This window comes from Cellulomonas sp. ICMP 17802 (assembly GCF_041295535.1).
Taxonomy (GTDB): Bacteria; Actinomycetota; Actinomycetes; order Actinomycetales; family Cellulomonadaceae; genus Cellulomonas.
In genome coordinates, this window is record NZ_JBGFQZ010000001.1 from 1 (window position 1) to 54,480 (window position 54,480).

General features: G+C 74.4%; 57 protein-coding genes and 1 riboswitch (1 of these 58 only partly in view). Of the genes, 17 read left to right on the forward strand and 40 right to left on the reverse strand.

Annotated elements, in window-relative coordinates:
- The 4 genes from AB5970_RS00005 to hisC all read right to left on the reverse strand — a co-directional run.
- The coding region (locus tag AB5970_RS00005) for a biotin/lipoyl-containing protein (protein WP_370501843.1) at positions 1–453 on the reverse strand (453 nt) is incomplete at its 3' end.
- A gap of 10 nt (positions 454–463) precedes the next feature.
- The gene (locus tag AB5970_RS00010) at positions 464–1,450 is read right to left on the reverse strand and encodes an alpha-ketoacid dehydrogenase subunit beta (RefSeq protein ID WP_370501844.1); all 987 of its coding nucleotides are present in this window, start codon (positions 1,448–1,450) and stop codon (positions 464–466) included.
- A complete protein-coding gene (pdhA, locus tag AB5970_RS00015; protein WP_370501845.1) occupies positions 1,447–2,580 on the reverse strand; it encodes a pyruvate dehydrogenase (acetyl-transferring) E1 component subunit alpha in 1,134 nt (377 codons plus the stop codon). Before pdhA ends, AB5970_RS00010 begins: the two co-directional genes overlap by 4 nt.
- Before the next feature lie 169 nt (positions 2,581–2,749).
- On the reverse strand, positions 2,750–3,817 hold the full coding sequence (gene hisC, locus AB5970_RS00020; protein ID WP_370501846.1) for a histidinol-phosphate transaminase: 1,068 nt from the start codon (positions 3,815–3,817) through the stop codon (positions 2,750–2,752).
- A gap of 65 nt (positions 3,818–3,882) precedes the next feature.
- Between hisC and AB5970_RS00025 the strand changes: the two genes are divergently transcribed.
- Positions 3,883–4,293: a phage holin family protein gene (locus AB5970_RS00025; protein WP_370501847.1), complete on the forward strand. Its 411-nt coding sequence runs from the start codon at positions 3,883–3,885 to the stop codon at positions 4,291–4,293.
- Here AB5970_RS00025 and AB5970_RS00030 read toward each other — a convergent pair.
- Together AB5970_RS00030 and AB5970_RS00035 are read right to left on the reverse strand one after the other, a co-directional pair.
- Positions 4,283–5,758 carry a hypothetical protein gene (locus AB5970_RS00030; RefSeq protein WP_370501848.1) on the reverse strand — a complete coding sequence of 492 codons (1,476 nt, stop codon included), beginning with the start codon at positions 5,756–5,758 and terminating at the stop codon, positions 4,283–4,285. The two genes, AB5970_RS00025 and AB5970_RS00030, sit on opposite strands and share 11 nt — an antisense overlap.
- Positions 5,755–5,997 carry a hypothetical protein gene (locus tag AB5970_RS00035; RefSeq protein ID WP_370501849.1) on the reverse strand — a complete coding sequence of 81 codons (243 nt, stop codon included), beginning with the start codon at positions 5,995–5,997 and terminating at the stop codon, positions 5,755–5,757. The genes AB5970_RS00030 and AB5970_RS00035 overlap by 4 nt, the downstream gene beginning before the upstream one ends.
- Positions 5,998–6,110: 113 nt before the next feature.
- Here AB5970_RS00035 and AB5970_RS00040 point away from each other — a divergent pair, with 113 nt between their 5' ends.
- Positions 6,111–7,352, forward strand: a complete 1,242-nt coding sequence (locus AB5970_RS00040; protein ID WP_370501850.1) for a low temperature requirement protein A — start codon at positions 6,111–6,113, stop codon at positions 7,350–7,352.
- A gap of 6 nt (positions 7,353–7,358) precedes the next feature.
- On the opposite strand, the gene AB5970_RS00045 is transcribed toward AB5970_RS00040, so the two are convergent.
- The 6 genes from AB5970_RS00045 to AB5970_RS00070 all read right to left on the reverse strand — a co-directional run bounded on the left by AB5970_RS00045 (position 7,359) and on the right by AB5970_RS00070 (position 11,937).
- Complete coding sequence (locus tag AB5970_RS00045; protein ID WP_370501851.1) at positions 7,359–7,889, reverse strand: hypothetical protein; 531 nt, start codon at positions 7,887–7,889, stop codon at positions 7,359–7,361.
- On the reverse strand, positions 7,886–9,157 hold the full coding sequence (locus tag AB5970_RS00050; protein WP_370501852.1) for a DUF58 domain-containing protein: 1,272 nt from the start codon (positions 9,155–9,157) through the stop codon (positions 7,886–7,888). Before AB5970_RS00050 ends, AB5970_RS00045 begins: the two co-directional genes overlap by 4 nt.
- Entirely contained in the window at positions 9,154–10,125 is a 972-nt protein-coding gene (locus AB5970_RS00055; protein ID WP_370501853.1) for an AAA family ATPase, read from the reverse strand. Before AB5970_RS00055 ends, AB5970_RS00050 begins: the two co-directional genes overlap by 4 nt.
- Positions 10,122–10,619: a hypothetical protein gene (locus AB5970_RS00060; protein ID WP_370501854.1), complete on the reverse strand. Its 498-nt coding sequence runs from the start codon at positions 10,617–10,619 to the stop codon at positions 10,122–10,124. Before AB5970_RS00060 ends, AB5970_RS00055 begins: the two co-directional genes overlap by 4 nt.
- Positions 10,616–11,332: a DUF4129 domain-containing protein gene (locus AB5970_RS00065; RefSeq protein WP_370501855.1), complete on the reverse strand. Its 717-nt coding sequence runs from the start codon at positions 11,330–11,332 to the stop codon at positions 10,616–10,618. Before AB5970_RS00065 ends, AB5970_RS00060 begins: the two co-directional genes overlap by 4 nt.
- Before the next feature lie 95 nt (positions 11,333–11,427).
- A complete protein-coding gene (locus tag AB5970_RS00070; protein WP_370501856.1) occupies positions 11,428–11,937 on the reverse strand; it encodes a hypothetical protein in 510 nt (169 codons plus the stop codon).
- 207 nt (positions 11,938–12,144) lie between these two features.
- On the opposite strand from AB5970_RS00070, the gene purB reads away from it, so the two are divergent.
- The gene (gene purB, locus AB5970_RS00075) at positions 12,145–13,566 is read left to right on the forward strand and encodes an adenylosuccinate lyase (RefSeq protein WP_370501857.1); all 1,422 of its coding nucleotides are present in this window, start codon (positions 12,145–12,147) and stop codon (positions 13,564–13,566) included.
- A gap of 270 nt (positions 13,567–13,836) precedes the next feature.
- Positions 13,837–14,691 (forward strand): hypothetical protein, encoded by an 855-nt coding sequence (locus tag AB5970_RS00080; protein ID WP_370502520.1) that lies wholly within the window; start codon positions 13,837–13,839, stop codon positions 14,689–14,691.
- A 138-nt stretch (positions 14,692–14,829) separates the two neighbouring features.
- On the opposite strand, the gene AB5970_RS00085 is transcribed toward AB5970_RS00080, so the two are convergent.
- Positions 14,830–16,083, reverse strand: coding sequence for a glutamyl-tRNA reductase (locus AB5970_RS00085; protein ID WP_370501858.1), 1,254 nt, complete (start codon positions 16,081–16,083; stop codon positions 14,830–14,832).
- A 46-nt stretch (positions 16,084–16,129) separates the two neighbouring features.
- On the opposite strand from AB5970_RS00085, the gene hemE reads away from it, so the two are divergent.
- The 6 genes from hemE to hemL all read left to right on the forward strand — a co-directional run bounded on the left by hemE (position 16,130) and on the right by hemL (position 22,755).
- Entirely contained in the window at positions 16,130–17,194 is a 1,065-nt protein-coding gene (gene hemE / locus AB5970_RS00090; RefSeq protein WP_370501859.1) for a uroporphyrinogen decarboxylase, read from the forward strand.
- Entirely contained in the window at positions 17,194–18,495 is a 1,302-nt protein-coding gene (locus AB5970_RS00095) for a protoporphyrinogen/coproporphyrinogen oxidase (protein ID WP_370501860.1), read from the forward strand. Before hemE ends, AB5970_RS00095 begins: the two co-directional genes overlap by 1 nt.
- Positions 18,496–18,651: 156 nt before the next feature.
- A complete protein-coding gene (gene hemC / locus AB5970_RS00100; protein ID WP_370501861.1) occupies positions 18,652–19,623 on the forward strand; it encodes a hydroxymethylbilane synthase in 972 nt (323 codons plus the stop codon).
- Entirely contained in the window at positions 19,620–20,438 is an 819-nt protein-coding gene (locus AB5970_RS00105) for a uroporphyrinogen-III synthase (RefSeq protein ID WP_370501862.1), read from the forward strand. Before hemC ends, AB5970_RS00105 begins: the two co-directional genes overlap by 4 nt.
- Positions 20,438–21,415 carry a porphobilinogen synthase gene (hemB, locus tag AB5970_RS00110; RefSeq protein ID WP_370501863.1) on the forward strand — a complete coding sequence of 326 codons (978 nt, stop codon included), beginning with the start codon at positions 20,438–20,440 and terminating at the stop codon, positions 21,413–21,415. The genes AB5970_RS00105 and hemB overlap by 1 nt, the downstream gene beginning before the upstream one ends.
- The gene (gene hemL / locus AB5970_RS00115) at positions 21,412–22,755 is read left to right on the forward strand and encodes a glutamate-1-semialdehyde 2,1-aminomutase (RefSeq protein WP_370501864.1); all 1,344 of its coding nucleotides are present in this window, start codon (positions 21,412–21,414) and stop codon (positions 22,753–22,755) included. The genes hemB and hemL overlap by 4 nt, the downstream gene beginning before the upstream one ends.
- 37 nt (positions 22,756–22,792) lie before the next feature.
- On the opposite strand, the gene AB5970_RS00120 is transcribed toward hemL, so the two are convergent.
- Complete coding sequence (locus tag AB5970_RS00120; protein WP_370501865.1) at positions 22,793–23,251, reverse strand: RrF2 family transcriptional regulator; 459 nt, start codon at positions 23,249–23,251, stop codon at positions 22,793–22,795.
- 93 nt (positions 23,252–23,344) lie between these two features.
- On the opposite strand from AB5970_RS00120, the gene AB5970_RS00125 reads away from it, so the two are divergent.
- Genes AB5970_RS00125 through AB5970_RS00135 form a run of 3 tightly spaced genes read left to right on the forward strand, consistent with a single transcriptional unit; the run spans position 23,345 to position 26,266 of the window.
- Positions 23,345–23,626, forward strand: a complete 282-nt coding sequence (locus AB5970_RS00125; RefSeq protein ID WP_146927746.1) for a metal-sensitive transcriptional regulator — start codon at positions 23,345–23,347, stop codon at positions 23,624–23,626.
- Positions 23,627–23,639: 13 nt separating this feature from the next.
- A complete protein-coding gene (locus AB5970_RS00130; protein ID WP_370501866.1) occupies positions 23,640–23,876 on the forward strand; it encodes a heavy-metal-associated domain-containing protein in 237 nt (78 codons plus the stop codon).
- Positions 23,877–23,905: 29 nt separating this feature from the next.
- The gene (locus AB5970_RS00135) at positions 23,906–26,266 is read left to right on the forward strand and encodes a heavy metal translocating P-type ATPase (RefSeq protein ID WP_370502521.1); all 2,361 of its coding nucleotides are present in this window, start codon (positions 23,906–23,908) and stop codon (positions 26,264–26,266) included.
- A gap of 6 nt (positions 26,267–26,272) precedes the next feature.
- Here AB5970_RS00135 and AB5970_RS00140 read toward each other — a convergent pair whose 3' ends face one another.
- Genes AB5970_RS00140 through AB5970_RS00155 form a run of 4 tightly spaced genes read right to left on the reverse strand, consistent with a single transcriptional unit; the run spans position 26,273 to position 28,926 of the window.
- Positions 26,273–27,046: an ABC transporter permease gene (locus tag AB5970_RS00140; RefSeq protein ID WP_370501867.1), complete on the reverse strand. Its 774-nt coding sequence runs from the start codon at positions 27,044–27,046 to the stop codon at positions 26,273–26,275.
- Positions 27,043–27,960 (reverse strand): ABC transporter ATP-binding protein, encoded by a 918-nt coding sequence (locus tag AB5970_RS00145; RefSeq protein WP_370501868.1) that lies wholly within the window; start codon positions 27,958–27,960, stop codon positions 27,043–27,045. The genes AB5970_RS00140 and AB5970_RS00145 overlap by 4 nt, the downstream gene beginning before the upstream one ends.
- On the reverse strand, positions 27,957–28,259 hold the full coding sequence (locus AB5970_RS00150) for a transcriptional regulator (protein WP_370501869.1): 303 nt from the start codon (positions 28,257–28,259) through the stop codon (positions 27,957–27,959). Before AB5970_RS00150 ends, AB5970_RS00145 begins: the two co-directional genes overlap by 4 nt.
- Entirely contained in the window at positions 28,252–28,926 is a 675-nt protein-coding gene (locus AB5970_RS00155; RefSeq protein WP_370501870.1) for a hypothetical protein, read from the reverse strand. Before AB5970_RS00155 ends, AB5970_RS00150 begins: the two co-directional genes overlap by 8 nt.
- Before the next feature lie 109 nt (positions 28,927–29,035).
- On the opposite strand from AB5970_RS00155, the gene AB5970_RS00160 reads away from it, so the two are divergent.
- On the forward strand, positions 29,036–29,917 hold the full coding sequence (locus AB5970_RS00160) for a CPBP family intramembrane glutamic endopeptidase (RefSeq protein WP_370501871.1): 882 nt from the start codon (positions 29,036–29,038) through the stop codon (positions 29,915–29,917).
- Here AB5970_RS00160 and AB5970_RS00165 read toward each other — a convergent pair.
- Entirely contained in the window at positions 29,914–30,501 is a 588-nt protein-coding gene (locus AB5970_RS00165; protein ID WP_370501872.1) for an HdeD family acid-resistance protein, read from the reverse strand. The genes AB5970_RS00160 and AB5970_RS00165 overlap by 4 nt on opposite strands.
- A gap of 188 nt (positions 30,502–30,689) precedes the next feature.
- Here AB5970_RS00165 and AB5970_RS00170 point away from each other — a divergent pair, with 188 nt between their 5' ends.
- Positions 30,690–33,215: a flippase-like domain-containing protein gene (locus tag AB5970_RS00170; RefSeq protein ID WP_370501873.1), complete on the forward strand. Its 2,526-nt coding sequence runs from the start codon at positions 30,690–30,692 to the stop codon at positions 33,213–33,215.
- Positions 33,216–33,269: 54 nt separating this feature from the next.
- Here the strand turns inward: AB5970_RS00170 and AB5970_RS00175 are convergent, their stop codons facing one another.
- From AB5970_RS00175 to AB5970_RS00185, 3 genes are all read right to left on the reverse strand, one after another.
- Positions 33,270–33,650: an SHOCT domain-containing protein gene (locus AB5970_RS00175; protein WP_370501874.1), complete on the reverse strand. Its 381-nt coding sequence runs from the start codon at positions 33,648–33,650 to the stop codon at positions 33,270–33,272.
- 177 nt (positions 33,651–33,827) lie between these two features.
- Complete coding sequence (locus AB5970_RS00180) at positions 33,828–33,980, reverse strand: hypothetical protein (protein WP_370501875.1); 153 nt, start codon at positions 33,978–33,980, stop codon at positions 33,828–33,830.
- Between the two features lie 16 nt (positions 33,981–33,996).
- Positions 33,997–34,071, reverse strand: a riboswitch (cyclic di-GMP riboswitch).
- 123 nt (positions 34,072–34,194) lie between these two features.
- Positions 34,195–36,060 carry a cytochrome c biogenesis protein DipZ gene (locus AB5970_RS00185; protein ID WP_370501876.1) on the reverse strand — a complete coding sequence of 622 codons (1,866 nt, stop codon included), beginning with the start codon at positions 36,058–36,060 and terminating at the stop codon, positions 34,195–34,197.
- Between the two features lie 149 nt (positions 36,061–36,209).
- Here AB5970_RS00185 and AB5970_RS00190 point away from each other — a divergent pair, with 149 nt between their 5' ends.
- The gene (locus tag AB5970_RS00190; protein WP_370501877.1) at positions 36,210–36,890 is read left to right on the forward strand and encodes a fasciclin domain-containing protein; all 681 of its coding nucleotides are present in this window, start codon (positions 36,210–36,212) and stop codon (positions 36,888–36,890) included.
- Positions 36,891–37,356: 466 nt separating this feature from the next.
- On the opposite strand, the gene AB5970_RS00195 is transcribed toward AB5970_RS00190, so the two are convergent.
- From AB5970_RS00195 to AB5970_RS00260, 14 genes are all read right to left on the reverse strand, one after another.
- The gene (locus tag AB5970_RS00195; protein WP_370501878.1) at positions 37,357–38,127 is read right to left on the reverse strand and encodes an anti-sigma factor; all 771 of its coding nucleotides are present in this window, start codon (positions 38,125–38,127) and stop codon (positions 37,357–37,359) included.
- Positions 38,124–38,699 (reverse strand): ECF RNA polymerase sigma factor SigK, encoded by a 576-nt coding sequence (sigK, locus tag AB5970_RS00200; RefSeq protein WP_370501879.1) that lies wholly within the window; start codon positions 38,697–38,699, stop codon positions 38,124–38,126. Before sigK ends, AB5970_RS00195 begins: the two co-directional genes overlap by 4 nt.
- Positions 38,700–38,847: 148 nt before the next feature.
- Positions 38,848–39,372 (reverse strand): GyrI-like domain-containing protein, encoded by a 525-nt coding sequence (locus tag AB5970_RS00205; RefSeq protein WP_370501880.1) that lies wholly within the window; start codon positions 39,370–39,372, stop codon positions 38,848–38,850.
- 50 nt (positions 39,373–39,422) lie between these two features.
- Complete coding sequence (locus AB5970_RS00210) at positions 39,423–39,611, reverse strand: hypothetical protein (RefSeq protein WP_370501881.1); 189 nt, start codon at positions 39,609–39,611, stop codon at positions 39,423–39,425.
- Position 39,612: 1 nt separating this feature from the next.
- Entirely contained in the window at positions 39,613–40,236 is a 624-nt protein-coding gene (locus tag AB5970_RS00215) for an ArsR/SmtB family transcription factor (RefSeq protein WP_370501882.1), read from the reverse strand.
- Between the two features lie 145 nt (positions 40,237–40,381).
- Positions 40,382–40,552 carry a CsbD family protein gene (locus tag AB5970_RS00220; RefSeq protein WP_370501883.1) on the reverse strand — a complete coding sequence of 57 codons (171 nt, stop codon included), beginning with the start codon at positions 40,550–40,552 and terminating at the stop codon, positions 40,382–40,384.
- Positions 40,553–40,588: 36 nt separating this feature from the next.
- The gene (locus tag AB5970_RS00225; protein WP_370501884.1) at positions 40,589–41,035 is read right to left on the reverse strand and encodes an SRPBCC family protein; all 447 of its coding nucleotides are present in this window, start codon (positions 41,033–41,035) and stop codon (positions 40,589–40,591) included.
- Positions 41,028–41,618, reverse strand: coding sequence for a DinB family protein (locus AB5970_RS00230; RefSeq protein ID WP_370501885.1), 591 nt, complete (start codon positions 41,616–41,618; stop codon positions 41,028–41,030). Before AB5970_RS00230 ends, AB5970_RS00225 begins: the two co-directional genes overlap by 8 nt.
- Positions 41,619–41,684: 66 nt before the next feature.
- Positions 41,685–42,278 (reverse strand): 1-acyl-sn-glycerol-3-phosphate acyltransferase, encoded by a 594-nt coding sequence (locus AB5970_RS00235; protein WP_370501886.1) that lies wholly within the window; start codon positions 42,276–42,278, stop codon positions 41,685–41,687.
- A 26-nt stretch (positions 42,279–42,304) separates the two neighbouring features.
- A complete protein-coding gene (locus tag AB5970_RS00240) occupies positions 42,305–44,572 on the reverse strand; it encodes a SpoIIE family protein phosphatase (protein WP_370501887.1) in 2,268 nt (755 codons plus the stop codon).
- Between the two features lie 80 nt (positions 44,573–44,652).
- Entirely contained in the window at positions 44,653–45,828 is a 1,176-nt protein-coding gene (locus AB5970_RS00245) for an NAD(P)/FAD-dependent oxidoreductase (RefSeq protein ID WP_370501888.1), read from the reverse strand.
- Positions 45,825–46,865: a semialdehyde dehydrogenase gene (locus AB5970_RS00250; RefSeq protein ID WP_370501889.1), complete on the reverse strand. Its 1,041-nt coding sequence runs from the start codon at positions 46,863–46,865 to the stop codon at positions 45,825–45,827. The genes AB5970_RS00245 and AB5970_RS00250 overlap by 4 nt, the downstream gene beginning before the upstream one ends.
- Before the next feature lie 177 nt (positions 46,866–47,042).
- Positions 47,043–47,900, reverse strand: coding sequence for an NAD-dependent epimerase/dehydratase family protein (locus AB5970_RS00255; RefSeq protein WP_370501890.1), 858 nt, complete (start codon positions 47,898–47,900; stop codon positions 47,043–47,045).
- Positions 47,901–47,926: 26 nt separating this feature from the next.
- The gene (locus tag AB5970_RS00260) at positions 47,927–48,898 is read right to left on the reverse strand and encodes an aldo/keto reductase (protein ID WP_370501891.1); all 972 of its coding nucleotides are present in this window, start codon (positions 48,896–48,898) and stop codon (positions 47,927–47,929) included.
- 84 nt (positions 48,899–48,982) lie between these two features.
- Between AB5970_RS00260 and AB5970_RS00265 the strand changes: the two genes are divergently transcribed.
- Positions 48,983–50,551, forward strand: a complete 1,569-nt coding sequence (locus tag AB5970_RS00265; RefSeq protein WP_370501892.1) for an AbgT family transporter — start codon at positions 48,983–48,985, stop codon at positions 50,549–50,551.
- A 12-nt stretch (positions 50,552–50,563) separates the two neighbouring features.
- Here AB5970_RS00265 and AB5970_RS00270 read toward each other — a convergent pair whose 3' ends face one another.
- The 4 genes in view from AB5970_RS00270 to AB5970_RS00285 are tightly spaced (at most 7 nt apart) and all read right to left on the reverse strand, a layout consistent with a single transcriptional unit that may run on beyond the window.
- Positions 50,564–50,794, reverse strand: a complete 231-nt coding sequence (locus AB5970_RS00270; RefSeq protein ID WP_370501893.1) for a hypothetical protein — start codon at positions 50,792–50,794, stop codon at positions 50,564–50,566.
- Positions 50,791–52,134, reverse strand: coding sequence for a hypothetical protein (locus AB5970_RS00275; RefSeq protein WP_370501894.1), 1,344 nt, complete (start codon positions 52,132–52,134; stop codon positions 50,791–50,793). The genes AB5970_RS00270 and AB5970_RS00275 overlap by 4 nt, the downstream gene beginning before the upstream one ends.
- Complete coding sequence (locus tag AB5970_RS00280) at positions 52,131–53,012, reverse strand: cation transporter (protein WP_370501895.1); 882 nt, start codon at positions 53,010–53,012, stop codon at positions 52,131–52,133. The genes AB5970_RS00275 and AB5970_RS00280 overlap by 4 nt, the downstream gene beginning before the upstream one ends.
- Positions 53,013–53,019: 7 nt before the next feature.
- On the reverse strand, positions 53,020–54,480 hold the 3' portion of the coding sequence (locus tag AB5970_RS00285; protein ID WP_370501896.1) for a leucyl aminopeptidase. 18 nt of this gene lie beyond the right edge of the window; only the last 1,461 of its 1,479 coding nucleotides appear in the window; its start codon lies beyond the right edge, outside the window; its stop codon occupies positions 53,020–53,022.

Below are 54,480 nucleotides of genomic sequence, written 5' to 3' on the forward strand. Positions count from 1 at the left end.
GGCCTTGGTCTCGCTCACGGCCTGCGGCGGGAAGCGGACCGTCAACGACGCGCCGTCGCCGGCGCGACCCGCCCGGGCGGCCTCGATCTCGTCGGAACCCCCGGGCTCGACGCCCGCGTGCCGGTTGCCTCCGCCGCGGTGCCCGTGCTCGATGGCGCCCCCGGCCTGCGCGACCGGTGCGACAGGAGGGGCCGGCGCCTCGCCGGCGGGGTCCGTGTCGACCTCGATGATCGGCGTCCCGACGTCCACGGTCTGGCCCGGCTCGACCATGATCCGCGTGACGACGCCGGACCACGGGCTCGGCAGGTCCACCAGGGACTTCGCCGTCTCGATCTCGACGATCGTCTGGTTCACCTCGACCGTGTCACCGACGGCGACGTGCCACGCGACGATCTCGGCCTCGGTCAGGCCCTCTCCCGCGTCGGGGAGCGGGAACTGCTGGAACGTCGGCACTGTCGTCTCCTCAGAAGGCCAGCGAGCGGTCGACGGCGTCGAGGACGCGGTCGAGCCCGGGCAGGTAGTCGTGCTCGATCTTGGCCACGGGGTACGGCGTGTGGAACCCACCGACGCGCAGCACCGGCGCCTCGAGGTGGAAGAAGCACTCCTCGGTGATGCGCGCGGCCACCTCGGCGCCGGTGCCGTAGAGCACCGGGGCCTCGTGCACGACGACGCAGCGGCCCGTGCGGCGCACCGAGGCCGCGACCGTCTCGGTGTCCAGGGGGCTCAGGGTGCGCAGGTCGACGACCTCGATGCTCGTGCCCTCGGTGGCGGCGGTCTCGGCGGCCTTGAGCGCCGTCTGCACGGTCGGCCCGTACGCGACGAGCGTGATGTCGGTGCCCGCACGGAGCACCTTCGCGGTGTCGAGCGCGGGGTGCGGGGCATCGATCGCGGCGTCGACGTCCACCTCGCCCTTCTCCCAGTACCGGCCCTTGGGCTCGAAGAACAGGACGGGGTCCGGCGACGCGATGGCCTGCTGGATCATGGCGAACGCCTCGGCGGGCGACGACGGGCTGATCACCCGCAGGCCGGCCGTGTGCGCGAACAGGGCCTCGGGCGACTCGCTGTGGTGCTCGACCGCGCCGATGCCGCCGCCGTACGGGACGCGGATGACGACGGGCAGGGTGAGCCGGCCCTTCGACCGGTAGTGCATCTTGGCCAGCTGCGTGGTGATCTGGTCGAACGCCGGGAAGATGAACCCGTCGAACTGGATCTCGCACACCGGCCGGTACCCGCGCAGCGCCAGGCCGATCGCGGTGCCGACGATGCCCGACTCCGCGAGCGGCGTGTCGACGACGCGCTCCTGGCCGAAGTCCTTCTGCAGCCCGTCGGTCACGCGGAACACCCCGCCGAGCGCGCCGATGTCCTCGCCCATGAGCAGCACCTTGGGGCTCTGCTCGAGGGCCTTGCGCAGGCCGAGGTTGATCGCCTTGGCGAACGTGATGGTGCTCATCGGTGGCTGGCCTCCCCGTCCAGGAACGACGCCTCGTAGGCCTCGAACCAGGTGCGCTCGGACTCGACGACGGAGTGCGGCGTCGCGTAGACGTGCTCGAACATCGACGCCGCCGACGGGCGACCCATGCCGCGGACCGTCGTGCGGATCCGCTCGCCCAGGGCGTCGCCCTCGGCCGCGAGCTGGTCGAGGAACGCCTGCGACAGCTCGCCGCGCTCCTCGAGGTGCAGGCGGAGGCGGTCGATCGGGTCGCGCTGGCGCCAGTACTCCTCCTCGGCGGCCGAGCGGTACCGGCTCGGGTCGTCGGAGGTGGTGTGCGCGCCCATGCGGAACGTGAACGCCTCGACGAACGTGGGCCCGCCGCCCGACCGCGCGCGCTCCAGCGCCTCGGCCGTGACCGCATAGGTGGCCAGCACGTCGTTGCCGTCCACGCGCACGCTCGGGATGCCGAAGCCCGGGCCGCGGTCGGCCAGCGGCACGCGGGACTGCCTGCTGGTGGGCTCGGAGATGGCCCACTGGTTGTTCTGGCAGAAGAACACGACCGGCGCGTTGTTCACCGCCGCGAAGACGAGCGCCTCGTTGACGTCGCCCTGCGAGGTCGACCCGTCGCCGAAGTACGTGACGACGGCCGCGTCGCGCGACGGGTCGCCCGACCCGACGGCGCCGTCCCGCTGCAGGCCCATCGCGTAGCCCGTGGCGTGCAGCGTGTGCGAGCCGATGACCAGCGTGTACAGGTGGAACCCGTGCGCGAGCGGGTCCCAGCCCCCGTGGTCGACGCCCCGGAACAGGCGCAGCACCTCGGCCAGGTCGACGCCCCGCGTGTGCGCGACGCCGTGCTCGCGGTAGCTGGGGAACACCTGGTCCTGCGCGGCCAGCGCGCGGCCGGAGCCGATCTGCGCGGCCTCCTGGCCCAGGCTCTGCGCGAAGAGGGCCAGCTCGCCCTGCCGCTGGAGCGACGTCGCCTCGTTGTCGAACCGGCGGACCAGCACCATGTCGCGGTACAGCCCGCGCAGGGCGTCGGCGTCGAGGTGGGCGATGCGGGGGTCGTAGTCGGGGTGGGCCGTGCGCTGCCCGGTGGGGGTCAGCAGCTGCACGAGACCGTCGTCGGTCAGGGGGCCGTTCGGGACCACGCGGTTCTCCTTCGCGGTGCAGCGGCGGGGAGCCGCTCCGGGTCGGTGGCGGAGCCCAGGAGCTCGAACCTACGTCAGCGTAGGCTACGGCACCGTAGGTAGCGCGCGAAGGACCCCGACAAGCCTCGACGCACGCCCTTGTGGACTGTCTACACCCGCCACGCGAGGCTCAGCGAGCCAGCCACTCCGCCGCGACCTCGAGCAGCAGATCCGTCGCCTCGGGCTCGCCCACGCTGATCCGGACCCCGTCCCCGGCGAACGGCCGCACGAGCACGCCCGCCCGCCCGGTCCGCTCGGCGAAGGCCGAGGCGTGGTCGCCGAGCGCGAGCCACACGAAGTTCGCCTGGCTGTCCGGCACGGTCCAGCCCTGCGCCCGCAGGCCCCCGAGCAGGCGGGTGCGTTCGGCGACGATGGCGTCCACCCTGGTCAGCAGCTCGGCCGTCGCGCGCAGCGACGCCAGCGCGGCCAGCTGGCCTACGTGCGAGACCCCGAACGGCGTCGACGCCGCCCGGATCCCCCCGGCCAGGCGCGGCCGTGCCACGGCGTAGCCCACGCGCAGGCCGGCCAGGCCGAAGGCCTTGGAGAACGTGCGCAGCAGCACGACGTTGGGGTGGTCGGCGAACACCGCGAGCCCGTCGGCCACCTGCGGGTCGCGCACGAACTCCACGTAGGCCTCGTCGAGCACCACGAGGACGTCCTTGGGCACCGCCTCGAGGAACGACGCCAGCTCGTCGGCGTGCACCGCCGGTCCCGTCGGGTTGTTCGGGGTGCACACCAGCACGACCTTGGTCCGCGGCGTCACGGCGGCCGCCATGGCCTCGAGGTCGAGCCGCCCGTCGTCGCCGACCGGCACCTGCACGCCGACGGCCCCCGCCAGCGTCACCGCGATCGGGTAGGCCTCGAACGACCGCCACGGCAGGACCACCTCGTCGCCGGGCTCGCACACGGCCGTGAGCACGTGCCCCAGCACGGCGACCGACCCGCAGCCGGTGACGACGTTCTCGGGGGCCACCCCGAGCGAGGCCGCGATGGCCGCGGTCAGCTCCGTCGCGTACATGTCGGGGTACCGGTTGACGTCCTCGGCGGCGTCCGAGATGGCCAGCACCACCGAGGGCAGAGGCGGGTACGGGTTCTCGTTGGAGGACAGCTTGAACGCGGCCGCGCCGACGGGGACGCGAGCCCCGGGGACGTACGGCGGCAGGTCGGCGAGCGCCTTGCGGAGGGGGACTCGAGTCACGGGGTCAGCATGCCACCGCCCGGCCGGTCCCCCGCGCGCTCCGCCTCCGGTGGCAGGATCGGCGCATGGCCTTCCTCGTCCGCGTCCTCATCAACGGCGTCGCCCTCTGGCTCGCCACGTTGATCCTGCCCGGCCTCGAGATCGTCGGCGCCGACACGGGCTGGCAGCAGCTCGCGATCATCCTGCTCATCGCGCTGGTGTTCGGCGTGGTGAACGCGGTGGTCAAGCCGATCGTCGCGTTCCTGTCCATCCCCCTGTACATCCTCACGCTCGGCCTGTTCACGATCATCGTGAACGCCCTGATGCTCATGCTCACGGCGTGGATCACCGAGGCGACCAGCTGGGGCCTGCGGATCGACAACTTCGGCACCGCCTGCTGGGGCGCGATCATCGTCTCGATCATCAGCCTGGTCCTCTCTGTGCTCATCCCGGGCAGCCGCACGCAGCGGTCGACGTCCACCGAGATCAGCTACTGACGAGACTGGGCCGGAGCCGCGGAGGCTGAGTCGCGGCGAGCACGGCGTCCCGCGTCACCTGGAACTGCCGCGTCACGGCGGTGGTGCCCGGCGGCCCGAGCACGGACTCCGCGGCGGCGTCGAAGGACCGCAGGCCCGGGCTGCCCGCCAGCTCGCCGTCGGCCAGCCGCGCCGTCTCCACGTAGCGGGCCACGGAGTGGGCCTCCACCGGGCTCGGGAAGCCCTGGCCGGCGGCCGCCAGCTCACGGGTGACGACGGTGACGTGCGCACCCGTGGCGTCGGGCACCCCGTCCAGCTGCGGCACCACGTCCTCGCCGTGCCGGTAGTGCCGCACCTCGACCCCTGCCGGCACAGGTCCCGGGATGTCGGGCGTGCCCGCGGTCGCGACCGCCCGGATCGCGTAGGTGCCGCCCGCCGCCGCGGCGACGGACATCGCGACCATCCCGCCCTGGCTGTGCCCAGCGAGCATCACGGGCTCGTCGGCGCCGATGCCGGACAGCCGCATGGCCTCGAGCACGGCGCCAGTCAGGTCGTCCGGCAGCCCCGCCAGCAGGCGCCCGTCGGTGGTGAGGTCCATCGGCGTGGTCGCGTTCGGCCGCCAGCTCTCGGTGCCGGGGATCTCGATCACCCACGCGCGCGAGCCGTCCGGGTGCGTGAGCCGTTGCACGGAGACGATGCCCTGCGGCGTGCCGGGGAGGCCGGCGCCCGTGGAGTAGCTGCGCGCGACGTTGGCGAGCACCCCGGCGGTGGTGCGCGGCGCCGGCAGCTGCGGCGGGTGGGCGCGGACCAGCAGCGCCGTCGGTCCGGCCGCCGGAGCCGGTCCGAACAGGGTCGCGGCCCCGCCGGGCACGGGTCGGAGCGTCGGCAGCTGGCGGCCCGGATGCAGCGACCGGACGAACGCGCCGACGCCGAGCATCGCCAGCTCGGCACGTCCGTCGGCGGTGAGCCGGACCAGCGCCGGCCGGGCGGCGACGAGCACGGGGTCCGGCCGGCGGAGCAGCACGGACCGTCCCACGCTGCCCGCCGCGACCATGCCGACCGCCGCCAGCCCGAGCGCGACCGCACCGACCCCGAGCAGCACGGCGACGCCGGGCGTCTCGCCGGCCCGCCCTGCACCGGTCGCGACCTCGACCCGCAGCAGCCGGTGCGCCGACGACTCGGCCTGCGCGTACACCTCGACCACGCGGCGCAGGGCGACGGCCAGCCGGCGCAGCAGGTCGGCGGCTCGCCATGGCGAACCCGGCCCGTCGCGCGCGGCCACCAGCGAGTGCCGCGCCTCGAGCGCCGCCGGGCTCAGCCCCTCGCAGGCCTGCGCCGCGCGCGTGAGCGACCACGACGCCGCGTCGAGCCGGTCGGCCGCATCCGTGAGCCGGCGCACCGCGAAGGCGAGCTCCTCGAGGTCGACGACGGTCGGGCCGGGTCCCCCGGCCACCCGGAACCCGCCGCCCGGGTCGGCCGCGCTCACGACCACCCGGCGAGCACCGGCGGCGCGTCGGCGTCGGCCCCCGCCGCCGGCTGCGCCGCCCGCTCGATCGCCGCCCGCGCCTCCCGGACCCGCCCCTCGGCCTCCTCGATCGCGGCGCGGAACCGCTCGGCCGCGCCCGACCGCCACTCGACGGACGCGGCGCCGCGCAGCAGCCGGTGCGCGTCCGCCACCTCGTCCAGCGCCCGCAGCACCTCCGGCAACCCCTGCTCGATCTGCATGGCGGGCACGCTACGGAGAGTGCGGCGGGGCGGTCCGCTCATCTGTGGACGACCGGGGCTGTGGGCGGCTCGCACCCTTCCTCGCGCGCCGGGGCGCCACCTAGCCTGACCGCATGAGTCTCGCCGACCGGCAGCACCACCTGCGGCCGATGACCGGCCGGGACCCCGACGAGCCGCGCCGGACCGCGACCACCCTCGAGCTGCTGTTCGACCTCACGTTCGTCGCCGCGTTCGCCCAGGCCGCCGACCAGGCGGCCCACCTCATGGCCCACGGCCACTTCGGCAGCGCGATCGTCGGGTTCGCGTTCGTGACCTTCGCGGTGTGCTGGGCCTGGGTCAACTTCTCGTGGTTCGCCTCGGCCTTCGACACCGACGACTGGTTCTGCCGGCTCATGACCATGGTCCAGATGGTCGGCGTCCTGGTGGTCGCCCTCGGCGTGCCGCCGGTGTTCGCGTCGATCGACAACGGCGCACCCCTGGACAACGGGGTGCTGGTCGCCGGCTACATCGTCATGCGGGTGGCGGTGGTGGCGCAGCTGCTGCGGGCGGCCGTGCAGGACCCGCAGCACCGTCGGTTCGTCCTCACGTTCGCGGCGGCGATCGCGGTGGCGCAGCTGGGCTGGACCGCGGTCCTGCTGCTGCACCTGACGATCGGGCAGCTGCTGCCCCTCCTGGTCGTCCTCTACGTGCTCGAGCTCGGCGCCCCCGTGCTCTCCGCCCGGGTCGGGCGCTTCCCGCCCTGGCACGCGCACCACATCGCCGAGCGCTACGGGCTCTTCGTCATCATCACGCTGGGCGAGGTCATCCTCGGCACCATCGCGACGGTCGCGGCGGTGGTGGGTCGCGTCGGGTGGAGCGTCGAGGCGGTGCTGGTCGTGGTGGCGGGGACCGGCCTGACGTTCGGCATCTGGTGGAGCTACTTCGCCGTGCCGCTGGGGGAGATCCTGCAGCGGCACCGGCGCCGCGCCTGGGTGTGGGGGTACGGCGGCATCGTGATCTTCGCGTCGATCGCGGCCCTGGGGGCGGGCCTGCACGTGGCGGCGTTCGTCGCGGGGGGCGAGGCGACGATCGGCGTCGTCGACGCCGTGCTGACCGTCGCGATCCCGGTGCTGATCACGCTCGTCGCCTACTTCGCGATCTACGCCTACCTGGTGGGCGGCGTCGACCCGTTCCACCTCGTGCTCGTGGCCGGCGCCGTGGTCGCTCTCGGGGCCGCGGTCGTGATCGCCGGCCTCGGCGCGGGGTTCGGCGTGTGCCTGCTCCTCGTGATGCTCGCGCCGGCGGTCGTCGTCGTCGGGTACGAGACGGTCGGGCACCGGCACATGGCGGACGTGCTGGCGCGCGTGCTGGACTGACGGACGTCAGCGCGCGGCGCGCGGCAGCAGGGCGGCGGTCGCGACGACGGCCGCCACGAGCGCGAGCGCCCGCCAGAGGTCGCCGTCGCCCAGCCGCACGCCGACCAGCAGGGTCGCGGCGACGGCCAGCACCTGCGCCCCGACCTGCACCAGCGCGACCTCGCGCAGCCCGCGGACCAGCACGGCGAGCTCCACCCGCGTCCGCCAGGAGGTCCGCGCCGCGACCGCCGAGCACCACAGGGTCAGGTGCACGAGGAGGACCAGGGCCATCAGCACGCCCAGCGCGGGAGCGTCGCCCACGACCAGCCGGGTCGCCGCCGCCAGCACGACGAGCGCGGCCGTCCCGAGGCCGGGCCGCAGGACGGTCGCGGTCACCAGGGCGACGAACCCGCCGACCAGCAGCCAGTGGGCGCGCGGGCCGGGGGCCGCGAACGCGACGGCGAGCGTGCCGGCGGCGAGCACGGCGAGCGCGCCCCGCACGGCCCAGGCGGGCACCGGCCGGCGCAGGTCGAGGGTGACCTCCGGGTCGGGGCTCATCGCGACGCCCCCGCCCGCCGCTGCGCCCGGCGCGCCAGCGACGCGAGCCCGATGTCCGGCGCCTCGCGCCAGGTCACCAGCTCGACGTCGAGGTCGGCCAGCTCCGCCAGCCGGTCCTCGCGGGCCATCCGGATCAGCCGCATCGCGAGCTTCTCGCGGTCGCCCATCAGCCGCTCGCGCAGCGTGGGCAGCACGTCGACCGCGACCACGCGGTGGCCCGCGCGCCGCCAGACCGACGCCACCAGCGCGGCCTCGTCGTCGAGGAACGTCGAGAAGAGGACGACGAGCGCGCCCGACGGGACCTGCGGCGCGCGCAGCCGGCGCAGCGGGTCGCCCTCGGGCCGGGTCAGCGCGAGGGCGTGCCGGATCCGGTCCAGCTGCCGGCGCCCGCCGCCCGGCGACAGCGGCCGCCGGACCGCGCCGAGGTCGTCGAGCCCGACGCGGTCGCCCATCCCGAGGAACCCCTGCGCGACCGAGGTCGCCGCCTGCCGGGCCAGGTCCAGCGACGTGGGGTCCTGCGCGCGCGGCGGGATCGAGCCGCGCCACGTCATGGGGTCGGGGCCGACGTCGTCGCGCGAGTCGACCACCAGCACGACGACCGCCTCGGCCAGGGCGTGCTCCCGCCGGACGTAGAGCTCGTGCAGGTCGGGGGCCCGGCGGGCGGTGACGCGCCAGTCGATCCGCCGCAGCCGGTCGCCGGGCGCGTAGGGGTGCACGTCGCGCAGCCCGCCACCCTCGCCGGGCCGGCGCGACTCGTGCGCGCCGGTGAGCCCGCGCAGCCGGGGAGGCAGGGGGAGGGCGTCGAGCGGCCGGGCGCCGGGGAGCACCAGGGCGGAGCGGGCGGACGGGGCGGTCGGCTCGGACACGCTCGCGGCGCCCGGCCCGACCCCCTGCACGTCCACCGACGCCACCTGCTGCGGCCCCGTGCGCACGGTGTGCACGACGAGCGGGAGGGTGCGCGTGCCGTCGACGACCACCCACGCCTCGGCCACCTCGCGGGTCCGGCGCCGCACACCGACCAGCGCGGTCCCGGGCGACCCCACGACCACGTCGGCGTGCAGGGTCCCGGGCAGGACCGGGGCGGTCGACGCCTCGAGCCGCACGGTCGGTGCCGCGTCGGGCCGGCGCCGCCAGTCTCGGACGCCCGCCACCAGCGGGGCGGCCCCGAGCACCGCGACGTCCGGGCGCCCGACGAGCGCGCCGACGACCACGATCGCGAGGCCGGCGACGACCCCGGCGAGGGTCGCCCGGGCGCGGACCCAGGTCATCCCCGGCGCGCCGTCGTCGGTCCCGCCACGCGCTTGAGCACGTCCGTGACCACGCCCTGCGGCGCCGCGCCGGTCGCCCACGCCTGCGGCGTGAGGGAGAGCCGGTGCGCGAGCGCCGGCACCGCGACGGCCTTGACGTCCTCCGGCGTGACGAAGTCCCGGCCCGAGAGCACGGCCATCGAGCGCGCGACGAGCACGAGCGCCTGCGACCCGCGCGGCGAGGCGCCGACCTCGACCGAGTCGTGCGCCCTGGTCGCCGCCGCGAGGTCCACGCAGTACCGCAGGATGTCGCCGTCGACCGTGACCGCCTCGACCCCGGCCTGCATCGCGCGCAGCGTCGCGGCGTCGACCACGGTCCGCACCGAGCCCATCTCCTGCCGCCGCGCCAGCCGCCGCGAGAGCACGTCGACCTCCGCGTCGCGCTCCGGGTACCCGACGGCGACGCGGACCATGAACCGGTCCAGCTGCGCCTCCGGCAGCGGGTACGTGCCCTCGTACTCCACGGGGTTGGACGTCGCGACGACGTGGAACGGGTCGGGCAGCGGGTACGTGGTGCCGTCGACCGTCACCTGCCGCTCGGCCATCGCCTCGAGCAGCGCCGACTGCGTCTTGGGCGCCGTGCGGTTGATCTCGTCGGCCAGCAGCAGCCCGGCGAACACCGGTCCCGGCCGGAACGCGAAGCTCGCCGTGGCGGGGTCGAACACGCTGGACCCGGTGATGTCGGACGGCAGCAGGTCGGGCGTGCACTGCACGCGCCGGAACGTCAGCCCCAAGGCCGTCGCCAAGCTGCGCGCCGCCAGCGTCTTGCCCAGGCCCGGCACGTCCTCGAAGAGCACGTGCCCGCCGCCCAGGATGGCGGCGAGCGCCACCTTGAGGGGCTCGTGCATGCCGACGACCAGCGTCGCGACCTCGTCGAGGACCGCGCGGCCGCGGTCCTCGACCTCCGCGACCGTCAGGGTGGAATTCATGGCTGCAGGCTCCCAGGTTCGTCGTCGGGCTGGTCGTCGGTCGGGGTGGTGCGCCTCGGTCCGAGGCTGTCGAGCACGTCGAGCGTGTGCCGCACGTCGGCAAGGGTCGGCAGGGGGGACCTCGCGCGGGTCAGGGTGCGGTAGGCACGGGGGCCGACGAGGTCCTCGGCCTCCTCCAGCGTGAGCCCGTGGCGCGCCAGCCGGTGCCGGGCGACCTCCTTGAGCCGCCGGAGCACGCGCTCGCCGACCCGGCCGTCGCGCGCCACCATCGCCCACGCCAGGTCCTGCACCTCGCCGCGCGCGCCGTGCCGCCGGTCGTAGCGCTCGCGGTCCCAGCCCGGGTCCGGCGTGCCGTCGAGCCGCGTGAGCAGCAGGACGCCCGCGACGCCGAGCAGGCCGACCAGCAGGGCCGAGGGGACGGAGAGCCCGAAGGCCCAGCCGCCGGCCACGCCGACCGCGAAGCCGACGAGGGGTCGCCACTCCCAGCGCCTCATGCGTCGTCCCCCCGGCGCGCGAGGTCGTCCGCGATGGCCGCGAGGCTCTGCCGGGCCTCGACGACGTCCTCGCGGGTCAGCGCGTGCTGCGAGTACCGCGCGGCGAGGTAGAGCTCGAGCAGGTGCCGGGTGGCCCCGGGGTCGGCGCGTGTCGCGTCGAGGACCTCGACCGTGAACTCGGTCGCCGTCTCGGCGCGGTCCCGCACCAGCCCGCTGCGCCCTGCGGCCTCCTCGAGCGCCACCCAGGCCGCGATGACCGCGTCGCCGGGCGGCACCTCGTCGTCGAGCACCTGCGCCGCCCGCCGGACACCCTCGCGCAGCGCGGGAGTGGCGCCGTCCTGCACGTCCCCGGTCAGCTCGACGTCGGGCTCCGCGTCGTCGGTCTCGACCGGCGCCCGCCGCTCGCGGAACCGGTGGATCCAGTTGCCCAGGACCCAGACGCCGACCAGCAGGATCGCGCCGATGACCAGCAGGATCAGCAGGTAGAACCACTTCTCGGCGCCCGGTGGAAGCTGGTTGGCCGCGTCCGTGCTGGCCGGCAGCGGCGTCGACGAGTTGTTCCCGGCCGTGAACGTGGGCACCTCGAACGCACCGGCGGGACCGCCGCGCAGCCGCGGCCGGAACGGGCCCGCGAGCGCCGCCCCCAGGACCGCGACGACGACGAACGCACCGACCAGCAGCGCCGCGCTCGGCCGCCGTGCCTGCGTCGCCACCGTGCTCCTCGTCGTCGGGGACCGGCGACTCCCGCCGGTCCGGACAGGCTACTGACGCACGAACCCGAGCAGCCCATCGCCGACGTTCGAGCGCGTCAGGGGATCCGCTTTCGTGCTTGCGCTGCCCGCTGAGCCGCCACCGCCCGCACCCTCCTCGTCCGGCCCTCGACCGCCAGCGCGTCCAGGACACCGAGCCGCGACGACTCTTCGGACACCCGACGCTGGAGCCAGTCCGACCACTGCTCGACGTCGACCTCGGCGGGGACGGCACCCTCGCCCGCCATGGTCCGCGCGATCCTGACCTCGCGTGCCCTCCATCGCGGGAAGCCCTGATCCTCAGGCGGCACGGCCCGGACCCACCGGTCCTGGTCGGCGTCGTCGACCACCTCGACCATCTGCAGCGCGATGGTCACGCCGAGCCCCGGCACCGGCTCGAGGCCTACGAGCCGCAGCAACGCCGGCCACGCCTCGGGTCGGTTCCAGGACTTCTCGTAGATCGGCCAGCGCTCGTGCTCGTCGTCGAAGGCTCGCGCCGGGACCTCGACTCCGACGATGGCGGCGAGCTCCGCGACGGCAGCGCGAAAGAGCGCCTCCTCGCGATCCATGCCCACCTCCGCAGCTTCCCCGTCGACGCAGGCTCCCAGCACGCCAACACCGCTGTCGCGTGGAATCCTCGCCCTCTGATCGAGCGTGCCCCGCACCGCTCGACTCCTCGCGTGAAGGGTTGGTTGCGCTGAGCGCAACGAAGTCTTCACGCCAGCCGAACGCGGACGCCGCCGATCACGGCCCGCGCGCTCTGGGATGATGACGCCATGTCCTCCCGCGTCCGGCTCGCAGACGTCACGCCGCCCATCGCCCTCGGTCCGCTCGACGGCCGCTACCGCGCCGCGGTGGCGCCGCTGGTCGACCACCTGAGCGAGGCGGCCCTCAACCGCGAGCGGGTGCACGTCGAGGTCGAGTGGCTGATCCACCTGGCGCAGCACCGGGTGGTCCCCGGCGCGCCGACCCTGACGGCCGCCGACGAGGCGTACCTGCGCGACGTCGTCGCGACGTTCGGCCCGGACGAGGTCGCCGAGCTCGCCGCGATCGAGAAGACCACCGTGCACGACGTCAAGGCGGTCGAGTACTTCCTCAAGAGCCGGCTCGCGGCCGCGCCCGAGGGGTCGGCGCTGCGGGACGTCGGCGAGCTGGTGCACTTCGCGTGCACGAGCGAGGACATCAACAACCTGTCGTACGCGCTCATGGTCCGCGGCGCGGTGCAGGACGTGTGGGCACCGGCCGCGGGCGCGCTCGTCGACCAGGTCGCCGCCCTGGCGCACGAGCTCCGCGACCAGCCGATGCTCGCCCTCACGCACGGGCAGCCCGCCACCCCGACGACGCTCGGCAAGGAGCTCGCGGTCCTCGCGCACCGGCTCCGGCGCCAGCTCACGCGGATCGCCGGCGACGAGTACCTGGGCAAGCTCAACGGCGCGACCGGCACGTACGGCGCGCACGTCGTGGCCGTCCCCGGCGCGGACTGGCCGGCGGTCAGCAAGGCGTTCGTCGAGCACCTCGGCCTGACCTGGAACCCCCTGACCACGCAGATCGAGTCGCACGACTGGCAGGCCGAGCTCTACGCCGACGTCGCCCGGTTCAACCGCGTGCTGCACAACCTGGCCACCGACGTGTGGACCTACATCTCGCGCGGCGTCTTCATCCAGATCCCGGTGGCCGGCGCGACGGGCAGCTCGACCATGCCGCACAAGGTCAACCCGATCCGGTTCGAGAACGCCGAGGCCAACCTCGAGCTGTCGAGCGCCCTGCTGGACACGCTGGCGAGCACCCTGGTGACCAGCCGCCTGCAGCGCGACCTGACGGACTCCACCACGCAGCGAAACATCGGCCCCGCGTTCGGGCACTCGCTGCTCGCCATCGACAACGTGGCCCGCGGGCTGCGCGCGCTGTCGGTGGACACGGGCCTGCTCGCGCGCGAGCTCGATGAGAACTGGGAGGTGCTCGGCGAGCCCGTCCAGTCCGCCATGCGCGCCGCCTCGGTGGCCGGCGTCACCGGCATGGAGAACCCGTACGAGCGGCTCAAGGAGCTCACCCGCGGACGCCGCCTGACGGCCGCCGACATGCGCGAGTTCATCGGCGGCCTCGGGCTTCCCGACGACGTCGCGGCGCGGCTGGCGGCCCTCACGCCGGCGTCGTACACGGGCCTGGCGGACACCCTCGTGGGCTATCTGGACGCCTGAGCGTCGAGCTACACCGACCGCTCGGGATTGTCCATCGCAACTGCGCCGAACGGGTGAACGCGCGGCGCCGATTCACCACCTTCTGCCGAGTGCCGGGCAGAAGCCGAAGCGATTCGACGGTACCGCTCTCAGGGTGCCTGACCTGCACGTTCACACGGATGAGTGAGCGCTTCTGGACACGCGCCCTATAAGGGCTGCACAATCGTGCACCGACCGGTCTGAATCATCCGGTTCACCCCATTTCCGGCAAGGATGCCCATCGTGACGCTCATGCAGAAGGCGATCACGCCAGCGCTCACCCGCGCTCACCTCACCGCGGGACATGACCGCCTGGCGGGTTACGTGGTACGCGCCGAGGACGTCGCCTTCGCGACGACACCGGCGCAGCTGTTCGAGGTGCACGGTCTCGGGTACGAGGGGTCGCCGTTCAGCCCGTACGACCGGTCGATCGACGTGCTCCGCTTCGAGTCCTCGCCGCAGCTGCAGTACCGCGACGTCCCTGGCTACATCCTCCCGCTGTGGTGGCTGCGCCACTCCCGCATCCCTCCGGGCGCCGAGCTGGTCCGGATCTACGACAACGGCACGTCCACGCTCCTGGCGCGCTACGGCGACGTCGGGGCCGGCTGGACGGTCACGCAGCTGGGCGCCCCCCGCCCGGCCCTGGCGTCCCTGTCGCGCTGCGTCGGGCCCGTGGCCAAGTGGCACGGCGCCTACCTCGAGGCCGACGTGGTGGACGGCGGCCACACGGTCGTCCTCGCACTGGCCAACCCCCCGCTCGCGGAGACCGGCTTCCACCAGTCGCCGTCGGGCCGCTGGTACCGCCGCGTGGCCCGCGAGGACGTCACCGAGCTGTTCGAGCTCGACCTGACGGCCCGCTGGAACGGGCTCCACGTCCGGGTGGTCGACCAGTGGCAGGACGCGCAGCGCTATGTCGTCGCCCGCATATCTCACCTGGGCGACGACATCGAGCGCGCCGAGCGCCTGCACCTCAACCGCGTCGAGGCCGGCGTGTACGAGGGCATCGTGTACGCCGCCGAGCTCACGGACATCCAGACCAACCAGGTGGTCCCCCACACCTGGGCCCCCGGGCCCGCTGCCCCCCGGCAGCAGGCGGTGCGCTCCTGAGCACCCCACCCGAGGGTTCCCGATCCAGGGTCACGCCGACGGCGATGTGACCCTCGCGGGACGCGTGCCGGGCCTGGCCCTCCCCCCCGTCCAGGCCCGGCACGCTCCGACCTCGCGGCCGGCCTCCCGGCGCAGGGGTCAGCGCGCGTCCGCGACCAGGGCCGGGACCGGGATCGACGCCAGCTCGGCCAGCGCCTCGGCGTACGTCGCCGCGTCACCGAGGCGGGCCGCCTCGCGGGCGCGCACCGTCGGTCCGTGCAGCGCGGCCCGCGTCCGACGGCGCAACGCGCGCTCGGCCCGCTCGTCCCGCTCGCTCAGCGCGCTGAGCCCGGACTCCAGACCGCCCAGCACGCGGGTGCGCTCGGCGACGACCGCGGGGTTCCAGTCGCGGACGCGGCGGTCGGCCTCGTAGGCCTCGGCGGCGGCGGTGACCACGTCGTGCGCGGCCCGGACGGCGGCGTGCTCGGCGGGGGCGTGCTCGCTGACCGTGTGCAGGCTGACCAGCCGCACGCCGGGCAGGGCGCGGACGCCGGGGTCGACGTCGTGCCGCAGCGCGAGGTCCACCACGGTGAGCTCGTGCGAGGACGCCGCCCGGGCCTCCGCCAGGGCGTCGACCCCCAGCACGGCACCCGCGGCCCCGCTGCAGGCGATGACCAGGTCCACGTCGGACACCTCGGCGGCCAGGTCGGCGGACGCCGGCAGCGACCGCACCCCGCGGGCCGCGGCGAACGCGCCGGCCCGGCCGGACGCGGAGAAGACCCGGATGTCGGCGGCGCCGCGGGCCTTGAGGGCGGCCAGCGAGGCGCCCGCGTAGGAGCCGGTGCCGATGAGCACGCACCGCACGGAGGACCAGTCGGGCAGGTGCTGCTCGGCGATGTCGAGCGCGACGCCCACCACCGACCGGCCGGTCGCCCCGAGGCCCGTGCGGCTCTCCACCTGGCGCGAGACGCGGGACGCCGCCTGGAACAGCGACTCGAGGCCGGACGTCGTCGTGCGGTCGCGGCGGGCGGTGGTCAGCGCGCGCCGCACCTGCCCGGCGATCTCGCGCTCACCGACGACCATCGAGTCGAGGCCGCTGGCGACGGAGAACAGGTGCTCGGCGGCGTCGGTCCCGGCTCGGACGCGCAGGTGGGTGCCCACCTGCGCGGCGGTGTAGCCCGAGCGGCCGGCCACGGCGTCGGCCGCCGCGGCGCGGGCCTGCGGGGTGTGCGCGGCGTCGTCGACCTCGAGGTACAGCTCGAACCGGTTGCACGTCGCCAGGACGACGGCACCGGACACGGACGCGACCGAGCCCACGAGCTCGGACGCGACGGCCTGCACGTCCGAGGAGAGACGTTCGAGCACGTCGAGGTCGAGGTCGTGGTGGCTGGCGGCGAGGGACAGCAGCACCACGTCCCCGAGTTAATCATCTCGACAATTGTCCGGCACAATCGAGCACGTGAACCTTCCTTCCGCCCACCCGCTCGTCGACGGCCGCACGAAGAATTCTTCTCTGGTGCGTGCCTATTCCGGCGAGCAGCCGCAGCGGCGGCCCGTGTGGTTCATGCGGCAGGCCGGCCGGTCGCTGCCCGAGTACCGCGCGGCCCGGGCCGGGACGGCCATGCTCGACGCCTGCCTCGACCCGGCGCTGGCCAGCGAGATCACCCTGCAGCCCGTGCGGCGGCACGACGTGGACGCCGCGATCTTCTTCTCCGACATCGTCGTGCCCCTCAAGCTGGCCGGCGTCGACGTGGAGATCACGCCCGGCGTCGGCCCGGTCATGGGCTCCGCGGTGCGGACCGCCGACGACGTCGCCCGGCTCCGCGACCTCGGCCCGCTGACGGCCGAGGCCCTGCAGCCCGTCTCGGACGGCGTCGCGCTCACGGCCGACGCCCTGGGCGGGACGCCCCTCATCGGCTTCGCCGGCGCCCCCTTCACGCTCGCCGCCTACCTGGTCGAGGGCGGCCCGTCGCGCGACCACCTTGCCGCCCGCACCCTGATGCACGCCGACCCGGCCACCTGGGCGGCGCTCACCGAGTGGGCGGCCGACGTCACGGGTGCATTCCTGCGGGCGCAGGTGCTGGCGGGCGCGAGCGCGACGCAGCTGTTCGACTCCTGGGCCGGCTCGCTCGGCCTCGCCGACTACACCGCGCACGTCGCCCCGGCATCGGCCCGCGCGCTGGGCCACGTCGCCGACCTCGACGTGCGCAAGGTGCACTTCGGCACGGGCACCAGCGAGCTGCTCGGGGCGATGCGCGACGTGGGCGCCGACGTCATCGGCGTCGACTACCGGCTGCCGCTCGACGAGGCCAACCGCCGGCTCGGCGGCACCACGCCGCTGCAGGGCAACATCGACCCGGCCCTGCTGGCCGCCCCGTGGCCGGTGCTCGAGGCGCACGTCCGCGACGTCGTGGCGCGCGGCTCGGTGGCCCCCGGGCACGTGGTGAACCTGGGGCACGGCGTCCCGCCCGAGACCGACCCGACCGTGCTGACGCGCGTGGCCGAGCTGGTCCACGCCATCTGATGACCTGGGACGCGATCGTCGTCGGCGGCGGGATCGCGGGCCTGGTCGCGGCCCGTGAGCTCGCGCACGAGGGCCTGCGCACGCTCGTCCTCGAGCAGCGGGACGCGCCCGGCGGAGCGGTCCGCGCGCACACGGTCGCCGGGCTGCGCCTGGACGCCGGCGCGGAGTCGTTCGCCACGCGCGGCGGCACGGTGGCGGCCCTGCTGGACGAGCTCGGGCTCGCCGACCGCGTCCGCACGCCCGAGCCGCACGGCTCCTGGGTGCACCTCCCGCACGGCGACGGGCCCCTGCCGCGCACCGGGCTGCTCGGCATCCCCGCGCACCCGTGGGCGGCCGACGTCCGACGGACCCTCGGGCTGGTCGGTGCCGCGCGCGCGAGCCTGGACCTGGTGCTCCCCTCGACCCCCGCGGACTCGTTGGGCGAGCTGGTCCGCCGGCGCATGGGCGCTCGCGTGCTCGACCGCCTGGTCCGGCCGATCGTCGGCGGCGTGCACGCGGCGGACCCCGACGATCTCGCGGTCGACGCCGTCGCGCCCGGGCTGACGACGCGCGGCTCTCTGGCCCGGGCCGTGCGCCGGCTGCGCGCCTCGGCCCCGGCGGGCTCGGCCGTGCAGGGGCTCGACGGCGGCCTGCACGTGCTGGTCGACGCCCTCGTCGCGGACGTCGAGTCGTGCGGCGGCGAGGTCCGCACGGGCGTCGCGGTCACCGACGCGCGCCGGACCACCGACGGGTGGGACGTGGCCGGGGAGCGCGCCGCGCGGCTCGTGCTGGCGACCCCGGCGGCGGTTGGCCTGCTCGGCATCGCCGCCGGCGAGCCCGACCCCGGCGCCCAGGTCACGCTGGTCACCCTCGTGCTCGACGCGCCGGAGCTCGACGCCGCTCCCCGCGGCACCGGCGTGCTCGTCGCGCGCGACGCCACCGACGTGGCCGCCAAGGCGCTCACGCACGCGACCGCCAAGTGGGCGTGGCTCGCCCGCGCCGCCGGGCCCGGCCGGCACGTGGTCCGGCTCTCCTACGGTCGCGCGGGCGCGGAGACGCCGGCCGACGTCGACGTCGCGCTCCGGGACGCGTCGACCCTGCTGGCGGTGCCGCTGGAGGCAGGCGGGCTGCTCGGTCACGCCGTGGTCCGGTGGACGCAGGCGCTCCCGCGTCCCAGTGCCGCGCACCAGGCCGTCGTCCGCGAGGTCCGCACCGCGGTCGAGGCGCTCGACGGGGTCGCGGTCTGCGGGGCGTGGGTGGCCGGCAACGGGCTCGCGTCGGTGGTCCCCGACGCTCGCGCGGCCGCCCGCTCGGTGCTCTGAGCATTTCCCCGCACATTTTCTGACAACGCGTCGTCATGCCGCGCAAGAATGTCGCGCGTCACATTTTCCGGTCGCATTTTCTGACAAGCTGTCACGACCGCGTCACGGTCATTCCCGCGCTTCGACATCCCCGCGACGGAGGGGGAGACTGGGCGCATGCCTCAGCACGTGCGGGTAGGGACCCGCGCGAGCGCGCTCGCGCTCACCCAGACCGGTCACGTGGTCGACGCCCTCGCCGACCTCGGGTGCGGCGACCTCACCCTCGAGACCGTCCACGTGCGCACCGACGGCGACCGCCTGACGGGCTCGCTGCAGAGCCTGGGCGGCACCGGCGTGTTCGTGACCGCGCTGCGCGACGCCCTGCTGGACGGCCGCTGCGACGTCGCGGTGCACTCCCTCAAGGACCTCCCGACGGGCGACCCGGACGGGCTGGTGCTCGGCGCCGTGCCGCCGCGCGAGGACCCTGCCGACGCCCTGTGCGCGCGCGACGGGCTGACGCTCGACCTCCTGCCCGCAGGCGCGGTCGTGGGCACGGGCTCGCCGCGCCGCGCCGCGCAGGTGCTCGCCGCGCGCCCCGACCTCGTCGTCGTCGACATCCGCGGCAACGTCGACACCCGGCTCGGGCGCGTGGCCGGCTCGGGCATCGGGCCCGGCGACCTCGACGCCGTGGTGCTCGCCCGCGCGGGGCTGGCCCGGCTCGGGCGGCTCGACGCCATGACCGAGGCGTTCGCGCCGGACGTCATGGCCCCCGCGGCGGGCCAGGGCGCCCTCGCCGTCGAGGTCCGTGCCGACCTCGAGCCCGGCACGCCCCTCGCGCTGGCCCTGCGCCGGCTCGACCACCGGCCCACGCGCCTGGCGGTGCTGGCCGAGCGCGCGCTGCTGGGGCGCCTCGAGGCGGGCTGCGCCGCGCCCATCGGGGCCTGGGCGCACCTCGCGGACGACGGCCGGAGCCTGCGGCTCGACGCGGTGGTCGCCCGGCCCGACGGCGGCGCGACCCTGCGCCGCGGCGTCAGCACGCCCCTGGGCACCGACAGCGCCGACGACGCCCGCCGCCTCGGCATCACGCTGGCCGAGACCCTGATCGACGCGGGCGCCGCCGACCTCGCCGCGCTGGGGGCCGTCCGATGACCGCCACGCCGCTGGCGGGCTGGCGCGTCCTGGTCCCGCGGCCGGCAGCGGGGCGGAGCCCGGCCGAGGTCGCGCTGGCCGCGGCGGGCGCCGAGGCCGTCGTCGTGCCACTCATCGAGACCGTCCCGCCCGAGGACCCCACCGAGCTCGACGACGCCCTGCTCGCGCTGGAGTCGGGCTGGTACTCGTGGCTCGTGGTCACCAGCCCCGCCGCGGTGCCGGTGCTGGCCGACCGCGCGCAGGAGAGCGCGGGCAGCCTGCCGCAGCTGCTGTCCGACGGGCACGTGCGCGTGGCTGCCGTCGGACCGGGCACCGCGCGGGCCCTCCGCGAGGTCGGGGTCGAGCCCGACCTGGTCCCGCGCGGCCAGTCCAGCTCGCGCGCCCTGGTCGAGGCCTGGCCCGCGCCCTCGGCCCCCGCCCGCGTGCTGTTCCCGCGCGGCGACCTGGCCGCCGCCACGATCAGCGACGGCCTGCACGAGCGCGGGTGGGAGGTGACCGACGTCGTCGCCTACCGCACGGTGCCCGCCGCGCCGCCGCCCGACGACGTCCGGCGCGACTGGACCGAGGGCACCATCCACGCCGCCCTGCTCACGTCGGCCAGCACCGTGCGCGAGCTCGCCGCCCGGCTCGGGCCGCCGCCCGCCAGCACGCTGATGATCGGCATCGGCCCGTCGACCGCCGCGGAGGCCGCCCGCCTGGGGCTGCCGCTGGCGGGCGTGGCGACCGAGCAGACGATGACCGGCATGGTCGACGCCCTGACCCGCGCGGTCAGTACGGTGCTCCCTGGCCCGATCCCCAGCCCCGAGGAGCTCTGATGAGGATCCGTCCTCGCCGCCTGCGCGCCACCCCCGCGCTGCGCCGCCTGACCGCGGAGACCCGCCTGACCGCCGCGCAGCTGGTGCTGCCGGTGTTCGTCAAGGAGGGGCTGACCGAGCCGCGCGAGATCACCTCGATGCCGGGCGTCCTCCAGCACACGCGCGACTCGCTGAGGAAGGCGGTGGCCGAGGCGGCCGGCGCCGGGCTCGGCGGCGTGATGCTCTTCGCCATCCCCACCGTGCGGGACGCGGTCGGCTCGCAGGCCACCGACCCGAAGGGCATCCTCAACCTCGCGATCGCGGACACGGTCGCCGAGGTGGGCGACGCGCTCGTCGTGCAGGCGGACCTGTGCCTCGACGAGTTCACCGACCACGGGCACTGCGGCGTGCTCACGCCGTCCGGGGCGGTCGACAACGACGCGACCCTGGTCCGGTACGCCGAGATGGCCCTCGCCCAGGCGCAGGCCGGCGCCCACGTGGTCGGGCTCAGCGGCATGATGGACGGCCAGGTCGGGTACGTGCGGGACGCGCTGGACGACGCGGGTCGCGACGACGTCGCCGTGCTGGCCTACGCCGCCAAGTACGCGTCCGCGTTCTACGGCCCGTTCCGCGACGCGGTCGAGTCGCAGCTCGAGGGCGACCGGCGGACCTACCAGATGGACCCCGCGAACCGCCGCGAGGCCGTGCGCGAGGTCGAGATCGACCTGGCCGAGGGTGCGGACATCGTCATGGTCAAGCCGGCCCTGGCCTACCTCGACATCCTGGCCGACGTGGCCGCGATGTCCACGGTCCCGGTCGCGGCTTACCAGGTGTCGGGTGAGTACGCGATGATCGAGGCCGCCGCCGCGCGGGGCTGGATCGAGCGCAGACGGGCGATCCTCGAGTCCGTGCTCAGCATCCGGCGCGCCGGTGCCGATCACGTCCTCACGTACTCTGCGACTGAGCTGGCCGGTTGGCTGGCAGAGGAGATCCGATGAGCGTCACCACCTCGGCGAGCACCGCGAGCGCCAGCGCCTTCGCGCACGCGCAGGCCGTCATCCCCGGCGGCGTCAACTCGCCCGTCCGCGCGTACGGCAACGTCGGCGGCACGCCCCGGTTCCTCGCGTCCGCCCGTGGTGCGTACGTCACCGACGTCGACGGCACCGAGTACGTCGACCTGGTGGGCTCGTGGGGTCCCGCGCTGCTGGGCCACGCGCACCCCGAGGTGGTCGCCGCGGTCCGCGAGGCCGCCGGGCGCGGCCTGAGCTTCGGCGCCCCGACGATCGGTGAGGTCGACCTGGTCGACGAGATCCGCTCGCGCGTCCCCGCCGCCGAGAACGTGCGCCTGGTCTCCACCGGCACCGAGGCGACCATGACCGCGCTGCGCCTGGCGCGCGCGTCCACCGGCCGCGACCTCGTCGTGAAGTTCGCCGGCTGCTACCACGGTCACGTCGACGCGCTGCTGGCCTCGGCCGGCTCGGGCGTCGCGACGCTCGGCCTGCCCGACTCCGCCGGCGTCTCCGCGGCCGTCGCGGCCGAGACGATCGTGGTCCCCTACAACGACGTCGAGGCCATCGAGGCCGCGTTCGCCGCGCACGGCGACCGCATCGCCGCCGTCATCACCGAGGCCGCCCCGGCCAACATGGGCGTGGTCCCGCCGCTGCCCGGCTTCAACGCCGCGCTGCGCCGCCTGACGCTCGAGCACGGCGCGCTGCTCATCCAGGACGAGGTGCTCACGGGCTTCCGGGTCGGGTACTCCGGCTGGTGGGGGCTCGAGGGGCTGCGCGAGGGCTGGGCGGCGGACATCTACACGTTCGGCAAGGTCATCGGCGGCGGCCTGCCGGTCGCCGCGGTCGGCGGTCGCCGCGACGTCATGGCGCTGCTGGCTCCCGTCGGGCCCGTCTACCAGGCGGGCACGCTGTCCGGGAACCCGGTGGCCACGGCCGCCGGCCTGGCGACGCTGCGCCTGGCCGACCTGGACGTGTACGCGACGGTCGACGCCGTCTCCGCGCACCTGCGGGCGGAACTGGGCGCCGCGCTCTCCGCCGAGGGCCTGCCGCACGCGATCCAGTGGGCCGGCAACCTGTTCAGCACCTTCTTCGGTGCCGACGCCGCCGCGGAGGGCGCCCGGAACTACGACGCCGTCAAGGCCACGGAGTCCTGGCGGTACGCGCCGTTCTTCCACTCGCTGCTCGACTCCGGGGTGTACGCGCCGCCGTCGCCGTTCGAGGCCTGGTTCGTCTCGGCCGCGCACGACGACGCCGCGCTCGACCGGATCGTCTCGGCCCTCCCGGCCGCCGTCCGCGCCGCCGCCCAGGCCACGGCTCCGACGGACTGAGCCGGACTGGGCCGGACTGGGCCTGCCTGGGTCTCGCCTACGGGTTGACCCAGGCGTCCTCGCGCGCGCCCAGCTGGTGCACGTGCGGGGGCAGCTCGCCCGAGACCAGTCCGGCGAGCGTCACCTGGTCGAGCACGTCGCGCACGCTCACCCGCAGCGCCACCCAGACCTCGAGCAGCGCCTGCGCCGAACCGGCGTACTCGAGCGCGGTCGGTCGCTCGTCGCGCACGGTGACCAGGGGTCCGTCGACGGCCCGGATGATGTCCGCCAGCGTGATCTCGTCGGCCGGCCGCGCCAGCCGGTAGCCGCCCGAGCGCCCGCGGATGCTGGCGACCACCCCGCCGCGGCGCAGGTCGCCCAGGATCCGCTCGAGGAACGCGACGGGAAGCTGCTGCCCGACCGCCAGGTCGTCGGCCCGCACGGGGTCGCCGTGCGCGGACGCCGCCAGCTCGGCGCACGCCCGCACCGCATAGTCCGCCTTCGCCGAGACCCGCATGGGGTCGATTGTGCCCCCCGCCGTCGCACGGAATACCCCCTGGGGGTATGGTGTTGCGAGAGAAGCACCCGCTCGCCGACGGAAGAGGACCCCATGCACGGCTACACCGACGCCAAGGACGACTACCTCAAGCGCCTGCGCCGCGTCGAGGGCCAGGTGCGCGGCATCGCCCGCATGGTCGACGAGGACGTGTACTGCATCGACATCCTCACCCAGGTCGCGGCCGTCACCAAGGCGCTGCAGGCCGTGAGCATCGGGCTGGTCGAGGACCACCTCGCCCACTGCGTCGTCGACGCCGCCCGCCAGTCCCCCGAGGAGGGCGCGGCCAAGGTCAAGGAAGCCGCCGACGCCATCGCCCGCCTCGTCCGCAGCTGAAGGAGAACCCCTCATGAGCACCATCACCACCACATTCGGCGTCGACGGCATGACCTGCGGGCACTGCGTCGCCGCGGTCACCTCCGAGCTCTCCGCGCTGCCCGGCGTGCAGGACGTCGCCGTCCAGCTCACGGTCGGCGGGTCGTCGACGGTGTCGGTCGTCTCCGACGCCCCCCTGTCCGACGCCTCGGTCGCCGAGGCCGTCGTCGAGGCCGGCTACGCGATCACGCCGCGGAGGTCCTTGCTGTGAAGGACACGGTCGATCTCGCGATCGAGGGCATGACCTGCGCGTCGTGCGTCGCGCGCGTGGAGAAGAAGCTCAACCGGCTGCCGGGCGTCGAGGCCACCGTGAACCTGCCGCTCGAGTCGGCCCGCGTCACCATGACCGACGGGCAGCCCGCCGACACCGAGGCGCTCGTGGCCGCGGTCCGCTCCGCCGGCTACGACGCCCGGGTGGTCGGGGCCGAGCGTCCGGTGGTCCACGAGCCGGCGCCGCCCGAGCACCGAGGGGCGTCCGCCGAGTTCATGCACCACGACATGGACCCGTTCGAGCACGCCCTCTCCGGCCACTCCATGGCCCCGGGGCACTCCATGGACGCCGACGAGGACACGTCGGCCCCCACCGACGCCCGCGGCACCGAGCTGCGCGCACGCCTGCGGGTCGCGGCCGTGCTGAGCGTCCCGGTCCTGCTGCTCTCGATGATCCCGGCCCTGCAGTTCGTCGGCTGGCAGTGGGTGGTCGCCGCCCTCGCCCTGCCCGTGGCCACCTGGGCGGCCTGGCCGTTCCACCGGGCCGCCTTCCGCGCGGCCCGGCACGGCGCCTCGACCATGGACACGCTGGTGTCGATCGGCATCATCGCGGCGACGGGCTGGTCGCTCTGGGCGCTCCTGCTCGGCGGCGCGGGCGAGCTCGGGATCACCATGACGCCGTCGCTGTGGCCCCGCGCCGAGCAGGGCATGGCCGTCCCCGAGCTGTACTTCGAGGTCGCGGCCGTCGTCACGACGTTCCTGCTGGCCGGCCGGTACGCGGAGCACCGCTCCCGCCGCCGCGCCGGTGACGCCCTGCGCGCGCTGCTCGACCTCGGGGCCAAGGACGTCGCGCTCCTGGTCGACGGCACCGAGCACCGCGTCCCCGTCGACCGCCTGGTCGTCGGCGACGAGTTCGCGGTGCGCCCCGGCGAGAAGGTGGCCACCGACGGCGTCGTGGTCCGCGGCACCTCCGCGCTCGACACCTCGCTGCTCACCGGCGAGCCCGTGCCCGTGGACGTCGGCCCCGGGGACGAGGTCACCGGCGCGACCATCAACACCTCGGGCGCGCTCGTCGTGCGGGCGACCCGGGTGGGCTCCGAGACGCGGCTGGCGCAGATCGGCCGCCTCGTCGCCACCGCCCAGACCGGCAAGGCCCCCGTGCAGCGGCTGGCCGACCGCATCTCCGCCGTCTTCGTGCCCGTCGTCCTCGTGCTCGCCGCCGGCACCCTCGCGGCGTGGCTGCTCAGTGGGTCCGGGGTCCAGGCCGCGTTCACCGCGGCCGTCGCCGTCCTGATCATCGCGTGCCCCTGCGCCCTCGGGCTGGCGACCCCGACCGCGCTGCTGGTCGGCACCGGCCGCGGCGCGCAGCTGGGCATCCTCATCAAGGGCCCCGAGGTCCTCGAGCAGACGCGGACCGTCGACACCGTCGTGCTGGACAAGACCGGCACGGTGACCGAGGGCCGGATGGCGCTCGTCGAGGTGGTCGGCGGACCGGACGTGCTGCGCTACGCCGCCGCGGTCGAGCAGCTGGCAGAGCACCCGATCGGCCGGGCCGTCGCGGCGGCGGCCGGCACGACGGACGGCCCGACCGGTGGCGACGGCGTCGTCATCGGCGCCGACCAGGTGCTCGACTTCCGCGCCGAGGCCGGTCACGGCGTCTCGGGCGTCGTCCGCACCGCTCACTCCGGCGTGGGCCTGGGCCGGCGCGTGCTCGTCGGGCGCCCGGCCTGGCTGCGCGACCAGGGCGTCGACCCGGGCGCGTTCCAGCAGCCGTTCGACGCCGCCGAGGCCGACGGCGCCACCGCGGTCATGGTGGCGTGGGACGGCTCGCCCCGCGGCATCCTGGTGCTGCGCGACCCGGTGAAGGCGTCCTCCGCGCAGGCGGTCGAGGAGCTCCGGGCGCTCGGGCTGCGGCCCGTCCTGCTCACCGGCGACAACCAGGGTGCGGCACGCGCGGCGGCCCGGTCGGTCGGCATCGCCGAGGAGGACGTGATCGCCCACGTGCTGCCCGCCGACAAGGTCGCGGTCGTCGCGCGCCTGCAGGCCGAGGGCGCGCGCGTCGCGATGGTGGGCGACGGGGTCAACGACGCCGCCGCCCTGGCCACCGCCGACCTCGGCCTCGCCATGGGCACCGGCACCGACGTGGCCATCGAGGCCGCGGACATCACGCTCGTGCGCGGCGACCTGCGCTCGGCCGGCGACGCGATCCGGCTGTCCCGCCGGACGCTGCGGGTGATCAAGCAGAACCTGTTCTGGGCGTTCGCCTACAACGTCGCCGCGATCCCGCTGGCCGCGCTCGGCCTGCTCAACCCGATGATCGCGGGCGCGGCCATGGCGTTCTCGTCGGTGCTCGTCGTGGGCAACTCGCTGCGACTGCGCCGGTTCGCCTGACGCCCGTCAGTGGAACCGGCGGCCCTCGTCGCGGCGGTACGCCGTCACGGCGAGGGCCGCGAACACCACCGTCCACGCCAGGATCACCACCAGCGCGAGCGGGTACGCGGGCGCACCGGTGACCGCCTGCACCGCCAGGTCACGGGCGGCCCGGGACGGCAGCACCTTGCTGAGGGCGTCGAGCCACGCGGGGAACGCCTCGGGCGGCAGGAACAGCCCGCCGGCGAACGCGAGCGGGAACAGGGTCGCCTGTACCACCGCGATCGCGGCCTTGGAGCTGAGCCGGTACCCGATAGCGAGCCCGAGCAGCAGGAACGGCACCGCCACCGCGGGCACCATGACGATCGCCGCGAGCGCCTGCGACGGCGTGACGGTCGCGGCGGTCGCGACGGCCCCGAGCAGCACCAGCGGGACCAGCGCGAGGTACGACCACAGGACGCCGTTGAGCACCCGGCCGACCAGGCGCGGCCCGGCACCGGCGGGCAGCGTGCGCAGGAACGGGTCGAACGGCAGGGCGCGGTCCTCGCTGACGCCGACGCCGAACGAGAACAGGCACGTCGACATCACGGCGAACACCCCGAGCTGCGCGATCGCGGCCGTGGAGTAGAGCGGGTCGTCGGCGACCGTGCGCTGGGGGATCACGAAGAACAGCAGCGCCAGCGACGGGAACAGCAGGTTGCCGATCACCGCGATGGGGATCCGGATCGTCTCCAGGAACTGGAACCGGGCGTGCACGACGGCGAGCGCCCAGAACGGCCGGGGTGTCAGGACGGTGCTCATCGGACGACCTTCTCGTCGGGGGACTCGTGGGACTCGTGGGTCAGGGCCAGGAAGGCCTCCTCCAGCGAGGCGCCGCGCAGCTCCAGGTCGTGGAACGGGACGTCCTCGACGACGAGCGCGCGGACCAGCCGGTCGGCGTCCGACGCCAGCACCGTCCACCGGCCGTCGGGACCCTGCTGCGCGCTCTGGGCGCCGGGCAGCCGCGCGAGGTCGACCCCCGCGCCCGCGGGCAGCGACAGGATCACGCGCCGCAGCGCCACCAGGCCGAGCACCGACGCGAGGCTGTCGTCGGCCAGCACGCGGCCCCCGCCGATCACCACCACCCGCTCGGCGAGCGCCTCGATCTCCTCGAGGTAGTGGCTGGTCAGCAGCACGGTCGCGCCGTCGGCGTGATAGTCGCGCAGCGCCTGCCAGAGGATGTGCCGCGCCTCGACGTCGAGCCCCGTGGTCGGCTCGTCCAGCAGCACCAGGCGCGGCCGGCCCACCAGCGCGAGGGCGACGGCCAGCCGCCGCTTCTGCCCGCCGGACAGCCCGCCCGTCTGCCGCGCGACCAGGTCCTCGAGCCCGAACCGGGCGAGCACCTCGCCCCGCGTCATGGGCGCCGGGTAGTGCTTCGCGACGAGGTCCACCACCTCACCGACCGTCAGCGTCGGCGGCAGGCCGGTCTCCTGCGGCGTGGTGCCCAGCCCGATCCGTGACGACGCCCGCCGCGGGTCGCCGCCGAACAGCCGGACCTCGCCCGAGTCCTGCGCGCGCAGCCCGCTGACCAGGCTGAGCAGCGTGGTCTTGCCGGCACCGTTCGGCCCGAGCAGCCCGACGAGCTCGCCCTCGCCGACCGTCAGCGACACGTCGTCCAGGGCGGTCACGGCCCCGAACGTGCGGGTCACCCCGACCAGCTCCACGACCGCGGTCACGACGCACCGTCCAGCAGTGCGCGCACCGACCGGGTGTACCGCTCGAACGCCGACCGCCCCGTGAGCGTGAGCTCCACGTAGGTGGCCGGCGTCCGGCCCTCGTGCGTCTTGGTGATCGTCACGTACTCCGCCTCCTCCAGTCGGCGCAGGTGGGTCGACAGGTTCCCTGCCGTCATGTCGAGCAGCTTCTGCAGGCGCGGGAACGCGATGCGGTCGTGCGCGCCCAGCGACGCCAGCGTCGCGACCACGCGCAGCCGCGCCTGCGCGTGGATGACCGGGTCCAGCTCGACGTCAGCCACGGGCCCGCGCCGCCTCGACCGCGCCCATCGCCAGCATGCCGCCGCCGCCCGCCAGCGCCATGACCAGGTACGACCCGGGCAGGCCCGCGAGCGCGGCCGACGCGCCGACCAGCGCGATCCAGCCGCCGAGCACGTACATGCCGGTGGCCCGCCAGAGGATCCCGCCGGCCAGGTACAGCAGGCCGACCACCAGCGCAGCGATCGCGTTGGCCGCCAGCGCGATGACCTCGCCCGACGCCCCGGCCTGCCCCAGGCCGCCGACGATCATGCTCTGCGCCACGAACCCGATCGCCCACGCCCAGCCGAACATCGCGCCCTGGCGCGCGCTGCCGCCGACGATCCCGCGCGTCCGGCGGGCGATGTGCACGATCGTCACCAGGAGCGCGAGCAGCCCGCCCCCGATCGCGACGACCGCCGCGGCCACCGAGGGCGTGCTGTCGTCGCGAGCCGTCCACCACATCGCGCCGTAGCCCACCAGCCACACGAGGCCCCAGATCCCGAAGAGCAGCGCGCTCGACGGGCGCACGTCCGCGGCCCGCGCCCGCTGCGCCTCGATGATCGCGAGCGCGTCCGCGAGCCCCGGCGCCGAGTCGGCGTCCGCGACCCGCGGCGCGGGGTCGGCGTCCGGCAGCGCGGGGTCCGGCTCGCCCGGACGTTCGGTGGTCATGTCGCTTCCTTCCGGTTTGCTCCACAAAGTAGTTTGTCGACGAGCCGACCACAAGCCCCTTCAGCGGGCGTCCAGGTGACGTCCAGGGTTCGGTCCTACGCTTCGCCTCATGACTGCGCCGACCCCCGACGACGCGAGCCCGCACGGTCCCGCGCGCGGCGACGTCGTCACCACGGACCCCACCGAGCCGTCCCCCGTGGCGCGGGCAGCGGGCGCTCCGCCGCCGAGCGAGCGGGCCTACCGGCGCCGGCTCACCACCGAGATCTGGATCGTGCTCGGCCTGTCGCTGGGCCGGTCCGGGCTGTACGCGGTGGTCAACATCATCGACCGGCTCACCGCCGGACCCCCCCTGGCCGACCAGTCGACCACCCTCAACCCGAGCCGGTCACCGCGCCCGTGGCTGGACCTCACCTACCAGCTGCTGCAGATCGGGTTCGCGCTGGTGCCGGTCGCGCTCGCGCTCTACCTGCTGTCGGCCAACGGGAGGTCGGCGGTCCGGCGCATCGGGCTCGACGTCACGCGGCCGTGGCGGGACCTCGGCGTCGGGGTCGGGCTCGCGGCACTCATCGGGATCCCCGGGCTCGGGCTGTACGCGGTCGCGCGGGCGCTCGGCCTGGCGGTCCAGGTGCAGGCGTCGGCCCTCAACGCGGCGTGGTGGACCATCCCCGTGCTGGTCCTCGCGGCGCTGCAGAACGCGCTGCTGGAGGAGGTCATCGTCGTCGGCTACCTCATGGAGCGGCTGCGCGAGCTCCGCTGGAGCGCGCCGGCGATCGTCGTGGCCAGCGCGCTGCTGCGCGGCAGCTACCACCTGTACCAGGGCTGGGGCGCGTTCGTGGGCAACGCGATCATGGGCCTGCTGTTCGCCGAGTACTACCGGCGCCGACGCCGGGTCATGCCGCTCGTCGTGGCGCACACGATCATGGACATGGTGGTGTTCGTCGGCTACGCGCTGGTGCCGGCCGCGTGGATCGCGGCGCTGGGCCTCAACTAGATCGTCGCCGACCCGGCGTCCAGCTGCTTGGCCAGCTGCTTCGTCGCGAAGCCGCTCACGATGAGCACGACGCCGCCGACGAACGCGAACAGGCCCAGCAGCACGACGATGATGCTCACCGACGTCTGCGGGTTCATGATCAGCAGCAGCCCGAACAGGAACGAGATCAGGCCGAACGTCAGCACCCAGTACCAGCCGATGTCCCGCGAGCGGTAGAGCACCACCGAGGCGATCACCGCGAGGATGCCGAGCACGAGGACCCAGAGGGCGATCAGGTAGAAGATCACCTGCGCCGTGGGGCCGGTCCAGACGACGGCGATGACGCCGAACGCGATGCCGACAAGGCCGGAGATCAGCCACCAGCCCGCGCCGGGCTCCTTGCGGTTGCCCAGCCACTGCCCGATGGCGATGACGCCGTCCAGGATGGCGAAGATCCCGAACACCCAGACGAGCGCCTTCACGGTGCCCAACGGCTGCACGAGCATGAACAGACCGAGGATCAGCAGCACCACACCACGCAGGACCGGCAGCCACCAGATGCGGCGGAGCGCGGTGGAGACCTCGGCGGTCAGGTCGTCGGACATCGGGGCCTCCACGACGAAGGGCGGTCGAGGGGGGACCCCCTCGAGCGTCACGCTAGTGGACGATCCGGACACAAGGCACGGACGCGCGCACAGCCGTCCGAGCAGGTCACGGCCGCCGTGACGAGACCGACAGCATCCCCGGCCCGCCGGTCCGGTCAGGTCCGGTCCGGCTGCCTAGACTCGCCCCTATGTCCGCGACACCCGCCAGTCGCGCGGCGGCTGGCGCCGCCGCGCCCGCGGACGACGTCGCGCCCGCGGAGCCGACGACGCCGACCCCGGTGGTCGAGGAGAAGGTCGTCGACATCGACGACGTCCCCACGGTCCGCGTGCACCACCCGAGCGACCTGCTGGGCACCGTGCTCTCCGCCCTCGGCATCGCCCTGGTGCTGGTGCTGGCGACCTACGCGCACAACACCACGACCGGCGTCGCGGAGGACGTGCAGGGGTTCGCCAGCCTGCTGCAGCGCATCCTGTTCGTGCCCGTCCGGGTGCTCGAGGGGTTCGTCATCCTCGCGGTCCCGCTCGCCGTGGTCACCGAGCTCGCGTTCCGCCGGCTCGGGCGCCAGATCTTGGACGGCCTCGGTGCGGGCCTCGCGGCGCTGCTGCTCAACGCGGTCGTGCTCTGGGCGATCGAGACGTTCGGCTCCGACGAGCTCGTGGTCGGCATGTCGATCCGGTCCGGCGGCGAGTGGGTGGTCACGCTGCCCGCCTACGTGGCCCTGCTGGTCGGCCTGCTCACCGTGGTGGGCCCCCGCGGCCGGCGCCGGACGGTCCAGTGGTCGTGGAACCTGCTCTGGGTGGCCATCGGCGTCCTGCTCATCACGGCCGGGGTCTCGCTGCCGGGCCTCGTCGTCTCGTTCCTGGTCGGGCGCGTCGCCGGGCTGGGCGTCCGGTACCTGTCCGGCGTGCAGTCGGAGCGCGCGTACGGCGCCACCCTGGTCGCCGGCGTGCGACGCGCGGGCTTCGAGCCGGTCCGGCTCAGCCGGGTGGCCGACGAGACGACCGGGGAGTCCCCGCTGGACGGCGACTCAGCAGCGCGCGCGCTCACCCGCTCGACCGACCACCGCGTGTACGAGCTGACCACGGACGACCACGTCGAGCTCGACCTCGTCGTCATCGACGGCGACCGGCAGGTGGTCGGCATGCTCTCGCGGCTGTGGCGGTCGCTGCGCATGCGCGGCATCGAGGGCCGCTCCGTGGTCTCGCTGCGCCAGGCGGCCGAGCGGTCCGCCCTGCTGGCCTACGCCGCCCGCGCGGCCGGCGTGCGCACGCCCAAGCTGCTGAGCATCGCGGAGGCCGACGACTCGATGCTGCTGGTGCAGGAGCGTCCGGGCCACGCGGTGCCCCTGGGCGACCTGGCCCCCGAGGCGCTGACCGACGAGGTGCTGCGCGAGATCTGGGCGCAGCTGCAGCTCGCGCACGACGCCGGCATCGCCCACCGGTCGCTGACCAGCGACGTGCTGCTGGTCGAGACGGTCGTCGGCCGCCCGGTCGTCTGGCTGACCAGCTGGGAGCAGGGCGACGTCGCGTCGTCGGAGCTGGCCCGCCGCATGGACGTCACGCAGCTGGTCGCGCTGCTCGCCCTGCGGGTCGGGGCGCGGCGCGCGCTCGAGTCCGCGGTCGCCGTGCTGCCCGACGCGCACATCGCCGAGATCGGCCCGCTGCTGCAGACGATCACCCTGCCGCGGCTGACCCGCAACGAGATGCGCGCCGACAAGAAGGTGCTCGCCGAGCTGCGGTCGGCCCTGGTCGACCGGCTGCCCGAGGCCGACGTCGAGCCGCAGCAGCTGGTCCGGTTCGGCGCGCGCACCGTGCTGACGATCGTGGTGCCGATCGTCGCCGTCGTCTTCGTCATCACCAGCATCAACGTCGAGGAGATCACCTCGGCGCTCGCCGCCGGCGACTGGCGCTGGACGGTGGTCGCCTTCGCGCTCGGACTCGCGACCCTCGTCGGCGCCGCGCTCGCGTTCGTCGCCTTCTCGCCGGTCAAGCTGCCGCTCTGGCGCGCGACCCTGGTGCAGACCGCGGCCACGTTCGTCGGGCTCGCGGCGCCGGCCGGCATCGGGCCCGCGGCGCTGAACCTGCGGATGCTGCAGAAGCGCGGGGTGTCGACGACTCTCTCCGCCGCGACGGTCGCGCTGGTCCAGGTGAGCCAGTTCGTGGTGACCCTCGGGCTGCTGCTGGTGCTCACCATCGTGTCCGGCGACACCGAGTCTCCGCTGCCCATCTCGCCGGTCGTCCTGCTCGTCATCGGCATCCTGGCGGCGCTGGTCGCCTCCGGTCTGCTGGTCCCCCGGGTGCGCCAGTGGGTGCTCGCCAAGACCATGCCGACGCTGCGCCAGACCTGGCCGCGCCTGATCGAGGTGCTCGGCCAGCCGTGGCGCCTCGCGCTGGCCATCGGCGGCAACCTGCTGATGACGCTGGGCTTCATCTTCGCGTTCGACGCCAGCCTCGCCGCGTTCGGGCAGGACGCCACGCTCATCCAGGTGGCGCTCGTCTACCTCGCGGGGAACACCGCCGGCGCCCTGGTGCCGACGCCCGGCGGCATGGGGACCATCGAGCTCGCGCTCGCCGGCACGCTCACCAGCATCACGGGGATCAACCCCGGTATCGCGACGTCGATCGCCGTGCTCTTCCGGGTCGCCACCTACTGGCTGCGCATCCCGATCGGCTGGGTGGCCATGCGGTACCTGCAGAAGACCGGCGAGCTCTAGGCACGCCTCCGGGCCGGCACCTGAGCGGCACCGGCCCGGAGTGTCGAGCTCAGGTCAGGCGAGCGCCTTGGCCTTGAGCTGGGCGAACTCGGCCTGGTCGATCGTCCCTGCATCCAGCAGCGCCTTGGCGTCGGCGATGTGCTCCGCCGGCGACTTGCCCGCCGCGACTTCCCGGATGTAGGAGTCGGTGTCCGACTTGGCCTGCTGTACCGCTGCCATCTGCCGTTCCGACATCCCCCGGCCGCGGGCGATCACGTAGATCAGCGCCGTCAAGAACGGCACCGCGATCAGCGCGATGATCCAGAGGGCCTTCCACCAGCCGCTGAGCTCGCGGTCGCGGAAGAGATCCCCGAGGATCTGGAAAAGGATGACGAGGTAGGCGAAGAACAAGAACCACCAGATCAGCAGCCAGAACCACTGCGCAAAGCTGTTCATGCGACCTTCTCTCGACAGCGGCCGACCCCGACTGGCAGGCCTGCTTCTTGGAGGCTAGCGGACAAACAGTGCGATCCGCAGCAAAACTCCGACGGCCGCGTCGCGCTGACCTGCAGCAACACAGAAGCCCCCCGGACCGCGTGGTCCGAGGGGCTCTGGCGTGCGTCGGTGTGGTTCTCAGGCCGCCGCGTGCTCGCGCTGCGCCGGCACCAGCTCGATCGCGCTGCGACGAGCCGCGAGCCCCGCCCACGCCTGAACGCGCGGGACCGGGAAAGCCGGGGTGAGGTTGGAGGTCTCGGACGGGTCGACTGAATATCCGCGCTGGTCCATGACACTGTCCTGTCTGTTCGGTAGCCCGGCTGACCCTGTAGGTCCCGTGGCTTTGCGTCCCCTCCTTGCGGAGGGTTTGCCGTTTTCGCTGACAAGTCAGACATTAGAGCAACATGAGAGGCCGTGGAAGCGTGTCAACGGCCCGAAAATCGGACATTCGTCCATTTCACCCGGTCGGCCGTATCTGGCGGGTCGCCCGGTGCTCCCGCGCCTGCTACCCGAACGTGAACGAGAACACCTGCACGCCGGGCGACACCGTGAGCTCGACGGTCCCCACCGCCGCCGACGAGCCGCCGACCAGCGGATACGCCTTCGGCGCGCCGCCGACCGTGAGGTCGACGCGGTCGACGACCGTGCCGTCCTCGTCGCGAACCGTCGCCGTGACCGTGCCCGAGCCGCCCATGACCGCCTGCACCACCTTCGCGTGGTACGTCAGGCGCAGGGCCGCGTCAGGGCCGGCCGTGGCGCCCTGGTAGTCGGTGGTCCAGGTCCCGCCGAACGCGACCGTGTCGGGTGCCTGCGTGCTGGGCAGGACGTACGACGCCTCCCCCTCCCGGTAGTCGCCGGCGACGTTGGTGCGCTTGCCCACCGAGAGGAACGTCTCGGGCGTCACGTCACCCTGCGGCGTGGTGTCGTCCACCTGCGTCCGCGCGGGGAGCGCGACGCCCGGGTCGGCAGTCGTGAGGAGCTTCCTGATCAGCGTCTCGGTCTGGGCGTAGCCGCCCTCCCCCTGGGAGACCTGGCGGATCCGGCCGTCGGCGTCGATCAGGTAGTGCGCCGGCCAGAAGCGGTTCCGGTACGCGGTCCACGTGGCGTACGAGTTGTCCTGCGCCACGGGGTACGTGATCCCCAGCCGCTGCGCCCCGTCCTGCACGTTCCGGGTCTCGCGCTCGAACGCGTACTCGGGCGTGTGCACGCCGATCACCACCAGGCCGTCGTCCCGGTAGGCCTCGTCCCACGCCGTGACGTGCGGGACCGAGCGCTGGCAGTTGATGCAGGAGTAGGCCCAGAAGTCGAGCAGCACGACCTTGCCCTTGAGGTCCGCGAGGTCGACCGGCGCGCCGTCGGGGGTGTTGAACCACGTGTCGATGCCGCGGATGGCCGGTGCCGGGCCGCAGTCCTCGAGCGTCGCCGAGTTGTTGGTGCAGTCCGCCAGCTGCCGGTTCTCGTCGGTGACCAGGCCGCCCAGGTCGAGCTGGCGCTGGACCGTCTCGTTGGCGGCGACCTTCGACTGCAGGGCGTCGGTGTAGCCCGGCAACGCCCGCTGGATGGCGTCCGTGAGGTTGAACGCCAGCGCGAGGGCCAGCGCGATCATCAGCGCGCCGCCCGCCGCCCGGATGCCGCGCTGGTGGGTGCGGAACGCGGCGATCCGCTCGGCGACCTTGCGGCCGGCGAGCGCGAGCACGAGCAGCGGGATCGCGGCGCCGAGCGCGAAGCTCACCGTGAGCACGACGGTGCTCAGGCCGACCGTCCCGGTGGCGCCGGCCACGGTGATGGCGGCGAGCACCGGTCCCGCGCACGGCACGTACACGGCGCCGAGCCCGAGGCCCAGCACGAAGCCGCCGCGGGCCGCGCCCGGCGCGCGCTTCGGGGTCAGCCGCTGGAACGGGCGCTCCAGCACCTCCTCGAACTTCGGCACCAGCAGCCCGACGCCCAGCAGCGCGAGGACCGCGATGCCCGCCCAGCGCAGCAGGTCCTGCGGCAGCCCGAGCAGGTTGAGCAGCACGGTCCCCACCAGCGTGACCAGCGTGAAGCTGGTGACCAGGCCGGCGATGACCAGGTACGGGCGGCGGGCGGAGGCCCGGTCGCGGGCCTTCGTCGCCGGCGTCGGCGCCTCCAGCGTCGCGACGCCGCCGCCGTCAGGTCTCCACGTCGTCGGACCCGACAGGAAGGACGGCTGGGCCATCGCTCCCACCGAGCCGGCGGCGCCCTTGGTGGTCGCTGCCACCTTGATGGCCGGCCGGGCCCCCTGCACGCCGCCCGCGAAGAACACGACGGGCAGCACGGGCAGGATGCACGGCGAGATGCCGGTGATGAGGCCACCGACGAGCCCGATGAGCGCGAGCGTGAGCAGGTCCATGGCGCAGGTTCGGGGCGGTGACCCCCATGGATGGGTCATGCGCGGGTCCGGGACTCGTCCGGAACTCGTCGGCGATCCCACCCATCCGGCCCCCCGACGGTCCCGAACCACCCGCGAGAGATGACCGGAACTGTCAAGGGAGAGTCACCATGCGCACCACGAACCGCACCCGCATCGCCGCCGTCCTGCTCGCCGGCGTGACCGGCCTCGCCCTCACGGCCTGCAGCTCGGGCTCGAACGACGACACGGCGGGCTCCGACTCGTCGGCCGCCATGGAGACGCCGATGCCGACCACGTCCGACATGGCCACGGACGACGCGATGACGGCCGACCCGGCCTCCGACCTCGTCGGGCCCGGCTGTGCCGACTACGCCGCCGCGGTCCCGGACGGCCCCGGCTCGGTCACCGGCATGTCGACCGACCCGGTCGCCGTGGCCGCGTCGAACAACCCGCTGCTCACCACGCTCGTCGCGGCGGTCTCCGGCAAGCTGAACCCCGACGTCAACCTGGTCGACACCCTGGACGGCAGCGAGTTCACGGTCTTCGCGCCCGTCGACGACGCCTTCGCCAAGATCGACCCCGCCACCATCGAGGCCCTCAAGACCGACTCGGCCACGCTGTCGTCGATCCTCACGTACCACGTGGTGCCCGGGCAGCTGTCGCCCGACATGATCGACGGCACGCAGACCACCGTCCAGGGCGGCACCGTCGAGGTCACCGGCTCCGGCGACGACCTCATGGTCAACGGCGCCAAGGTGATCTGCGGCGGCGTCCACACGGCCAACGCGACCGTCTACCTCATCGACACGGTGCTCATGCCGACGATGTGACGACCCGGCGGCCCGGTCGCTCCGGCGGCCGGTCCGTCTGCGCTCGCGGCCACCCCTGACGGCCGCCGAGGCGCGGAGCCCCCTCGCAGGGTACGGCGAGGGGGCTCCGCTGCGTCCGGGGGCGGCGGGCTCGCCAGGTCACGACGAGGTCGTCCGCTCGCGACGAGATCGTGAGTTCGCGACGAGATCGTGAGTTCGCGACGAGGTCGTGACTTGCAACTGACGACTTCGTCGCCAACTCACGACCTCGCGGACCCGCGGGTCGACCGGGCGATCGGAGTGGCCGCGGCGCACGGCGGTCGAGGGCGACTCGGGGCCACCGGGCGCGGCGCGGACTCGACAAGGCTCGGCGCGGCGTGGACCCGCCCGGGGCCACCGGGCGCGGCGCGGACTCGACAAGGCTCGGCGCGGCGTGGACCCGCCCCGGCCCCCTGACGCGGCGGTGACTTGCCTGCGCCGCCCCGGGTCAGGCGGCGGAGAGGACGACCACCGGCGTGGTGGTCGGCTGCTGCGAGCCGCCGGCCGGTTCGACGGTGACCGCGAGCGCCGCGCCGGCCGAGAAGTCCTCGGTGAGCTGGCGGACGGACCCGGAGCTGTCGGCGAGGACACCGGCGGAGGCTGCCTGGTCGCCGGTCACCACCCAGAGCTGGTAGACGCGGTCGTCGCCGGGGTCGGGCAGGCCGGACGCGCTGAACAGGGCGGCGTCGTCGGTGAGGATCGCGGTCGCGACGCCGCCGCCGGTCACGTCCCCGTGCACGACGACCGCCGACGGGTCCGTGAGCAGGTCCGCCAGCGCCTGCTGCTGCTGCTCGGCCTGGTGCGCGCGCTGGGCCTGCTGGAGGGCCAGCGCGGTGGGCACGGCGGCGCCGATGACGACGGCCGCGGCGACGGCGAGCCAGCGCGTGCGCGCCGGTCGTCGGCGGTCGGCCAGGTGCACCACCGGCGAGGACGTCCCGGCGGCGGGCACCGCCGCGGCCGGGGCGTCGTCGAGGGTGCCCACCTGTGGGGTGCCGGAGATCGCCGCGAGGACCGACGCGCGCAGGGCGGCCGGGGGGTCGCCGGCGACGGCGTCGCCGAGCGCGGCCGCGACGGCGGACAGCTGCGCGAGCTCGGCGGCGGCCTCCGGGTCGCTCGCCACGAGGCGCTCGACCGCGGCGCGCTCGTCGGGGTCGACGGCGTCCAGCGTGTACGCGCCCAGGAGGGAGCGGGCGTCGTCGTCGGGGAACGAGGTGCTCATGCGGTCACCCCCAAGCAGTCGCGCAGGCGGATCAGGCCGTCCCGGATCCGCGTCTTGACGGTGGGCAGGGGCGCGGCGAGCTCGTCGGCCACCTCACGGTAGGTCCGGCCGCCGTAGTACGCGAGGACCACCGCCTGCTTTTGCGTAGGCGTCAGGGTGCCCAGGCAGTCGCGGACGCGGACCTGCTCGAGAGCCGACTCGACCTCGTCGGCGACCACGTCGAACTCGCGCTCGGCGCTCTGGTCCAGCACGCGCTGGTCGCGATCGCGCTGGGCCTGCACGGCGCGGACGCGGTCGATCGCGCGTCGGTGCGCCAGCGTCAGGGTCCAGGTGCGGGCGGAGCCGCGGCCGGCGTCGAACCGGGCGGCGGTGCGCCAGACCTCGACCCACACCTCCTGCGCCACCTCGGCGGCGTGGTCCGGATCCCGCAGGACGCCGAGGCAGGTGCCGAAGACGCCGCGGCCGAGCAGGTCGTAGAGGGTCGCGAAGGCGGAGTCGTCGCCGCCCGCGACCTCGCTGAGCAGGGCCTCGGCGGATCGGGGCGCGTCGGCCTCTCCCGCTCCTCGCTCCACGCGGGCCAGTGTGCCCCACCGCGTGGGCGCGCGCCGGTCGACGGCGCGCCGCGCCGGGGGCATCGACAGCAGTACCTGGGACATCGGATCCGTCATCCGTCGGGAAGGGGGACGGACAGGGTTCGGTGCCGACGCCCTGCCGGATGGCTCAGCCGGCCGCGCCGTCGTCGTCCGCCAGCCGGAACACCAGCTGCGTCTCCCACCGCGTCATGTCCGGCTCGACGCGCGGGTCCGACAGCTGCAGCTCGAGCCGGCAGCCCCAGGCGTCGCCCAGCGGGGTGTCCCACCGGTCGAACCGCAGCCCCTCGGCCTCGGCCCAGGCGAGCAGGTCGGCAGTGACCTGCACGAGCTCGTCCGGCGGCCCCACGTGGCTGGTCACCACGTAGCGGCCGGCGGGCAGCACCCCGGGGACGACCTCGCCGTCGGCCCCCTGGACCTCCTCCGCCAGCGGCATCCCGGCCTCGACCACCATGCTGCGGTCCCGGTCGATGACGTCGTACCGGAAGAACGGAGGGCCGGCCGGCGTGAGGCTGTGCTCGGCGAGCCAGGCGAACAGCTCGGCGAACCGGTCCGCGACCAGCGCGAAGGTGGCCGGTGTGACCGTCCGGCTGATGCCCACGTAGGGCACCGCCGGGCGGTCGACCAGCACGGGGACCAGGGTTGTCGCACGCATCGGACCAGCCTCCTGGCCCGAGGCTACGACCGCCGGCCCGGTGCTGCAGGTCAGGAGTGCAGGGCGAGCGCGGCGGTCCGCTGGGCGTCGCGACGCCGCTCGTCGGCCCGGCGCTCGACGCGCTCCCAGTGCTCGGCGACGACCACGGGTGCGGGGGTCCGGCGGGGGCGCGGGGTGCGGAGCGCCAGCCGGGGGACAGGGATGCGCACGGTGCGCACGTCGTACGTCAGCGCGACCATGTCACGCCTCCTCGGGGGCGGCGGGTCCGGTGGGACCCGGGGTGGGATCGACGTGGAGATCGGGGTGGCTCGTGGCGAACCACCGCATGAGGCGGGCGCCGGCCGGGCGCGCGGCGGCGTCCCGGGACCGGTCGACATAGGGCTGCAGGAGGGCGCCGATCGCCCGGAGCAGCTCGTCCGTCTCGTCGGGCGTGGCCCAGTAGGTGTCCTTGGTCATCGAGGCGGGCAGCGGGGTGCCGGCCAGCTCGTCGGACCGGTCGGCCCGCTCGCGCAGGAAGCCGATGAAGCTCTGGGCCTCCTGCTGGACCGTCACCTCGGCGAGCTCGACGACCGCGCGGACCGAGCCGGGCACGGACTCGTCGGGCACGAACTGGGTGCGGTCGGCGCTCGGCCGCCAGGGGCGCTCGCGGCCGCGCTGCTCGGCGGGCTCGATGAACCCGTAGCGCGCCAGCAGCCGCAGGTGGAACGAGCAGTTGGCCACCGACTCGCCGGTGTGCTTGGCGCACTGGGTGGCCGTGGCCTCGCCGACGTCGTCGAGGAACTCGAGCAGCGCGAGCCGCAGCGGGTGGGCCAGGGCGCGGATGCGCTCCGGGTCGCTGCGAAGGGTTCGGTCGTCGGTGCTCATGCAACCACCGTAGAACTCGCAACAGTCATTGCGCAAGAGTTATTGCGAAAGAGATGTTGCGGTCGAGTGCACAGCAAGGGCCCCCACCGTCATGGTGGGGGCCCTCACCGGTCTTGCCGAGCAGGTCGGATCGCGTGAGCTCAGCTCACTTGAACGCGTCCTTGATGTTCTCGCCAGCCTGCTTCACGTTCGCGCTGGCCTGATCCGCCTTGCCCTCTGCTTCGAGACGCTCGTCGTCGGAAACCTTGCCGGCCGCTTCCTTGACCTTGCCCTTGGCTTCCTCGGCAGCGTTGCCGATCTTGTCGTCGAGACCCATCAGAATCACTCCTCTCGGGTTGGCAACTCCTCGACGTTATGACGCGTCGGCCGGGTCCGCATCCGGAGCCGCCGCAGCCCGCAGGGCGCCCAGCACCTGCTCCCAGAGCCCCGTCGCGTGGTCGACCTCGTCCTGCGAGCCGTTGCCGTCCTGCTCGAGCGTCACGGTGGTCGAGCCGTCGCGCTCCACCAGCGTGAAGGTCAGGTGGTGGTAGTTCTCGGGGACGTCGGGCTGCCCGCTGAGCGGCGAGTAGTGCGTGTAGCGCAGCAGCCGCGGGGGGTCGACCTCGACGATCTCGCCGTGGTCCTGGAAGGGCTTGCCGTCCCACACGCCGTCGAACGTGATGGGATCGCCGACGACGTACGTGCTGGTCACGCGCGCGCCGACCATCCACGTGGCGGTCGGGTCGACCAGCACACCCCAGACGTCGGCGGCGGGTGACGGGATCTCGACCGTGGCGCGGGCCACGAGGTTCTCAGACATGAGCGCCTCCTGCGACGCGGTAGAGGTCGGTGAGCGTGAAGATCTCCGACCCGTGGTGGATGATCTCGCGGTTGATGTGCGCCACGAGGTGGGCGAACGGCGACTGCTGGTCGATCTCGGTGGCCTGGCTGAGGCCGACGGTGAAGATGTCGTCGTCGGACATGCTCGCGATGCCGGCCCGCCACAGGTCGGCCGCCCGGGTCAGCCCGTCGACCGCCGGCCCGACCTCGCCCGAGTACACGAGGTCCGGCCGACGCGCCCGGTGGTCGCCGAACGTCCAGTCGTACCGCTCCGTCAGCACCTCGGTCAGGTGGGCGACCAGCCAGGCGACGGTCCGCGGCCCCGGGTGGTCGGGCCCGTCGGGCCACTCCACCACCCACTCGCCCGACCCGAAGGCCCGCGGCGCGGTCGACTCCGTCCTGCGGCGCACGCTCAGGGCCCCCGGTGCGGGCTCCCAGAGGAACTCGTCCTGCGTGACGGTCTCGAGCCGACGCCCGAGCTCCCACCACGAGAACTCGAGCTGGCCCCGCACCACGGCGCGGGGCGTCGGGACGCTCAGGATCGACCAGTCGAACTCGTCCATGCGGACCTCCGCGGGTGGGGAACGGGATCGTCCCGACCGTAGCGAGGACGTCCCACACCCGCCCGGTCAGGCGGCGGGGCGCTCCGCCTCGGGCGTCTCCTCGCGCAGGCGCGGCTCGGTCCGGCGGTACGGCGCGAACCCGGCCTTGTCGGCGTAGAAGGCGCGGACGCGGTCCATGTCGGCGGCCACGTCGCCGGTCAGCCGCAGGGTCGGGCCGAGACCGGTCGTCATGGTGGTGCGGTCGACGTAGCCGAGCGTCACCGGCAGGTCGGTCGCGCGCGCGATCCGGTAGAAGCCCGACTTCCAGCCGGCGCCGCTGCGGGTGCCCTCCGGGGTCACGACGAGGTAGAACCGGTCACCGCCCTGGATGCGGGCGACGAGCTCGTCGACGAGGCCGGCGGGGTCGCGGCGGTCGACGGGGATGCCGCCGAGCGCGCGCATGACCGGCCCGGCCGGACCCCGGAACAGCTGCTGCTTGCCCAGCCAGCGGACGGACAGGTCCGCCTCGCCCGCGATGGCGAGCATGAGGATGAAGTCCCAGTTCGACGTGTGCGGGGCGCCGATGAGCAGGCCGGCCCCGTCGGCGGGCACACGCTCCGTCTGCAGGTTCCAACGGCTCAGGCGCCAGTAGGCGCGGGCCAGGGTGCGTCGGAGGCTCACCTCTGGACGGTACCCGACCCGCAAGGTCAGGCGTCGCGGCGCAGGAGCAGCAGCGTGCAGTCGTCGATCGAGGCGAGGTCGCGGCTCTCGCGCAGCACCTGGTCGAGGTCGACCGCCCGGTCCGGGTGCTCAGTGCGGTCGACCAGCCGCTCCAGCCGGCGCAACCCGTCGCGCAGAGACGTCTGGCGCGAGTCGACCACGCCGTCGCTGTAGAGCACGAGGGCGGCGCCGGGCTCCAGCTGCAGGGTGCTCGTCGGCGCCGCACCCGACCCCACCCCGAGCGGCCGGGCGACGGGGAGGTCCAGCAGCACGGCGGCCCCGTCGGTCCGCAGGTGCAGCGGGCGCGGGTGACCGGCGGCGGAGAGGGTCACCTCGCCGGTCGCGAGGTCCGCGATCGCCACCACCACGGTCGCCATCTCGTCCGGCATGGTCCACCGGACGACGTGGTCGAGCGCGGCCAGGGTCACCGCCGGCGAGTCGCCGCGCAGCAGGTACGCGCGCAGCGCGTTGCGGATCTGGCCCATGGCGGCCGCGGCGGACAGCCCGTGACCGGCCACGTCGCCCACGACGACGGCCAGCCGCCCGTCCGGCAGCACCAGGGCGTCGTACCAGTCGCCGCCCACCCGGCCGCCCGCGGCGGGCGCGTAGCGCGCGTCGACCGACCAGCCGTCGGGGTCCGGCAGCGACGCGGGCAGCAGGCTGCGCTGCACCGTCTCGGCCGCCCGGACCTGCAGCCGGCTGCGCTCGATCAGCACCTCGAGCAGCTGGCCGCGGAGCTCCTCGGCCGAGCGCACCTCCCGGTCCGTCCACGGCTCGCTCTGCCCGCGCACGGTCTCGCGCCAGAGCGCGAACGACTTGCGGGGGCTGAGGCGGACGCCGTCGCCCTCGCGCCGGGCGATCGCCTTGTTGTGCGGGTCGCCGCCCCAGTCGACGTTGTGCACGGCCTCGTGCCGCAGCCACACGAGCGCCTGGCCGTCCGGCAGGCGCAGCGCGAGCAGCCCGGCCACGTCCGGGAGCACCGCCGCCAACACCGGCTCCTCGGACGCCAGCGCACCGCGCACGATCACGTCGGCCGTCTGCTCCGCCACCCAGGCCAGCAGCGCGGTGGGGTCGTCGGGGACCTGCCCGACCGAGTCCACCACGCCGTCGGACGACACCACCGCCCCCTGCGCCGGCACCAGGTCCAGGAGGGCCGGACCGGTCACCAGGGCGGTGGCCAGCGCGCGGTCCTCGTTGCGGCTGGCCACGAGCAGCCGGGCCTGCGTCTGCGCGGCACGGATCCGGTCCTCGAGCTCGTCCTCCTCCACCCGCGCGACCAGGCGCAGCGACAGGGTCGACCCGAGGAACTCGGCCGCGGCCCGCACGCCGTACGGGGGCTCGTGCGGGCCCGAGTAGTGGTGGCACGCGACGAGTCCCCACAGCCGACCGTCGCGCAGCAGCGAGATCGACATCGAGGCCGCGACGCCCATGTTGCCCAGGTACTCGAGGTGGATCGGGGACACGCTGCGCAGGATCGAGTGCGTGAGGTCGAGCGGCAGGCCGGACCGCTCGTCGAGCCCGGGGACCAGACGCGACGGCGTGTAGTGCACGTCCGAGATGAGCCGGACCCAGTTCTTCTCGTACAGGGCCCTGGCCTGCGGCGGGATGTCGGTCGACGGGTAGTGCAGCCCGAGGAACGGGTTGAGGTCGCTGCGCATGGCCTCCGCGACGACCTCGCCGTTGTACTCGGCGTCGAAGCGGTAGATCATCACGCGGTCGAACCCGGTCAGCGCCCGCACCTCGCGCGCGGTGATGTCGTACAGCTGCGCCAGCTCGTGCGTGTGGTTGAGCTGCTCGACCGCGCCGCGCACCGCCTGGTACGTGTTCGGGAACGAGAACGGCCGGGGGCCCGACGCCAGCTCCAGCTCGACGATCAGCAGCGTGTCGTCGCCGGTGGCGATGCGGTGCAGCACCGCGTCGAGCTCGAGGTCGCCGTCCGGCGTGGCCGCCGTGACGAGGATCGGGTTGCGCGCGCGCAGGTTGCCCCAGGTCCGCACGTGCTGCTCGAGGACGTCGGCGCCCTGGGGCCCCAGCACGTCGGCGAGCGTGCGGCCGAGCACCTGGTCGACCGCGTGCCCGAGCACGGCGCCGACGTTGTCCGACGTGTGCCGCACGACGAGGTCCGGCTCCGTCACGGCGAGCAGGACGCCCCGCGGCTGGATGCTGCCCGGGACGTGGATGGGCTCGCGGGCGCAGTTGTCCAGGTCGACCGGCTCGTCGTGGGCCAGGAACGTCGACCCGTCCGTCTCGGCCATGCCACCTCCGCCCCGCCCGCACCGCGCGGGATCCGCCCAGACTCGCACGGGAGGGGGCGGTGTGGGTGCTCCGCCCGGGATCAGCGGCGCGCGGCGACCCTCGGCGGCACGGCCGCGGCGGCCCGGGAGCGTCGCACGAGCTCCGCCGGGACGCGCGCCGCGCGCGACCGCGACGGCATGAACCGCAGGAAGAACCCGATCCGCAGGAGCCACGCGACCCACCCGGTGAGCGGCAGCCCGTACAGGTCCGCGACGCCCCGGCCGACGCCGAACGAGGCCGCCTGGCCCAGCCCGAGGTAGCGGAAGCGCCGGCCCGGACGGCCCGTCAGGGCGCGGGCCACGTTGCGGCCGACGTGGTCGCCGGCCTTGATCGCCCACAGCGCGTTGGCCGTGACCGGCACGCCCGTGCGCGGGTGCGCGACCGACGCCGCGTCGCCGGCGGACCAGACGTCGGGCGCCACGAGCAGCTCGCGCGTGGTCACCAGGCGACCGCCCCGGTCGCGCGGGAGCGTCTCCAGGCCCGGCAGGGCGACCGGTCGCTGACCCGTCGTCGCCAGGACCACGCGCGTGCCGACGACCGAGCCGTCCGAGAGCGTCACGGACGTGTCGTCGGCCGCGACCACCCGCAGCCCGGTGCGGACGTCGACGCCGAGGCGCGCGAGCTCGGCCACGCAGCGGGCAGCCAGCCGCGGCTGCTCGTCGTGCAGGGCGGGCACCACGCGGTCGCCCGACTGGACCAGCACGACGTCCGCGGTGCGGGCCGCGAGCGCCGCTGCCAGCTCGACCCCCGCGAGCCCGCCGCCGACGACCACCACGGGCCCGTCCACCACGCGCACGTGCTGCAGCAGCTCGGACAGGTCGCCCGGGCCGCGCAGGGTGAGCGCCTCCCCGGCCAGCCCGTCGAGCGGCTCCCGGCCGCCGGTGCCGACCACCAGCGCGTCGTAGGCGAGGCGGTCCTCGACGCCGTCGCTCGACGTGAACTCGACGTGCCGCGTCGCCAGGTCGACGCGGGTGACCCGTGCGTGGACCACGCGGGCGCGCGGCATGGCCTCGGTCAGCGGCGTCTGGGTCAGCTCCAGCGGCAGCAGGCCCGCCACCACCTCGCCGGTGAACCCGTGGAAGCTGTGCACGGTGTCGGCGCTGAGCACGACGATCTCGACGTCGCCGCGGTGCAGCTCTCCGCGCAGGCGCCGCACCATGGCGCCGTACGCGTGCAGGGTGACGTACCCGCCGCCGAGCAGGACGACGCGCCTCATCGGACCGCCGCCGGGAGCTCGAGCGGTCGCCCGAAGCTGGTGGGTGCCGCGGCCGCGAAGCCGTGCTGCGCGAACCGCTGTGCCAGGCCGCGCACGTGCTCGACGTGGTCGAGCGTGGGCACGCCGGTCGAGAAGTGCCCCCGGTGGCCGGCCAGGCCGAGCAGGAAGGTCTCCGCGAAGCACGCGTACGCCAGGCCGCGCGGCAGCCCGATCTGACCGCCGCGCAGGTCCATGCCCGGAACGGCGACGACCCCGCCGTCCACCACCGTCACGTCCGGCCGGGCCACCGCGAGGTCCGGCGAGGTGTTGCGGGGCTGGGTGGCGTCCAGCACCAGGGCGCCCGGGGCCAGGTGCTCGGCGCCCAGCAGCGCGTCGCTGGACGCCGTCAGGAGCACCACGGCGTCGCAGCCGCGCACGTCGTGGATGTCCGTCGACGTGGTCGTCGGCACGCGTCCGCCCACCTCCGCGGCGAGCGCCTCGAGCCGCGCGGTCCCGCGGGCCACCAGCAGCAGCGAGTCCACCGACCCCGCGCGGGCGAGCAGCCGGACCAGCGTGGTGCCCACCGACCCGGTCGCGCCGACCACCGCCACGCGGCGCTCGGGCGCGCCCGCCAGCAGGTCGAGCAGCTGGTCCTCGACGATCGCCGCCGTGTACGCGTTCCCGTTGGTGACGCCGATGTCGGTCCGCCCGCGCAGCGTCGCGCCGCCGGCCGTGACGGTCGCCGTGAGCGCCCCGAGCCCGACGACCCCCGCGCCCAGGCGCGCGGCGAGGTCGATCGCCCGGCTCACCCGCGCGCGGCCCTCGTGGGGCTCGGACAGGAGGTGCCGGGCGCCGAACGGCACGAGCACCACGTGCCCGACCGGCGCCTCGTCCAGCGTCACGCGCGACATCGCGTACGGCGGGAGGGGGAGCCGGCGGACCGCCGCGTCGACCAGGCCCTCGGGCACGCGGCCGAGCGGACGCCACACGCGCGCCAGGTCCTCGGCGATCCGGGCGCGCGGGTGGACCAGGAAGGCGAAGGGTGCGGCGGTGCTCATCGGTGGCTCCCCTGGGGCCGCGCGGCATCGCGGCCGCGTCGTCGAGGTGGGTCTGTGCCCCGAAGGGGCGCGCGCGCACCCCGGTGATACCGCCGGCGCCGGGTGAGGTGGTCGCAGGAGGAGCCAAGCAAGCGAATGTGTCGGGCAGATGGCGCGCGGGTGGGTTCACCCGCAGGTTCACACTTCCGTGGTCCAGGAGTGCTGAGGGTCGTAGCCGAGCAGGCGACGCGCCTTGTCGATGGACAGCAGCGTCTCGCGACCCTCGATCGGCCGCTGCACGGGGACGTCGGGGAAGTACTGCGCCACCAGGTCCGCCGATGGCGTCTGCAGCACGGTGTCGGGCGACGCGATGATGAACGCCTCGAACCCGGTGAGGTCGCTCTCCAGCGCCAGCCGGACGGCCAGGGCCCCGTCGCGGGCGTCGATGTAGCCCCAGAGGTTCCAGATCCGGCTGCGCGGGTCGTCCGCGAACGACGGGAACGCGGCGTAGTCGGCGACGTCCATGACGTTGGAGAACCGCAGGCCGATCAGCTTGAGCTCGGGGTCCCACCGCGTGAAGTGCCGGGCCATCTCCTCCTCGACCGCCTTGCCCAGGGAGTAGGTGCTCTCGGGGCGCACCGCGTACTCCTCGTCCACCGGCACGTACGGCGGGGGCGTCTCGAACGGCAGGCCGAGCACCGTCTCGCTCGACGCCCACACGACGTTCTTGATGCCGGCCCGCCGCGCGGCGCTGAACACGTGGTGGGTGGCGACGACGTTGTTGGCGAACGTGGCCCCGCTGGGGCGCAGGCCCGGCGCCGGGATCGCGGCGAGGTGCACCACCGCGTCCACGCCGTCGTACCGGTCGTCGATGCCGGTCAGCGCCTCGGTCACCTGGCCCAGGTCGGTCAGGTCGACGCGGCTGAACACCGCCCGCTGACCGGCCGGCGGCAGGGCCGTGTCGACGTTGACCACGTCGTACCCGTGCTCCGCCAGGTGCTCCACGACCGCACGACCGAGCTTCCCGCTCCCACCAGTGACCACCACGTGACTCATGTGGCGACGCTATCCCGCCCCGGGCCTCAGTCGGCGTCCAGCCAGGCGTGCGGCGGCGGGAGCAGCGCCTCCAGCGCCGGCCAGAGGGCGTCCGGGAGCGGCTCGGAGGCCAGGTCGAGGGTGCGCGCGACACGCCCGGGCCGGCTCATGCCGACGATCGTCGACGCGATCCGGGGGTCGCGCAGGGAGAACTGCAGCGCGGCGGTGCCGAGGTCGGTGTGGAAGTCCGCGCACACCGCGCGCATCGCCTCGACCGCAGCCAGGGTCTCGGGCGGCGCCGGGCGGTAGCCGTAGGTCGTCGGCCCCCCGGACTGGAACGCGAGGATGCCGCCGCCGTACACCGCCGCGTTGAGGATGCCCATCCCCTGCCGCTCCGCCTCGTCCAGCAGCGCGCCGGCGCTCCGGTCCACCAGGGTCCAGCGGTTGTGTACCAGCAGGACGTCGAACACGCCCAGGTCGAGGTACTTCGCGATCTCCTGCACGCGGCCGCCGGCCAGCCCGATCGCCCCGACTTCGCCCTGCTCGCGCAGCTGCACCAACGCCTCGACCGGACCGCCTGGGGCGGACATCTCCGCGAAGTCGAACGACTCGGGGTCGTGCAGGTGCACCAGCGGCAGGTGGTCGATGCCGAGCCGCTCGCGGCTCTCGGCGACGGACGCGCGCACCCGGTCGGCGGAGTAGTCGCGGCCCGAGGGGTCGACCTTGGTCGCGATGACGACGCCCTCGGGAACCCCGCCGGCCTCCTTCAGCGCCGCGCCGATGCGTCGCTCGCTCTCGCCGTCCGAGTAGCCGTTGGAGGTGTCGATGAACCGGATCGGGCTGTCGAGCGCGGCGAGCACGGTGGCGACGCCCTCGTCGGCGGCGACGTCACGGCCGTACAGCGCGGGCATGCCGCCGAGCGGGCTGCCGCCGAGACAGACCGCCGAGACGCGCAGGCCGGTGGGGCCGAGGTCGCGGAGCCATGCGGACTTGCCGGGTGCGTAGTCGGGCTGCTTCATGCCGCCATCCCATCACGGAGCCGCCCGAGATGTCGGGCTGTTCGCTAGCGTCAGCCTCGTAGCGGTTCGAGCCGAGGAGCGCGCATGAGTTCTGCCGAGGTCGTCGACAAGCCGTCCCCCCTCCAGCGGGTGCTGGACGGGATCGAGCGGGTGGGCAACAAGGTGCCCCACCCGGTGATCATCTTCCTGATCCTCATCGCGTTCATCATGGTGCTCTCGGCGATCTTCCAAGCCGCCGGCAGCACCGTCACGTTCGAGCAGGCGCAGATCGGGGCCGCGGAGCCCGTCACCGTCACGGTCGCGGCGCAGAGCCTCCTCGACGCCGACGGGCTGCGGTTCGTGTTCACCTCGCCGGTGGCCAACTTCAACAACTTCGGCGTGGTCGGCGTCATCGTCGTCGCCATGATCGGCGTGGGCATGGCCGAGGAGGTCGGCCTGATCGCCTCGTTCATCAAGCGGCTGGTCAAGGTCACCCCGCCGCGCGCCATCACGTTCATCATCGTGCTGCTGGGCGTCCTGTCCTCCATCGCGACCGACGCCGGCTACCTCGTCCTCATCCCGCTGGCCGCCGCCGTGTTCCTCTCGCTCGGCAGGCACCCGCTGGCCGGCCTCGCCGCCGCGTTCGCCGGCGTCGGCGGCGGGTTCGCGGTGAACATGCTGATCACGCCGGTCGACGGGATGCTGGCGGAGATCACCAACGAGGCGATCGCCGACCCCGCGCAGCACGTCTCGATCACCGGCAACCTGTACTTCGGCATCGTCTCGACGCTGCTGGTCACCGTGGTGGTCACGTTCCTCACGGAGAAGTTCGTCGAGCCGCGGCTGGGTACCTACCACCCGTCGCAGGGGCCGGAGACGGCCGACGAGGCGCCGTCGGGCGAGCTCAGCGACGCCGAGAAGAACGGCCTGCGCTGGGCGTTCTGGGGCTTCCTCGGCACCACGGTCGTCGTGCTCGCCCTGTCGCTCCCGCCGAACGCCCTGCTGCGCAACCCCGAGACCGGCAGCCTGATCGAGGACTCCCCGCTGCTGAACTCGATCATCTTCCTGATCCTCGTGTACTTCTTCGTGATGGGGCTCTGCTACGGGCGGGGCGCCGGCACGGTCAAGGGCTCGATGGACGTCATCAACCCCATGGTGAAGACCATCTCGGGGCTCTCCGGGCTGATCTTCCTGCTGCTCGTGATCAGCCAGTTCATCGCGTACTTCAACTACTCGAACCTGGGCACCATCGCCGCGGTGAACATGGCCGACGCCCTCGAGGCCGCCAACCTCAGCACCGTCTGGCTCATCCTCGGGCTCATCGCCATGACCGCCGTGATCGACATCTTCATCGGCGGCGTGGTGCCCAAGTGGGCCATCTTCGCGCCCGTGTTCGTGCCGCTGTTCATCCAGCTCGGCATCTCCCCGGACCTGGCCATGGCTGCCTACCGCGTCGGCGACTCCCCCGTGAACGTGGCCACGCCGCTCATGCCGTACTTCGCGCTGATCGTGATCTTCGCCGAGCGCTACCGCAAGAAGGTCGGCGTGGGGTCGGTCATCTCGCTGATGCTCCCGTACACCGTGGTGCTGCTCATCACCTGGAGCGCGCTGCTGGTGGTCTGGTACCTGCTGGGCATCCCGCTCGGGCCGGGCGCGTCGATCTACCTGAACTAGCCGTCCTCGACGTCAGCGGCTGTCCCGCTTCGCCTGACGACGAGCGCCCTGGGCCTGCGACGAGGCGTCGCGCTTCACCCCGCCGGTGGTCTTGCCGCGAGGGACGTCCTGCGACGTGCCCGACACGGAATGCCGGGCGGGGGCGCTCGCCGGGCCGGACGAGCCGGCGCGGGCGGCTGCCAGGCGCTCGGCCTTCAGCTCCGCGGCGGCCTTGCGGGCGACGACGTCGACGCGCTTGCTCACGCGCGCGAGCGCCTCCTCGAAGACCTCGGCCTTGTCGGCGTTGCGACGGTTCTGCGGGCGGGCCTTGCCGCGCCCACCGACGTCCGCCACGCGGGCGGCGGCCTGGCGGCGGTACAGCTTGGTGTACTTGGTCCGCGCTCGCCGGACCCGCGTGTGCAGCTCGAGCAGGGCGTCCTCGTCCAGCCCGTCCATGCTCTCGGGTTCGGTCTCGCGGACCAGGAGGAGCTCGTCCTCCCGCAGAGATCCGAGCAACGCGGACATGGCGTCTCCCCTCGTCGGGCCCTTCCTCGCACGGTATCTCCGTGGCATCGGGGGCGCGAGGTCACGCCGCCCGGTACCGCCAGCGCCACCACCCCAGCGTCACCAGCCCGAGCGCGAGCGTCCCGAAGATCGTCACCACGCGCCAGACCAGCAGCCCGGCCACGATCCGGCTCGTACAGCACGCCCGCCGCGGTGACCCACGCGCCGAGCAGGAGGGCGTCGAGCACCCCGAACCCGAACAGCGGCAGCAGGGTCAGCGGGTACACCAGCAGGAAGCCGCCGACGATGTCCACCACCGACAGCGCCCCGGCGTCGACCCCGGTGAACCGCAGGGCCAGCAGCAGGATCAGCGCGTCGGCCAGCACCATGGCGACCAGCGCCAGCATCGAGGTGGCCAACCCGGTGCGCAGCGAGTCGGCGGACCGCGCGCGGATCTCGACCAGGGCGTCGGCCCACGCGGCCGGGTCGACGGACGGCCGGAACCGTCGCACGACGCGGCCCGCGGTCCGCCCGAGCCAGATCGCCAGGTGGTCGCCGCGCACGAGCAGCAGCAGCGACCCGAGCATCACGGCCGCGACGAGCCCGCACAGCAGCGCGACCACCCACTGCCGCCGCTCGACGCCCTGGGACGCGACGAGCAGGAGGCCGAGCACCGGCGCGAGGAACCGGACCGCGTAGAACTTGACGGTGTTGAGCGTGACGCCCGCCATGCCCATCACGGGGTCGAGCCCCCAGGACCGGAACATCGCGACGCGCAGGACGATGTCGGCGGGCGGCGGCGCGGCCGTCGCGACGAGGTTGGCGGTGAGGTCGTTCGCCATCGAGCGCCCCACCCCGAGGCCCAGCACGTAGCGGCGCAGCGGGACGGCGTTGCACAGCTGGCGCAGCAGGAGCGCCGCGAGCAGCGGGAGCGCCATCCACCAGGTCAGGTGCCCGAACGCGTCGAGCACCGCGGCCCAGTCCACGGCCCCGACCAGCGCCGTGCCCACCTGCCAGGCGAAGAACCCGATGACGAGCATGACGACGGGCTTCACCGCCCGCCTCAGCAGGGACGGGCGCTCGGCCACCTCGGTCGTCATCGGGCCAGCTCCGGGTCCGTGGTGAGCTCGACGTTGGCCCACAGCTCGTACCCCAGCGGGTCCAGGTGCCCGATGAGCGCCCGTCGGACGCGGTCCTCGCCGGTCACGTCCCACTCCCCGGGCGGCACCACGAAGTCGACCTCCACGTAGAGCCGGCTGCCCAGCTTGGTCGAGCGGACGAACGGCTCGTCGAGCCCGAACTCGGCTCGCACCGACGCGACGGCGTCGTCGAGCGTGCTCTGCACGGCCGGGGGCGGCGCCGCCTCCAGCAGCTCGAGACCGGCGCCCCGCAGCAGCCGCAGGGGGATCGGCAGCAGCACCGCGCAGGCGACCAGCACGAGCACCGGGTCGACGTACCTGACCAGGTCGTCGACCGACGCGAGCGCGACGGCCAGGCCCGCACCGACGGCGAACACCAGGCTGAGCAGCGCGCCCGCCCGCCACTGGGCCACCTCGGCGGCCACGAGCTCGGACGACGGGGCGCGGTGGGTCAGCCAGCGGCTCAGCCCGTAGCTGCAGGCCATCGTGAGGAGCCCGTACGCCACCACCGTGCCGGGCGCGACGTCGGACCCACCGGCCGCGATGATCGCGACGGCATCGGCTGCCGCGTAGACCAGGGTGCCCAGCAGCGCCACGCCCTGGACCGCGATGGCCAGGGGCGTGACGGCCGCCTTGCCGAACGGGAACCGCGCGGTCGGCCGCTCCGCCGCGGCGCGCGACGCCATGAGCGACAGGGCGGAGAGCACGATGCCGAGCAGGATGAACGCGCCGTCGAACAGCAGCACGCGCGACTGCGCCGCGATGCCCCACACCACGGCGAGCGTGCCGAGGACGACGGCCCCGGCGATCGACTCGCCGAGCGCGCGCCGCTCGGTCACGGGGTCGTCACCGGGCCGGGGCGAACGTCGACGCGACCTCCACCAGCAGCCGGGCGCCGAAGCCGGTGGCGCCCTTGGTCCGCCAGGCGTCGTCGGTGTCGGACCGCATCGTGCCGGCGATGTCGAGGTGCGCCCACGGGGTCTCCCCCACCCACTCGGCGAGGAAGAGCGCCGCGGTGATGGCCCCGGCGTACTCGCCGCCCAGGTTCTTGATGTCGGCGACCTCGGACTCGAGCTGCTTGCGGTACCGGCGGTCGAGCGGCAGGCGCCAGACCTGCTCGTCGGTCTTCTCGGCGGCGGCCTCGATCAGGTCGAGCATGCCGTCGTCGTTGCCGATGACCGCCGCCGTCAGCATGCCCAGGGCGGCCAGCGCGGCACCCGTGAGCGTCGCGATGTCGACGATCGCGTCCACGCCGTCCTCGCGCGCCAGCGCGATCGCGTCGGCCATGACCAGGCGGCCCTCGGCGTCGGTGTTGACCACCTCGATCGTGCGGCCGCTGCGCGACGTGAGCACGTCGCCCAGCTTGGTGGCCGAGCCCGACGGCATGTTGTCCGTGCACGCCAGGTAGGCGCTCACCGCGACCGGCACCTCGAGGTCCGCGAGCGCCGTCATCGCCGCCAGCACCGCGCCCGCGCCGCTCATGTCCATCTTCATGGCCGCGTGCATGGCGTTGGACGGCTTGAGGCTGATGCCGCCCGAGTCGTAGGTGATGCCCTTGCCGACGAAGCCGAGGTGGCCGGTCGGCTCGCCCGCCGGCGTGTACCGGATCACGATCATGCGCGGCTCGACCACGGACCCGGCGTTGACGCCGAGCAGGCCGCCGCAGCCCATCTCGACCAGCGCCTCCTCGTCGAACACCTCGATGTCGAGGCCGTGCTCGCCGGCCAGCCAGACCGCGATGTCGGCCAGGTCGGGCGCGGTCAGGTGGCCGGCCGGGGTGCTGGCCAGGTCCCGGGAGAGGGATGCCGCCCGCGCGAGCACGTACCCGCGCTGGGCCCCGAGCCGGGCGTCGTCGGCCGACGCGTCGTCCACCAGCAGCACGATCTCGCGCACCGGCACGGTCCCCGGGTCGGTCTTCAGGGCGTCGTACCGGTACCGGCCGAGCAGGATCCCCTCGACGACGGCCTGGGCAGAGGCCTCCACCGACGCACCGGCGGTGGCCAGGTCGGTGGTCAGCACGTCGTCGCGGCCGGCCGCCCGGGCGAACGCCGCCGCCGCGTCGCGCAGCGCGGCCTCGGACGGGTCGTCGCCGACGCCGGTCGCGATCACCGCGCCGCCCTCCCGCGGCAGGATGAGGACCTCGCCGGCGGAGCCGCGGAAGCCCCACTCGGTGAGCGCTGCCCGGTCGAGCGGGATGCCCGACGGCACGTCACCGGTGGCGGTCACCGCCAGCCCGAGGGCACGGCCGGCCCCCGCACCGAGCGCGTCCACCCGGACCGAGACCTCCTCGAACAGGGCGCGGGACGG

What these genes read in the sequence shown, in the direction of transcription:
- AB5970_RS00010 (WP_370501844.1), bottom strand. Translation starts at nt 1,450, where the DNA reads ATGAGCACCATCACGTTCGCCAAGGCGATCAACCTCGGCCTGCGCAAG.
- AB5970_RS00215 (WP_370501882.1), bottom strand. Translation starts at nt 40,236, where the DNA reads ATGAGCACCGACGACCGAACCCTTCGCAGCGACCCGGAGCGCATCCGC.
- AB5970_RS00055 (WP_370501853.1), bottom strand. Translation starts at nt 10,125, where the DNA reads ATGAATTCCACCCTGACGGTCGCGGAGGTCGAGGACCGCGGCCGCGCG.
- AB5970_RS00230 (WP_370501885.1), bottom strand. Translation starts at nt 41,618, where the DNA reads ATGGACGAGTTCGACTGGTCGATCCTGAGCGTCCCGACGCCCCGCGCC.
- AB5970_RS00140 (WP_370501867.1), bottom strand. Translation starts at nt 27,046, where the DNA reads ATGAGCACCGTCCTGACACCCCGGCCGTTCTGGGCGCTCGCCGTCGTG.
- AB5970_RS00125 (WP_146927746.1), top strand. Translation starts at nt 23,345, where the DNA reads ATGCACGGCTACACCGACGCCAAGGACGACTACCTCAAGCGCCTGCGC.
- AB5970_RS00155 (WP_370501870.1), bottom strand. Translation starts at nt 28,926, where the DNA reads ATGACCACCGAACGTCCGGGCGAGCCGGACCCCGCGCTGCCGGACGCC.
- AB5970_RS00190 (WP_370501877.1), top strand. Translation starts at nt 36,210, where the DNA reads ATGCGCACCACGAACCGCACCCGCATCGCCGCCGTCCTGCTCGCCGGC.
- AB5970_RS00210 (WP_370501881.1), bottom strand. Translation starts at nt 39,611, where the DNA reads ATGGTCGCGCTGACGTACGACGTGCGCACCGTGCGCATCCCTGTCCCC.
- AB5970_RS00180 (WP_370501875.1), bottom strand. Translation starts at nt 33,980, where the DNA reads ATGGACCAGCGCGGATATTCAGTCGACCCGTCCGAGACCTCCAACCTC.
- AB5970_RS00050 (WP_370501852.1), bottom strand. Translation starts at nt 9,157, where the DNA reads ATGACCTGGGTCCGCGCCCGGGCGACCCTCGCCGGGGTCGTCGCCGGC.
- AB5970_RS00250 (WP_370501889.1), bottom strand. Translation starts at nt 46,865, where the DNA reads ATGAGCACCGCCGCACCCTTCGCCTTCCTGGTCCACCCGCGCGCCCGG.
- AB5970_RS00205 (WP_370501880.1), bottom strand. Translation starts at nt 39,372, where the DNA reads ATGCGTGCGACAACCCTGGTCCCCGTGCTGGTCGACCGCCCGGCGGTG.
- AB5970_RS00060 (WP_370501854.1), bottom strand. Translation starts at nt 10,619, where the DNA reads ATGAGGCGCTGGGAGTGGCGACCCCTCGTCGGCTTCGCGGTCGGCGTG.
- purB (WP_370501857.1), top strand. Translation starts at nt 12,145, where the DNA reads ATGTCCTCCCGCGTCCGGCTCGCAGACGTCACGCCGCCCATCGCCCTC.
- AB5970_RS00185 (WP_370501876.1), bottom strand. Translation starts at nt 36,060, where the DNA reads ATGGACCTGCTCACGCTCGCGCTCATCGGGCTCGTCGGTGGCCTCATC.
- AB5970_RS00170 (WP_370501873.1), top strand. Translation starts at nt 30,690, where the DNA reads ATGTCCGCGACACCCGCCAGTCGCGCGGCGGCTGGCGCCGCCGCGCCC.
- hemC (WP_370501861.1), top strand. Translation starts at nt 18,652, where the DNA reads ATGCCTCAGCACGTGCGGGTAGGGACCCGCGCGAGCGCGCTCGCGCTC.
- AB5970_RS00275 (WP_370501894.1), bottom strand. Translation starts at nt 52,134, where the DNA reads ATGACGACCGAGGTGGCCGAGCGCCCGTCCCTGCTGAGGCGGGCGGTG.
- AB5970_RS00195 (WP_370501878.1), bottom strand. Translation starts at nt 38,127, where the DNA reads ATGAGCACCTCGTTCCCCGACGACGACGCCCGCTCCCTCCTGGGCGCG.
- AB5970_RS00080 (WP_370502520.1), top strand. Translation starts at nt 13,837, where the DNA reads ATGCAGAAGGCGATCACGCCAGCGCTCACCCGCGCTCACCTCACCGCG.
- AB5970_RS00245 (WP_370501888.1), bottom strand. Translation starts at nt 45,828, where the DNA reads ATGAGGCGCGTCGTCCTGCTCGGCGGCGGGTACGTCACCCTGCACGCG.
- hemL (WP_370501864.1), top strand. Translation starts at nt 21,412, where the DNA reads ATGAGCGTCACCACCTCGGCGAGCACCGCGAGCGCCAGCGCCTTCGCG.
- AB5970_RS00070 (WP_370501856.1), bottom strand. Translation starts at nt 11,937, where the DNA reads ATGGATCGCGAGGAGGCGCTCTTTCGCGCTGCCGTCGCGGAGCTCGCC.
- AB5970_RS00040 (WP_370501850.1), top strand. Translation starts at nt 6,111, where the DNA reads ATGAGTCTCGCCGACCGGCAGCACCACCTGCGGCCGATGACCGGCCGG.
- AB5970_RS00130 (WP_370501866.1), top strand. Translation starts at nt 23,640, where the DNA reads ATGAGCACCATCACCACCACATTCGGCGTCGACGGCATGACCTGCGGG.
- AB5970_RS00035 (WP_370501849.1), bottom strand. Translation starts at nt 5,997, where the DNA reads ATGCAGATCGAGCAGGGGTTGCCGGAGGTGCTGCGGGCGCTGGACGAG.
- AB5970_RS00220 (WP_370501883.1), bottom strand. Translation starts at nt 40,552, where the DNA reads ATGGGTCTCGACGACAAGATCGGCAACGCTGCCGAGGAAGCCAAGGGC.
- AB5970_RS00165 (WP_370501872.1), bottom strand. Translation starts at nt 30,501, where the DNA reads ATGTCCGACGACCTGACCGCCGAGGTCTCCACCGCGCTCCGCCGCATC.
- AB5970_RS00160 (WP_370501871.1), top strand. Translation starts at nt 29,036, where the DNA reads ATGACTGCGCCGACCCCCGACGACGCGAGCCCGCACGGTCCCGCGCGC.
- AB5970_RS00095 (WP_370501860.1), top strand. Translation starts at nt 17,194, where the DNA reads ATGACCTGGGACGCGATCGTCGTCGGCGGCGGGATCGCGGGCCTGGTC.
- AB5970_RS00025 (WP_370501847.1), top strand. Translation starts at nt 3,883, where the DNA reads ATGGCCTTCCTCGTCCGCGTCCTCATCAACGGCGTCGCCCTCTGGCTC.
- AB5970_RS00260 (WP_370501891.1), bottom strand. Translation starts at nt 48,898, where the DNA reads ATGAAGCAGCCCGACTACGCACCCGGCAAGTCCGCATGGCTCCGCGAC.
- AB5970_RS00135 (WP_370502521.1), top strand. Translation starts at nt 23,906, where the DNA reads ATGACCTGCGCGTCGTGCGTCGCGCGCGTGGAGAAGAAGCTCAACCGG.
- AB5970_RS00255 (WP_370501890.1), bottom strand. Translation starts at nt 47,900, where the DNA reads ATGAGTCACGTGGTGGTCACTGGTGGGAGCGGGAAGCTCGGTCGTGCG.
- AB5970_RS00175 (WP_370501874.1), bottom strand. Translation starts at nt 33,650, where the DNA reads ATGAACAGCTTTGCGCAGTGGTTCTGGCTGCTGATCTGGTGGTTCTTG.
- AB5970_RS00225 (WP_370501884.1), bottom strand. Translation starts at nt 41,035, where the DNA reads ATGTCTGAGAACCTCGTGGCCCGCGCCACGGTCGAGATCCCGTCACCC.
- AB5970_RS00105 (WP_370501862.1), top strand. Translation starts at nt 19,620, where the DNA reads ATGACCGCCACGCCGCTGGCGGGCTGGCGCGTCCTGGTCCCGCGGCCG.
- AB5970_RS00265 (WP_370501892.1), top strand. Translation starts at nt 48,983, where the DNA reads ATGAGTTCTGCCGAGGTCGTCGACAAGCCGTCCCCCCTCCAGCGGGTG.
- AB5970_RS00045 (WP_370501851.1), bottom strand. Translation starts at nt 7,889, where the DNA reads ATGAGCCCCGACCCGGAGGTCACCCTCGACCTGCGCCGGCCGGTGCCC.
- hemB (WP_370501863.1), top strand. Translation starts at nt 20,438, where the DNA reads ATGAGGATCCGTCCTCGCCGCCTGCGCGCCACCCCCGCGCTGCGCCGC.
- AB5970_RS00240 (WP_370501887.1), bottom strand. Translation starts at nt 44,572, where the DNA reads ATGGCCGAGACGGACGGGTCGACGTTCCTGGCCCACGACGAGCCGGTC.
- AB5970_RS00120 (WP_370501865.1), bottom strand. Translation starts at nt 23,251, where the DNA reads ATGCGGGTCTCGGCGAAGGCGGACTATGCGGTGCGGGCGTGCGCCGAG.